Below are 57,671 nucleotides of genomic sequence, written 5' to 3'. Positions count from 1 at the left end.
TCAGCACCAGACCGGGTCCGCGGCGTTCCAGGGCCAGCTCGGTGACGGTGCCGACACAGACCGCCACCCGGCGCGCTGTCGCGGCCAGCGACTCCGCATAGAGCGCCTGGTAGGCGGCGTCGGGGGTGTACTCGATCGGCAGCGACTCCGCGTAGTGCCCGCGACCCGACTGGATCGCCTCCTCGCGCTCCTCGGTGGGGGCCTCGAGGGTGACGTGGGAGAGGTCCTGGAGCAGCCAGGCGACCTCCGCCGGCTGGTAGCTCCCGAAGGTTGAGCCGCGCAGCGGCGATGCTCCACCCTGCCCGCGCAGCGGCGACCCACTCACGCCACTCACCCCTGCTCCCGCGGCAGCACCACGACCAGCACCTCGCCAGCCACCGCCGCCAGCGCCGGCACCACCCCGCCCGGCGCGTGGGCCTCGGCGGTGTCGGCGTCGGCGTCGAGCACCACCACGATCTGGTCGAACCGCTCCCGGCCCAGGTTGTAGGCGAACCGCGGCACCGGCTCGGCGCCGTCGGCGATCACCGCGACGTCGTGGGCCGCGAAGCGCAGCACGCTGCCGATCGCGTAGCCGGCATCGGCCACAGCGGCGATCGGGGAACGGGTCGTGGAGGAGAACGTCACCCCGCCGCCGCGCAGCTCGGCGACCGTCTCGGCCAGCCGCAACGGGAGGTACATCAGCTCCTCGGTGCCCAGCACGTGCACCGACCCCGACGGCTCCAGTGCGGCAGCGATCTGGTCGGCCCACGGCCCCAGCCGCGCCTCCAGCGCCAGCGCGTCGGCCGGGGTGAAGCCGTGCCGGCCACCCTGGCGCACGCCCTCGCCGCCGGTCAGCTCCAGGCGCCGGACCCGTCCAGCAGGACGTGCCGCCGCCTCGCCCGTCGCCGCCTCACCCAGTCCCGCCACCAACGCACCACCGCGCGCCAGCACGTCCGCGGGCAGGGTGACCTCGCCCCGGCCGACGCTGACCACGTCGATCCTGACGCCGAGGTCGTCGGCGAACCGCTCCATCTCCGCGACCGCGTCGGCGGTCCGCAGGTCGAGCAGGGCGGCGACGACGTACTGCTCATGGGAGCTGCGCTGCTCCAACGCAGCGATCGTGTTCAGCACCGTCGCCCCGGTGGTGAGCTCGTCGTCGACGAGCACGACCGGCCCACCGAGGTCGAGCATCCCCGGGTCGTCGGGCAGCAGCGCGTGGGAGGTCGCATGGGAGTGCTGCTCCTCGAACCCCAGCACGCTCTCCCGCCCGGCGAACCGTCGCCGGGTCGAGTGCAGATACGACGCCTCCAGTACGTCGGCCACGCAGTGCCCCAGCCCGGTGGCGGTCTCCGCGTAGCCGAGCACCACCGGCTCCTCGCAGCCGTCGAGCATCGCCAGCGCCCGCTCACCGAGCTCGGTGGCAGCGGCCCGCGCCCGGCGGGGGTCGACGGGGACATGCTTGCCCAGCACCGGGGAGACGATCAGGTGGGCGCGCTTCGGGTTGCGCCGCAGCGCCAGCCCCGCCAACCCACGCAGGTCGGCCGGAACCTCCACGCCGAGCCGCTGGGCGACCCACTCCCCGCTCCAGGTCCCGGTGGTGGGCTCAGCCACGCTCCACCGCCGCCCACAGGTCGGCGAACGTGACGCCCGGGGCAGCGACGCCGAAGGCCGCCGCGCGCCGGACCGTCTTCTCCGCCCAGGCGCGGTGCGGGCTGGTCTCGTTCATCTTGTTGCGGTACTCCGATCGGAAGGCGCCGCCGCCCGAGCCGCCGCGGCCGAGCACGGCGAGCGCGTCGCTGTGGTCCTCGTGGGAGACCACCGACAGGGCGTGCACCAGGGCGACGTGGGTGGGATGGATGACGGTCTTGCCGAGCAGGCCGTTGGCCCGGTCGAGCACCGCCTCACGGATCAGGCCGTCGAGCTCGGCGCCGAGCAGCTGGGCGCGCAGCGCGGGGTCGTGCTGATGCTCGCGGAACGGGGTCTCGCGCAGCTGGGGCTTGAACAGTCGCTCGGAGTCGGAGTAGTACTCCCAGACCGGTCCGGTGACGACGTACCCGCCGAGACCGGCGCGTCCGAAGCGGTTGACGATGGCGGCCAGGACGTCGGCGAGCAGCCGCACGTCGTAGATGGTCAGCTCCTTGGGTCGCCTCAATCCGTACGCCGAGGCGAAGTCGGTCCCACCGATCCGGATCGCCAGCACCTGCTCGGCGAAGCCGCCCAGCAGGTCGCTGATCCCGGCCAGGGCCTTGGCCCGGGTCTCGGCATGGATCACGTCGGGGGTCTCGATCACCGGCATCGCCCAGAAGTGCCGGCCGGCGGCCTGCGAGGCGGTGACGACGGCCTCCAGGTACTCCCGCCCGATCCGGGGAGCGAACTTGGGCAGCACGAACCCGGAGACCAGGCTCACCGCGGGCCCCAGGTCGGTGACGATCCGGCCGATCTGGGCCACGGCCCTGACCCTGACGAAGATCAGCGGCAGCTCGTCGCCGCGTCCGACAAGGGAACGCAGCTGCGCCACCATGTGCTCGCGGGCCTGCTCGACGTCGGCGTCGGCGATCGCGTCCTCGAGGCAGACCACCGTGCTCAGCACGCCGCGACGCCGCGAACGGAGCAGGTCCTCGGCCAGCGCGGGCCGGGTGGCCGGGGAGTAGAGGGTGGCGCCCAGCGCGGTGGCGAGCACGTCGCGCTCGCCGTCGCGGTCGAACTCGGCAGGGGCGACGGAGAAGAGGGCGGCCGACTCCTCGGCGCTCAGGAACTCGAAGTGACGCACGCGCTCGCCCGATCCGCGCTCAAACCCGGCACGACGTTCCTCCTCCAGACCGGTACTTTGTACGTGAGGTATACAACCAGAGGGGCCCAAGCGCGGCGTCCACTGCTTGTCTGCCCCCGACACAAGGACTCTCGCGCACGGGACCCCGTGCCGCATCCAGGAGGAACGATGGCCGTATCGCTCAGCAAGGGCGGAAACGTCAACCTGTCCAAGGAGGCCCCGGGCCTCACCGACGTCACCGTCGGTCTCGGCTGGGACGCCCGCACCACGACCGGCCAGGACTTCGACCTCGATGCCAGCGCCCTGGTCCTCGGCGCCGACGGCAAGGTGCTCAGCGACGGGCACTTCATCTTCTACAACAACCTGAACTCCCCTGAGGGCACGGTCCGCCACACCGGCGACGTCCGTGACGGTGCGGCGGCGGGCGACGACGAGTCGATCCAGGTCGACCTCGCGGCCCTGACCCCGGCCACCGAGCGGGTCGTCTTCGCGGTCACGATCCACGAGGCCGAGCAGCGTGGGCAGAACTTCGGGCAGGTCTCCAACGCCTACATCCGCGTGGTGAACCGCTCCAACGACGCCGAGATCGCCCGCTACGACCTCTCCGAGGACGCCTCGATGGAGGTCGCGATGATCTTCGGCGAGCTGTACCGCAACGGCGCCGACTGGAAGTTCCGCGCCGTCGGCCAGGGCTACGCCACCGGTCTGGTCGGCATCGCCGGCGACTACGGCGTCAACGTCTGACCCCCACCCCGATCTCAAGGAGCACCCCATGTCCGTCTCGCTTTCCAAGGGCCAGTCCGTCTCGCTGAAGAAGTCCGACGGCGGCTCCCTCTCCCACGTCCGGATGGGCCTGGGCTGGGACGCCGTCAAGAAGAAGGGCTTCTTCGGCGGCATGAAGTCGCAGTCGATCGACCTCGACGCCAGCGCCGTCCTGTACGACGCCACCAAGAACGTCCTGGACCAGGTCTGGTTCCGCCAGCTCACCAGCAAGGACGGCGCCGTCAAGCACAGCGGCGACAACCTGACCGGTGACGGCGACGGTGACGACGAGTCCATCGCCGTCTTCCTCGACCGCCTCCCGGCCCAGGTGCACACCATCGTCTTCCTGGTGAACTCCTTCACCGGGCAGAACTTCAGCCAGATCGAGAACGCCTTCTGCCGTCTGGTCGACGAGACCACGGGCACCGAGATCGCCAAGTACGAGCTCACCGGCTCGGGCACCCACACCGCCCAGGTGATGGCCAAGGTCAGCCGTGACGGTGCCGGCTGGTCGATGACCGCGATCGGCTCGATCGCCAACGGCCGCACGTTCAAGGACCTGCTGCCCGCGATCCAGCAGACGCTCTGACCGATCTGATCTAGGAGACAGTGATGTCCGACCTCGACCTCGACTCCCCCGGCTCGGTCCCGACCGCCGGTACGCCGGCCGCGGCTGCCCCCGCCTCCGTCCCGGTCGCACCGGGCGGCCTGGTCCTCGCCCCGCCCGCCGCGGTGCAGGTGGTGGCCCCCGAGCAGGCCGACGGCGCCGTACCGATGGACGCCGGCAAGCAGACCGAGCTGGAGGTGCGCGCTGCGGCGTTCGCCAACGAGCTCGCCGCGATGGACAGCCGTTCGCCGGAGTTCACCAAGAAGGTCGACTCCATCACCTCGATGGGCGACCGCGACATGCGGGCCTCGGCGAGCGTGGCGAACCGGATGCTGGAGCGTCCCGCCGCGATCGTGAAGGGCTCCAAGGGCGGGGGCGGCGGCGACGCTCAGACCCGGGTCGCCAACACCCTGGTCGACCTGCGCACCACCGTCACCGAGCTGGACCCCAACCGCGCCGACCTGACCGGGGTCAAGAAGGTGCTCAAGTGGATCCCGGGCGGCGACAAGGTGCAGCGCTACTTCGCCAAGTACGAGTCGGCGCAGAGCCACCTCAACGCGATCATCAAGTCGCTGGAGTCCGGTCAGGACGAGCTCCGCAAGGACAACGCGGCGATCGAGACCGAGAAGGCGAACATGTGGGCTGCGATGGGCAAGCTCAACGAGTACAAGACGCTCGCTGCCGCCCTCGACGCCGCCGTGGAGCAGAAGATCGCCGAGCTCGACGCCTCGGGTCGCAGCGAGGACGCGACCACGATGCGCTCCGACGTGCTCTTCGCCATCCGGCAGCGGCACCAGGACATCCTCACCCAGCTGGCGGTGGCGGTGCAGGGCTACATGGCCCTCGACCTGGTCCGGAAGAACAACATCGAGCTGATCAAGGGCGTCGACCGCGCTCAGACCACCACCGTGTCGGCGCTGCGCACCGCGGTGATCGTCTCCCAGGCGCTGTCGCGGCAGAAGCTGGTCCTGGACCAGATCAACGCGCTCAACACGACCACGTCGAACCTGATCGAGTCGACCTCGCAGCAGCTGCGGGTGCAGGGCGCCGAGATCAACCAGCAGGCGGCGTCGAGCACCATCGACGTGGCCAAGCTCCAGGCCGCGTTCGACAACGTGTTCGCGACGATGGACGCCCTGGACACCTTCCGCGCCCAGGCCGTCGACTCGATGGCGCAGACCGTGACGGCTCTGGAGGGCCAGATCGACCGCGCCAAGCCCTACCTCGAGCGCACCCGCGCCGGCGAGATCAGCTCCTGATCCTCACCACCGACGCACCCCCGCACCTCGGGTTGAGATACTGGACTCATGGCCTCCTGGTTCCGACGCGCACGTAACGCCGTCGCCGACCAGGTGCAGCAGGCCCCTGACCCAGACTCACCCGAGGTGCTGGCGTCGGCGCTGACGGATCTGATCCGGCTGATCAACAGCAGCGCAGGTCGCCTCCCGGTCGCCGCGGTCGTGGCAGCGCGGCACGTCACCGACGTGGTCGACGACATCCTCGACAGCATCGCCGACGACGTCACCCCCGACATCCAGGCGGTCATCTCGGTGCGCGGCATCGTCTACGACTACCTGCCGACCACCCTGCACCGCTATCTCGCCCTGGACCCGGCGTCTACCTCCGAGGTCCTCGCCCACGGCCGTACGCCGGCCGAGCAGGTGACCGAGCAGCTCGACGACCTGTGGCAGGCGGCCACCGACGTCCTGGAGGCGACCCGGGCCCGCGACGCCGACGCTCTGGTCGCCCAGGGCACCTTCCTCCGCACCAAGTTCACCCGATCGGATCTGGATCTGTAGATGGCTCTGATGAAGCGCGGCGCCAACGTGGCGCTCACCCGCGAGATCCCCGGCCTCACCGGGGTGGTCCTCGGCGTGCGCTGGAACGCCGGGGCCGAGGTCGCGCTGGACCAGAACCTGGTGATGGCATCCCTGCTGTGCGACACCCCGAACCACGTCATCTCCGAGGACCACTTCGTCTTCTTCAACCAGCTCACCTCTCCCGACGCCTCGGTGGCGCAGGCGCCGGCGGCGCTCGGCGGTGACAAGGAGCAGCTCGACATCGACCTGAGCGCGGTGCCGGCCGAGGTCTCCCGGATCGTGGTCGCGGTCTACCTCAACGAGGGCCCCGGTCCGCGGCGCACGCTGGGTCAGCTGCGGTCGTTGGAGATCAGGGTGCTGAACAAGGCCGACGGCACCGAGCTGCTCCGTTCCGAGGACCTGGCCCCCGGGCTGACCTCGGAGACGGCGCTGACGCTGGCTGAGATGTACCGCCACGACGGCGGCTGGAAGTTCAAGGTCCTCGGACAGGGGTACGCCGGCGGCATCACCCCGCTCGGCAAGGACTTCGGGCTGGACCTGTGAGGCTCGATCCCGCGCAGGCACGGCCGCGTCCGGACCTGGCGTTCCTGACGGCTCGGTCGGCACGCCCGGCGGCGCCTACCGCGCCGCCCGCGGCTCCGATGGCGCCGCCCGCGCCCGCCGTGACGGCCTCGTCGTCGCTGGACCTGGACCTGGGCCTGGACCTGGGCCTGGACCTGGACGCTCCGCTCACCCCGGCCCCTCCGACGCCCGCCCCGCCTGCTGCGGCACCGCCTGCGGCGCGCCCGCCCGTCACCCCGGCGGCCCCGGCAGCCCCGGCCTTCTCCGGCTCCCTGCTCGACCTCGACGACCACGGGGACGGTGGCGGCCAGGCCGAGCAGACGCCGGACCTCTGGGCCTCGCCCTCGACCGCTTCCACGGCTGCGACGATCACGCCGCCCACGACCGCGACGCCCGTACGTCGTCCTCTCGGGCCCCGCATCCCCGACTCCGGCCGCGGCGTGCTCACCCCCGAGGCCCCGACGGTGGCCCTCTCCCCGCTGGAGAGCGGGATCGGCACCCTGACGGTCGAGGCGGCGATCTCCGCCGAGGTCGGCGACGTACAGCTGGGCTGCGCCTACGCGTTCGCGTCGGGGCGCACCTCGTTCCTCAACCCGGACTCGGGCCGTCGCTCAGCCCCCGCGGACGCGAAGCTGCCGATCCTGGTCGGCGGCCGCGGCCGCTTCCCCCGGATCTCGGTCGACCTGCGCCAGGTCCGCGAGCTCGAACGCCTGGTCTTCATCGTCCACTCCGCGTCCCAGACCCCGCTGTCCTGGGGCGGCACCCTGGTCGCGACCACCCACGCCGGCCACCGCGTCCAGGTCCCGCTCGACCACGCCGAGAACGACGTCGCCGTGGCGGCGATGAGCGTCTACCAGGTCCGCGGCGAGCTCGTTCTGCGCGCAGAGCTGGACACGGCCGCCTCCGTCCGGGAAGCGGCCGTGGCCTTCGGGTTCGACCAGATCACCTGGCTCGACGATCGGACCCCGATCACCTGATCTCGGCGGCCTCGTTGCGCTTGTTGTAGCGGATGCTCCAGGCGAAGGCGGCGGCGATGAAGCCGACGCCGATCAGGCCGGTGACGACCTCGGGGATCTCGTGGCCGATGGTGACCAGGAGCAGCACCGCGAGGGCGCCGATGGCCCAGTGCGCGCCGTGCTCCAGGAAGACGTAGTCGTCCAGCGTGCCCTTGCGCACCAGGTAGACCGTCAGCGACCTGACGTACATGGCACCGACACCGAGGCCCAGCGCGATGATCACCGGGTCCGAGGTGATCGCGAACGCGCCGATGACGCCGTCGAAGCTGAAGCTGGCGTCGAGGACCTCGAGGTAGAGGAAGAGGAAGAAGGCGGACTTGCCGACCGCGCCGGCGACCTGGACACCGGTGGCCGCCGAGCGCGCCGCAGCGCCCTCCTCGACATGCTCGAGCTCCTCGTCGACGTTGAAGAAGTTCCCCAGGCCGTTGACCAGCAGATAGGTGATCAGACCGATCACACCGGAGAGCAAGACGTCCTCGGCGTGGTCACGGAAGCCGAGCGCGAAGCCGGCCAGGGTGGCCAGGGCGACCAGGATGGACGCCTCGTCCAGCGAGCCGAACTTCTGCAGCACCCGCTCGACCGGGTCGATCCAGTGCAGCTCCTTGTCCTCGTCGAAGACGAAGTTGAGGAAGATCATCAGCAGGAACATGCCGCCGAACGCGGCGATCGAGGGGTGCGCCGAGTGCAGGATGTAGCCGTAGGTGCCCGGGACGTCGGGGTCGCCCTTGTCCATCGCGAGCTGCCAGGCCCGCACCGGCGACAGGTGGGCGGTGATGCCCACGACCACCAGCGGGAAGAGCAGCCGCATCCCGAAGACGGCGATGACGATGCCGACGGTGAGGAAGATCCGCTGCCAGAACGCCGACATCCGCTCCAGGACCCGCGCGTTGACGACCGCGTTGTCGAAGGAGAGCGAGACCTCCAGCACGATCAGGATCGCGGTCACGGCGAGCCCGGTCGTGCCGCCGTACAGGGCGGCGGCGGCCAGACCCACCACAGTGATGGCGAAGGCCCATCCGAACGTCTTGAGAATCATCAGGGCTCCGAGCTCTGTGCAGGTGGCGGTGTCGAGGCTGACTCAGCCCCGTGAGGCGGTCGGATCAGCCGACGTTGACGCCATAGTCTCGCGCAATCCCGGCCAGGCCGCTCGCGTAGCCCTGGCCGACGGCGCGGAACTTCCACTCGCCGCCGTACCGGTAGAGCTCGCCGAAGATCATCGAGGTCTCGCTGGAGGCGTCCTCGGAGAGGTCGTAGCGGGCCAGCTCGATGCCGTTGTCGGCGTTGACGATCCTGATGAACGCGTTGGAGACCTGACCGAAGTTCTGGCCCCGCGAGTCGGCCTCGTGGATCGAGACCGGGATGACGATCCGCTGGACGTCGGCGGGGACCTGGGTCAGGTCGACGCTGATCACCTCGTCGTCGCCGTCGCCCTCACCGGTGCGGTTGTCGCCCTGGTGCTGGACCGAGCCGTCGGGCGAGGTCAGGTTGTTGTAGAAGACGAAGTGCGCGTCGGAGAGCACCTTGCCGTCGGCGCCGGTCAGCAGCGCCGAGGCGTCGAGGTCGAACTCGGCACCGGTGGTGGTGCGCACGTCCCAGCCGAGGCCCGCCTCGACACGGAACAGTCCGCTCGGGCCCGCCTCCTTGGTCAGCGAGACGTTTCCACCCTTGGACAGGCTGACGGACATGGCCACTCCCTCGACGTGCGAATCTGTCCCACCCACCGTACCCGGCGGCGCGCGCCCCCCGGGGAGCCGGCTCAGCCCTGAGGCGCAGCCGAGAACGACGCCATCGTCCGCTCGGGCTCCCAGAAGGCGCGCATCGAGGCGACCCGGCCGTCGTCGTTGATCACGTAGACCATGATCAGGTCGGTGACGGTGAAGGAGCCGTCGGGGAACGCCGTCCGGATCTGGCCGATGTTGGCGCAGGTGTTGGAGCCGGGGTTGGCGAACGAGTCGTTGATGGTGAACTGGAACGTCCCGATCGGGGCGATCGCCGCCTCCCAGAACGCCGAGATGCCGGCATGCCCGCGGTGTCCGGCGCCCTCGGGGTCGAACATCGACGGACCGACCGGGTCCTCCAGCACCGCGTCCTCGGCGTAGACCGTGAGCCACTGGGCGAGGTCACCGGCCGCGACGGCGGCGTACGAGCGCTGCGAGGCGAGCCGGGCCGGGTGCGGGTCGTTGGGCGCGTTCCACACGATCGCCTCGGGCAGCGGGGTCAGGTTCTGAGTCATAGCAGAATGAGAACACGTTCTACTTGACGGCGCTAGCCCGTCCCGCGCGTGCAGCGCCCCACCAGTCCTCGATCGGGGTTAGCGTCAGCCCATGACTCGTCGTCCCCCGGCCACCTGGTCGACCGCGGAGATCCCCGACCTGACCGGCACCAACGCCGTCGTGACCGGCCCGAGCGTCGGCGGGATCGGCTTCCACACCGCCCTGGAGCTCGCCCGGCGCGGTGCCCAGGTCACCCTGGCCGGGCGCTCGCAGGCCAAGCTCGACGCCGCCGAGGCCGCCATCGCCGCAGCCCTCCCCGACGCCCGTACGTCGACACTGACCGTCGACCTGGCCAGCTTCGACTCCGTTCGCACAGCCGCCACGCGTCTGGGCGACGACGGCCCGCTGCACCTGCTGATCAACAACGCCGGCGTGATGGCGACCCCGCTGCGCCGCACCGCCGACGGACTGGAGCTCCAGATCGGCACCAACCACTACGGCCCGTTCCTGCTCACCGGGCTACTGCTGCCGCGGATCATCGAGGCCTCGGGCCGGGTGGTGACGGTGTCGAGCCTGGCCCACACGATGACCCACCATGCCCCGCTCGAGGACCCTCGCACGGTGACCCACTACCGGCGCTGGCCGACGTACGCGCGCACGAAGCTGGCCAACCTGCTCTTCACCCTCGAGCTCGACCGACGGCTGCAGGCAGCGCAGCTCCCAGTCCGCGCACTGGCGGCCCATCCCGGCTTCGCGCACACCCACCTGGTCGCCAACGGCGGCACCTTCGGACCGCTCTCGGGCGCACTCAACGGCGCCTACGGCCTGATCTCGCAGAACGCCGCCGGGGGCGCGCTGCCGACCCTGATGGCCGCCACCGCCGACCTGCCCGGCGGCACCTACGTCGGGCCGAGCCGGCTGCGCCAGACCCAGGGCGCACCGCGGGTGGTCCACACCACCGCCCTGGCCCGCGACCCGGAGGCGGCCGCCCGGCTGTGGCAGCTGAGCGAAGAGATCACTGAATTCACCTGGCTGTAGCACCCCACGGCTTGCACCGGTTTGGGGCAGGTTCTACCCTTAAGTTACTGGCCGGTAAGTTTTCCGACCTTCTCCTCTGAGACAGACATCTGAGACAGACAAGGGTGGAGCTGTGAGCCACTACAAGAGCAACCTGCGCGACATCGAGTTCAACCTCTTCGAGGTGAACGGCACGGACAAGCTGCTAGGCACGGGCCCATACGCCGACCTCGACGTCGAGACCGCCAAGGAGATCCTCGCCGAGGTCGAGCGCATCTCTCGCGAGGACCTGGCCGCGTCCTTCGAGGACAGCGACCGCAACCCGCCGGTCTTCGACCCGAAGACCAACAGCGCGCCGGTCCCGGCCGCGTTCAAGAAGTCCTACGACACCTGGATGGAGTCCGGCTTCTGGAGCCTGCAGGCCCCCGCGGAGATCGGCGGCACCGCTGCCCCCGCGAGCCTGGTCTGGGCCACGGCCGAGATGATCCTGGGCGCCAACACCCCGATCTGGATGTACGGCTGCGGCCCGTTCTTCTCCAAGGTCGTCTACGAGAACGGCAACGAGCGCGACCAGCGCATCGCCGAGATCATGGTCGAGCGGCTCTGGGGCGCCACGATGGTGCTGACCGAGCCGGACGCGGGCTCCGACGTCGGCGCCGGCAAGACCTTCGCGACCGCCAACGAGGACGGCTCCTGGAACATCTCCGGGGTCAAGCGCTTCATCACCTCGGCCGAGTCCGACCTGCAGGAGAACATCCTCCACCTCGTCCTGGCCCGCCCGCGCGGCGTCGAGGGCGTCGGCGGCCCCGGCACCAAGGGTCTCTCCCTCTTCCTGGTGCCCAAGTTCCACTTCAACCACCAGACCGGTGAGCTGACCGGTGAGCGCAACGGCGCCTACGTCACCAACGTCGAGCACAAGATGGGGATCAAGGTCTCCAACACCTGCGAGGTCACCTTCGGCGACCCGCAGATCGGCGGCGGCGAGCCGGCCAAGGGCTGGCTGCTCGGCGAGGTCCACGACGGCATCCGCCAGATGTTCGACGTCATCGAGAACGCCCGCATGATGGTCGGCACGAAGGCCATCTCGACCCTCTCGACCGGCTACCTCAACGCCCTCGAGTTCGCCAAGACCCGCGTCCAGGGTGCCGACCTGACCAACCAGGCCAAGGACGCCCCGCGTGTCACGATCACGCACCACCCCGACGTACGTCGCTCCCTGATGCTGCAGAAGGCGTACGCCGAGGGCATGCGGGCGCTGGTGTTCTACACCACCGCCTGGCAGGACAAGATCATGCTGGCCAAGGCGAACGGCACCACCGACTCCGACGAGGCCAAGCTCGCCGTCCGGGTCAACGACCTGCTGCTGCCGATCGTGAAGGGCTACGGCTCGGAGCGCTCCTGGACCCTGCTCGGCACCGAGTCGCTGCAGACCTTCGGCGGCTCCGGCTTCCTGCAGGAGTACCCGCTCGAGCAGTACGTCCGTGACGCCAAGATCGACTCGATCTACGAGGGCACCACCGCGATCCAGGGCCAGGACTTCTTCTTCCGCAAGATCGTCAAGGACCAGGGTGCCGCGATCGGCCAGCTGGCCGGCGAGATCAAGGCGTTCCTGGCCACCGAGGGCTCCCCCGAGCTCAAGCCGGCCCGCGACCTGCTCGCTGCCGCCCTGGGCGACGCCGAGGGCATCGTCGGCCACATGTTCACCGACCTGATGAGCGCCCAGGAGGACATCTCCAACATCTACAAGGTCGCTCAGAACACCTCGCGTCTGCTGCTCACCCTCGGTGACGTCGTCGTCGCGTGGCAGCTGCTCCACCAGGCCGAGATCGCCACCACCGCACTGGCGGCCGGTGCCTCGGACAAGGACACGGCGTTCTACCAGGGCAAGATCGCTGCGGCGAAGTTCTTCGCTTCGTACACTCTCCCCAAGATTGCCGCGGAGCGCGCGATCGCCGAGGCGATCGACAACTCGCTCATGGAGGTCAGCGAGGACGCCTTCTGATCCACGAACCACCCAGCCAGACCCGCCCGGGCCGCTCCACGGGGAGCGCTCGGGCGGGTCTGCTGTGTCTCCTGGCACTGCTGCTGGCCGCGACGCTCCTCCACCCGGCCGAGGCCGCCGGCACGAAGACCAAGCGCAAGCCGATCAAGGCCCCGCGCTCGCTGACCACCGCCGACCGGGCCGATCCGAGCGTGGTGCGGATCCCGGGCGGGTACGTCGTGCTGAGCACCGGCACCCGGGTGCCGCGGGCCACCTCGACCAACGGGCTGCGCTTCACCGGAGCCGGCACCGCACTGCTGCGCAAGCCGACCTGGGCGAAGCCCGGTGAGATGTGGGCCGCCGACCTGGCGTCGTACGGCGGCCGCTGGCTGCTCTTCTTCTCCGCCTACGTCCGGGGGATCAAGTCCTCCAGCCACTGCATCGGGGTGGCCACCTCGACCAGCGCCACCGGGACGTTCACCCCGCTCGATGAGCGGCCGCTGATCTGCCCGCCCGGCAACGCGGTACCCGCCGCCGAGGACCAGTACGTCGACATCTCGCTGCCCGACCCGCCGGCACCGAGCGCCACTGCGGATCCCACCGCAGATCCCACCGCGACCCCGACGGCAGACCCGACCACGACTCCCACCCCCAGCGCGACGGCCTCCCCGACGGTGCAGGCCGCGCCCAACCCGGCCAACTCGCACGGGGCGATCGACCCGTCCTTCACCGTGATCGACGGCCGCCCGTACCTGCTCTACAAGACCGACGGGAAGCCGTCCTCGCTCCGGGTCCTGCCACTCACCCCGGACGGCCGGCACGCGGCCGCGAAGAGCTGGCAGCTGCTCCGCTCCGGCGGCGTGGTGGAGAACCCGGCGATGATCAAGCGCGGCCGGTACTGGTACCTCTTCACCTCCGAGGGCGACTACAGCCGGTGCAGCTACCGGACGGTCTGGCGGCGCGCCACGTCGCCGCTGGCGTCCTGGCAGCGGGCGATGCCGCACGTCCTGCTGAGCAACTCCCAGCAGCGGCTGTGCGGGCCCGGCGGCGCCGACGTCGTGCTCAACGGCAAGCGGACCCTGCTCTACTTCCACTCCTGGACCTGCGGCGGCACCCGCCGCGCGTGTGGTGCACCTCTGCACGCGTACGCCGGCCACGATGCGGCTCGCAGGCCGGTGCGTGCGCTCTACGGCCTCCGGCTGGCGTTCACCAAGCGCGGCTTCCCGCGGATCGACCGCTGGCTGACGGTGAACGGCCTGAAGAAGACAGCGGGCAGCTGACCACAGTCGCTTCGAACATTTGTTCGATCTTCGTGGTAGGGTGGCATCAGCTCGCCACCGAAGGTTCTCCGCGATTCCCAGGAGAGAAGGTGACGGGTCAGCCGTGGGGCCTGAACCCACTGCCGAGGGCCGGCGCACGAAGGACATGCACCTGATCGGTGCGTGACGTGCTTGCCGCCCGAGGAGGTGTTGGCTCCATGACCGAGACGTTGGAACGTGTCCATCCGATCGTCGATGCCCTCACCCGCGCGCAGATGGCGCTGAGCGAGGTGGGCTCGGTGGAGCCGGCGTACATGCGGGCCGCAGACCAGGTCACCGCCCTGACGACGATCACCGCGGTGGAGTCCCAGGTCGCCGAGCTCAAAGCCCGCCTGCTGGCCGCGTTGGACGATGCCGGCCACGTGGTCGAGGAGTCAGGAGCCCGGGACCTGGCGTTCTGGCTCCACCACCAGACCCGGGCCGGGATCCGTGCCGCCCGCAGCGAGATCGCGTTCGCCCACGACCTCGACGCTCACCCGCAGACTGCGGCGGCCCTGCGATCGGGCCGGGTGTCGCCGGCCCAGGCGAGCGTGGTGATCGCCGCCGTCGATGATCTGCCCGACGGCGCCCCGAAGGACCGCGCCGAGGCCCAGCTGCTCGCCGATGCTGCGACCTTCGATCCGGCCCGGCTGCGGATCCTCGGGCGCCGGATCCTCGAGGTGGTCGCCCCCGAGATCGCTGATGCCGCCGAAGCAGCACGACTCGAAGCCGACGAGGCTCACGCCCGCGACCGCATCCGGTTCACCTTCCGACCCCTGGGTGACGGCACCACTCGGATCGCGGGCCGGATCCCGAACCTTGCAGCCCACCAACTCCGGGTGATGCTCGACTCCCTGCTCAACCCTCGACGCACCCCGCCCTGGGCACCGCATCGCGGCACCGAGGGCAAGCCGGACGCGGACGGCAACGACACCGCCACGAACCAGGAGGACGCCGGGAGGTCCCGGGAGGAGACTGACACCCGGTGGTGGAGCCTGCCCGCACCGCACCAGCTCGGTCAGGCGTTCTGCGAGCTCCTCACCCGCATCCCGGCCGGCTCCCTCCCCGTCCACGGCAGCACGGCGACCACACTCTTCGTCACCGTCACCCTCGACCAACTGAGATCAGGGCTCGGCGCCGCCTCGCTCCTGAGCAGCACCGGGGAAGACCTCCTCAGTGCCAGCGAGGCCCGCCGCCTGGCCTGCACCAGCGGCCTCATCCCGACCGTCCTCGGCACGAAGGGCGAGGTCCTCGACCTCGGCCGCACCGCACGACTCTTCAGCCCCGCCCAGAACAAGGCGCTGATGCTCCGACACCGCACCTGCCAGGGCCGAGGCTGTGACCACCCCGCCACCCACTGCGAAGCCCACCACCACGCCGGCTGGCTCACTGGCGGGCCCACCGACCTCGACAACGCACTTCTGCTCTGCAACCGATGTCACCACCACGCCCACGACCCGACGACGACGTACGAGGTCACCGCCGATGGCACCGTCGACTTCTCCCGCCAGCCAGCCGGGCAGCACACCACCCCACCCGGCACAGCGCCGCCGACACGAGAGCGCAACCAGCGCCAGGGCTAGCGGCTCAGGAGCGAGCGCGGGGCTTGTAGGTCGGCGTCTCCCGCTTGAACGCCGCCTCGCGGGCGATCTTGGCGTTGGCACCGAACAGCAGCCAGAGCTGCTCGACCCGCTCCCGGGCGAAGGTGCGTCGCGGCGAGCGGCCCCAGGTGTCGTTGAACAGGCGCTTGGCCGCGGCCAGGGCGTCGGGCGACTTCACCGTCAGCTTGCGGGCCAGGGCGGTGGCGGCCTCGACCGGGTCGTGGGCCAGCTCGGTGACCAGGCCGAGGTCGTGGGCCTGCTCGCCGGTGAGGTTCTCCGCGGTCATGGTGAGCAGCTTGGCGCGGTCGATGCCGACCAGCTCCGAGAGCGCCTGGATCCCGGACATGTCGGGGATGATCCCCCATTTGCCCTCCAGCACCGACCAGGTCGACTCCGGGGTCGCGATCCGGAAGTCGGCGGCCAGCGCGATCTGGACGCCGCCGCCCAGGCAGTGTCCGTGCACCGCGGCGATCACCGGCACCGGCACCCGCCGCCATGCCCAGCAGGCCTCCTGGAAGGAGTTGGTGCCACGCCACGGACGCGGGACGAAGGCCTTCGCGATCTCGGCGGGCTTGCGCAGCACGCTGGCGAAGTCGAGGCCGGCGCAGAACGCGTCGCCCTCCCCCGCGATCACCACCGCGCGCAGGGTGGGGTCCTTGCGCAGCCGGTGCGCCGTAGCGATCAGCTCGTCGAGCAGCGGCAGCGTGAGGGCGTTGAGCTTCTCCGGGCGCGCCAGGCGCACCTGGGCGATGCCATCGGTGATCGTGCAGGTGACCAGGTCCATGAGGGCATGTTACCGGCGGGTCACTTAGGCGCTACCGCCTTGGAACGCTTGCTCACCGGGCTCCACCCGACGCTGTTGCGGACCTGCACCGTGAACGCGTACGTCACGCCCTTCTTGGCCGCCAGCGCCAGCTCCCGCTTCACTGCGGTCGAGGTCGCGGTGATCGTCTTGACCACCTTCGCCTTGCCCTTGACCACCCGATAGATCGTGAGCCGGTACGCCGTCGGGCGCGGCGACACCGCGCTGGCCGGGACTCCCCACGTCATGACGACGGTCTTCTTGCCGCCCTTCTTGCCCGCCTTGAGCACCGCGGACGGGCGGCCGGGCACCGTCGGAGCGACGTACGCCGGCAGCGACACCGTCACCGCAGCAGTGCTCGTCCCCCCGAGGTTGGTCGCCCGGACGGTGGCCGTGTACCTCCCCGGGGCGAGCCCGGTGACGACGTACGAGCTGGGAAGGGTGGCGAAGGTGCGGTGCGCGACGACGCGCGAGCCCGACGTCACCGTCGCCTCGTACCCGTCGACGATGTCACCGGTGCTGGGTGCGCCCCAGCGCAGGGTGACCTGGTGCTGCGGGGCGGCGGCCGTGGCGGTGAGTCCCGTGACCGGTCCCGGCACCTCGGCGAGCGTGCCCTGCGCCGTGGCTGCCGGCCCGACGCCGACGGCGTTGACCGCCTTCACCGAGACGGTGTGGGTGCCCGACGTCAGCGTGCTGTCGACGTAGGTGCGGCCGGAGACCTCGACCTCGGTGCCGCCGTCGATCTGGACCCGGTAGCCGGTCAGCGCGGTGCCGCCGTTGCTCAGCGGAGCAGCCCAGGTCAGGGTGGTCCCCGCGGAGGTGGTCTTCGCGGTGAGCAGGCGCGGTGCCCCCGGCAGCGCCGTCGTGGTGTCACAGCCGCTCACCTCGAGGGTGTAGGCACCCAAGCTGGCGTAGTTGTCGTAGCCGCCGCTCAGCCAGTTGCCACCGAGGTTGCCGCCGCCCTTGACCACGGCGAAGTACGGGCCGCCCGCAGCCGGGACGGTGATCGCGGAACCCAGCCCGCTGGGCGCCTCCATCCAGTACCCCGGCGCGTTCCACGGCTCGACCGAGCCAGCGTCGTCCTGCTCCGTGACCGGGTTGGTGTCCAGGGTCGTGCCCGGCGCGGCGACACCGTTGGCGTCGACCACACTGAGCGAGATGTCGAGGTCGGCACCGACCTGGGCGGCGTTGGCCCTCACCGTCGCCCCGGCAGCGCACTGGCTCAGCGCGTACGTGTCGGACTGCGAGGCGGCCGTGATGTAGTGCGTGGTGCCCGGATCGACGGTCAGCGGCGAGGCGAGCGAGCTCGGCAGCGTCTCCCGGCTGCCGACGATCGAGCGGATGATCGCGACGTCGTCCTGGAGCGGGATCTGGATCGGACCCGAGGAGTTCGAGCTCCAGTTGTGCGCGTTCGGGTAGTCGCCCTTGGACCACTGCGTGACCGTGTTGTAGTACGCCGCTCCCATGATCGGCGCCCAGACCTTCTGGCCGGCGCCGTCGGCGGGGGCGTAGTAACTGTCCTCGGTCGCGTTGTCGCCGTCGTGCACCAGACCGAAGGTGTGCCCGGACTCGTGCGAGGAGACCTCGGCGACGCTCGACGGGATGTTGTAGGTGCCGTCGGAGAAGACCCAGGCGATCTCGTTCAGGTCGGCCGGCGGGTTCGTCACGCCCCAGTCGGTGATCGGGGAGTTGATCGCCCCGGTGATCGCCACGCCGCCGCACTGGTTGTTGCAGATCACCTGCGCCGGGACCGTCGAGTCGGTGATGACGACGTGGGTGCCGAAGTGGGTGTCGGAGGCGCTGGCCATCGACAGCGCCGCCTCGCCTGGGTCGGCGGTGGTGACGTCGACGTCGAAGGCCGCGTAGTCCTCGGCGACGCGGGACCAGATCTCCTGGATCGCGGCCTTCTCGTCGTTGGTGAAGGACGGACCGTTGCCGGACGGGTCCCAGCCGGCGTACGTCTGCGCCGGGACACCGAGCTCGCTGTGCCAGGCGTTGCGGGCCGAGACGGTCACGCCGTCGAAGTCCAGGAAGATGGTGTGGGTGGAGCCGGGCAGGCTGTGCAGCGCGAACGTGTCGGCCAGCGGGTACGGCGCCGTGAGCGGGTCGGCGGTGAAGCCGACGGCCTGCTCGGGGGCGGTCGGGATCTCCTCGCGGTAGGTGACCCGGCCCGCCTGGGTGATCCACGCCGTCGGGTCGGTCTCCAGCACGCCGCGGAGCTCGTCCTCACTCAGCCCGGCGCGCTCGGCCACGGGGGCCAGCGCGTCGCCGAGCGCCGTGATCGCGGCCGTGCCGTGCATCGGTTTCGTCAGGCCGGTGTCGATGCCGCCGTGACGTCCGCTCGTGGAGGCCGACGCTCCCGACGGTGCCGTGGTGGCCGTGGTGGCCGTCGAGGCAGCCGACGTACCAGCGTGGGCAGGCGCGCTCGTGCCGCTGGTCGCGGCCGAGGAGGCACCCGCACCGGTCTGGACCGGCACGCTCGCGGCGGTCGTCGCCGAGCCGCCGGTGGAGGGCTCAGCCGAACCCTGGACCGCCACATATCCGCACACCAGCGCGGCGAGCGCCGTCGAAACGGTCACCACCGCCCACGATCGACGACGCATGAATCCAGCCTAGGAGAGGAACCTGTGGAGCATGACGCTTTCTCAGATCGGCCCCACGCCGCCCAGCCTGAGGGTCAGTAGCGCGAGCCCTGAGCCTCGATCTCCTTGAGCATCCGGACCCGGTCCTTGCCGGTCGCCTTGACGACCTTGCGCAGCTTCTTGAGCTGGGAGGGCAGGTTGCGCACGGTGGTGGACTCCCACCAGCCGTTGGGGAAGGAGAGCCGCAGCGTCTTGTGCCAGGCGCTGGCGACCTGCTTCGGCATCGAGGCCGAGTGGTAGTTCAGGCCGTACTTCTCGAAGATCGCCCGAACCCGCGGGGCCACCTCGGCGTACCGGTTGGAGGGCAGGTCGGGCCAGATGTGGTGCTCGATCTGGTGCGACAGGTTGCCCGAGAGGATGTGCACGGCCTTAGAGCCGGAGATGTTGGCCGAGCCGATCATCTGGCGGATGTACCAGTCGCCGCGGGTCTCGTTCTCGGGGAGCTCGTCGAGCTCGAAGGTGGCCACGCCCTCGGGGAAGTGACCGCACATGATCACCGAATGCGACCAGACGTTGCGGCCCAGGTTGGCCAGCGCGTTGGCGACCAGGGTGAACGGCGCCGACGGACCCGACAGGATCGGGTGGATCACGTAGTCACGCAGCGCCTGCTTCTTGATCTTCTTGAAGCCCTCCCGCACCATCCGGTCGTTCTCCGGGTCGCGCTCCTCCTTCGGTGTGCGAGCCCAGTCCCCGAACTTCACGTCGTAGGCCGCGATGCCGTATTCGAAGAGCAGCATGTTGAGGAAGTTGTACGCCGGCTGCCACAGGCACTTCGTCGACCACTCCTGTGCCTCGTCGACCCGAACGACGCCCCAGCCGAGGTCGTTGTCCATCCCCACGATGTTCGTGTAGGTGTGGTGCTCCTCGTTGTGGGTCTTCTTCCAGCCCTCGGCGGTCGAGGCCGAGTCCCACTCCCAGGTGGTGGAGTGGATCTTCGGGTCACGCATCCAGTCCCACTGGCCGTGCAGGATGTTGTGACCGATCTCCATGTTCTCCAGGATCTTGGCCACGGTCAGGCCCGCGGTGCCCGCGATGAAGGCCGGCGGGAAGATGCTGGCGAGCAGGACCGCGCGCGAGCCGAGCTCCAGAGCGCGCTGGGTCTTGATCACGGAGCGGATGTACTTCGCGTCGCGCTCGCCGCGACTGGCCATCACCTCGGCACGGATCGCGTCGAGCTCGCGCCCGATCGCCTCGATGTCCTCACGACTCAGGTGCGCGATCGGGTTGTTCGGGTCGACCGTGAGACGGGGCTCTTCGGCGATGGTCATGTGTGGACTACTCCCTCAGTGTTCGATCACGCAGGCACCAGCGGCAGCGCTGATGCAGGTCTGGACGTTCAGGCCGTCGGTCTCCCCCGGGACGGCGACGATCAGGTCGCCGTTGCGGAGGTCGCGCACGGCGCCCTCCTTGAGTGGGAGGACGCAGCCGAAGCAGATGCCCATCCGGCACCCGCTCGGCATGAGGACGCCGGCGGCCTCGGCGGCGTCGAGGATGGGGGTGGCGGCGTCGAGGTCGAGTTCGACGGCAGCGCCGGTGGTGGCCCCGGTCAGGGTGACGGTGCCACCCTCGCCGACGACCACGGTGGAGGTGCGGAACTGCTCCAGGTGCAGCGGCAGGGCGGCGGCCTCGTGGTGCGCGGTGAGCGCGTCGAGCAGCCCGACCGGCCCGCAGGCGTAGGTGCTGCGCTCGGCCAGGTCGGGGACCAGGTCGGCGAGCTGCGCCACGTCGAAGGTGCCGTGCTGGTCGTCGTACCGCGAGATCAGGGTGACCGCACCTGCCGCGTCGAGCTCGGCCAAGTTGTCGGCGAAGATGGTCGCCGGAGCGGTCGGCGCGAGGTGCACGCAGACGATGTCGAGGCCGGCGCTGGACTCGGGCACGATCACCCCCGCGTCGGTCACCGGGAACAGGTTGCGCAGCATCCCGATCACCGGGGTGATCCCGGAGCCGGCGGTGACGAAGAGGAACTTCTGCGTGCTCAGCGGGGCCGGCAGGACGAACTCGCCCTGCGCCTGGTCGATGTGGACCAGGGTCCCGGGCACCGCCTGGTGGACGAGGTAGGGGCTGACCTTGCCGCCATCGACCGCCTTGACGGTGATCGAGATGTTGCCGTCGGCACGCGGACCGTGGGTCAGCGAGTACGCGCGCCACTGGCGGATGCCGTCGACGTCGACGCCGATGCGCATGTACTGGCCCGGGACGTGGCCCGCCCAGTCCTTGCCCGGCTTCATCACCAGGGTCGCCGCGTCGGCCGTCTCCGGGTGCACCGAGACGATCCGGGCCCGCAGGTCGGCGCCCTTGCGCAGCGGGCTGAACATGTCGAGGTAGTCCGACGGGACGAGCGGGGTCGCCAGGGCAGCCGCTACTTGGCCGGCACGTTCGGCGATCCAGGAACTCACACGACCATCATGATGGTTCAGACGGTTAGATTCATGTGCCTCTGACGTGAAGATGAACTAGTTTTTTGTTCACCGTTGATAAAATTGCGGCATGGAGGAGCTTTGAGCGAGACGCGTCACACCCCGCCCGTCGGCGAGTTCGGCCTCACCCCCGACATCGTCACCCAGATCGGCGGCCTCCTCCCCCGGGTCGGCGAGGACGTGGTCAACGCCGTCATCGCCGAGGTGCCCGCCTATCAGGACGCCTGGTCGGACGGGAAGATGGCCGGCATCATCCAGTCGGCCGTGCAGGTCGCGCTGTCGGGCTTCCTCTCCGCCGCCGCGGGCGGGGTCGAGGACCTCGCCCTGGCCACCCCGGCCGCGATCCAGGGTGCCTTCGACCTCGGCGGCGGCGAGGCGCGCAGCGGTCGCGCTCCCGAGGCGATCCTCGCGGCGTACCGGATCGGGGCCCGCACCGCCTGGCGCGAGCTCTCCAGCGGAGCGCTCGCGGCCGGCCTGTCCGCCGAGGCACTGGTCGAGTTCGCCGCCCTCGTCTTCGCCTGGATCGACGAGGTCTCCGACGCCTCGGTGGCCGGACACGCCGCCGAGATGGCCTCCTCGGGACGCGAGCGGCAACGGCTGCTGAGCCGCCTCGGCCAGCACCTCATCGACGGCGCCACCGCCGAGGTCGTCGACGACGCCGCCCACGACGCCGACTGGCCCACCCCCACCACGCTCACCGCTGTGCTGCTGCCCAGCGCCCAGCTCGGCACCGTGCTGTCCAGCCTGCCGCCGGCCACCCTCGAGCTCGACGAGCAGCCCGACCTGGGCGGCGTCGCCGTCCTGCTGGTGCCCGACATGGAGCGCCACCGCCGCCCGGCACTGCTCGCCGCGACCTCGGGTCGCGGCGCCGTCGTCGGCCCGGCCAAGCCCTGGCGGGAGGCGCGGGTCTCGTTCCAGCGGGCGTTCCGTGCCCAGCGCGAGGGCCTGCTCGACGACACCGACACCCACCTGGTCTCACTCGTGCTCAACGCCGACCCCGAGGCCTACGCCGACCTGCGCACCTGGGTGCTCGCCCCGATGGCCGACCTGCGCGAGAGCACCCGCGAGAAGCTGCTCGAGACGTTGCAGGCCTGGCTGCTGCACCAGGGGCGCCGTGACGAGATGGCCGCGGCGCTCTTCGTGCACCCGCAGACGGTGCGCTACCGGATCTCCCAGCTCCGCGAGATCTACGGCACCCGGCTCGACGACCCGCGCTGGGTGCTGGCCCTGACACTGGCCCTCGGCACCGGCCGCGACGTGGCACGATGACGACGGTGAAGCGCCGCCCCTCCGCCCTCAGTGCCGCCTGCCTGACACTCGGCCTCCTCGCCGGGGCCGCGGGACTGGCCGGCTGTGGGGCGAGCACGTCCGGCTCGACCCCGACCTCGTCCCCATCGGCCTCGACCTCGTCGTCGGGCAGCACGGAGACGGCGTACGACGCCGCCGTCTCGACCCCGCAGACCGACTCCGTCTACCCACTCGTCGGCGACAAGGTCGTCGACGCCCTGCACTACGGCCTCGACCTGACCTGGGACAAGACCCGGCTCAGCGGCACCGAGACCCTCACCTTCAGGGCCGCGGTCACCTCCCCGACGCTGACCCTCGACTTCGGCGCCGCCCTGACCGCCACGAAGGTGACACTCGACGGCACGGAGGTCACCAGCACCCACACCGGGCAGGACCTCGTCGTCGCCGCACCGGTCACCGCCGACTCCCGGCACGTCCTGACCCTGACGTACGCCGGCACGCCGACCCCGGTGAAGGACCCGGCGAAACGGAGTGACGCCGAGCCGCTCGGCCTGACCGCGACCCCCGAGGGCGGGCTGTGGACGATGCAGGAGCCGTACGGCGCCTTCACCTGGTACGCCGTCAACGACCAGCCCGCCGACAAGGCGCTCTACGACGTCACCGTGCACGCCCCGGCCGGGATGGTGGGGATCAGCAACGGCACCCTGACCTCGCGCACCGACACCGCGGCGGGCACCACCACGGTGTGGCACTCCGCTGCGCCGATGGCCTCCTATCTGACCACGCTGGCGGTCGGCGCCTACACCGAGACGAAGGCGACCTCGGCCTCCGGCGTGCCGCTGGCCTACTGGGTGCCGACCGATGACAGCACCCCGCTGAAGACCCTGAAGAAGACCCCCGAGCTGCTCGCCTGGCTGGAGAAGCGGCTCGGCCCGTACCCGTTCGACTCGCTGTCGATCCTGATCGTCCCCGCGCAGAGCGCGATGGAGACGCAGACCACGCTGACCCTGGGCAACACCCCTGACTCCTACTCCGCCGACGTGCTCGTCCACGAGATGGCCCACCAGTGGTACGGCGACGAGGTCACCCCGGCCGACTGGCGCGACGTGTGGATGAACGAGGGGATGGCGACGTACCTGCAGATGACCTGGCAGGACCAGGCCTGGGGCCGCAACGCCGGTGACTCGCTCGCCGACATGACCCTCTTCGAGGCCGACGACCGCGCCAACGGTGGGCCGCCCGGCGCCTACAAGGCCGACCACTTCGCCGACGACAACGTCTACTCCAGCACGGCACTGATGTGGGACCAGGTCCGCAAGACCGTCGGCAAGAAGACGTTCTGGAAGCTGGTCCGGGAGTGGCCGGCCGCCCGCGCGGGCACCAGCGTCACCCGTGCCGACTACCTGAGCTGGCTCTCGACCACGTCCGGCACCAACCTCCGTCCGCTGATCACGCGATGGCTGATGAGCCGCACCACCCCTCCCCTGGTGTCGTCCTCGACGCACCGCTGAGCCGCCGGAGCGGGCACTAGTGGCTCGGGTCGGAAGTTTTGGGATGGTGGGCGTGCTCGGGGTGCGTGCCTCGCAAGGCGGAGGACCGAAGGCGGGCCGGAGGCCCGTCGAGTGTTCGACAACGCAGCGAGGTGCGTGCCCCGAGTGCGCCAACCGCCCAACAACTTCTGACCCGAGCCACTACGGTTCGGGCATGCCCCGTCTCACCGCACGCGAGCTGCTCGACCTGGTCATCGACCCCGGATCGTGGGACTCGTGGGACACCACCCCGCGCCGGGCCGGGATCGGTGCCGCGTACGCCGCTGAGCTGGACGCTGCTGCTGCCAAGGCGGGCACCGACGAGTCCGTGCTGACCGGATCGGCCCTGATCGAGGGCCGCCGGGTGGCGGTCCTGATCAGCGAGTTCGGCTTCCTGGCGGGGTCGATCGGCCGGGACGCGGCCGACCGGCTGGTCGCCGCGATCACCCGGGCGACCGCCGAGGGGCTGCCCCTGATGGGCGCTCCGGCCTCGGGCGGCACCCGGATGCAGGAGGGCACGCCCGCGTTCGTCCAGATGGTGCGGATCGGCGAGGCACTGCTGCGCCACAAGGCCGCCGGCCTGCCGTACCTGGTCTACCTGCGCCACCCCACCACCGGCGGGGTGATGGCGACCTGGGGCTCGCTGGGCCACATCACCGTCGCTGAGCCGCGTGCGCTGCTCGGCTTCCTCGGGCCCAAGGTGGTCGAGCTGGTCACCGGCCAGCCGCTGCCTGCGGACGTGCAGCAGGCCGAGTCGCTCTCCTCGCACGGCATCATCGACGGGATCGTGCTGCCGAGCGACGTCAGGGAGGTGCTGAGTGCGACCCTCGGGCTGGTCTGCGACCAGGTGACGGCGGTTCCGGCACCTGGGTCGGCTGGTGCGACTGCCGCTGAGGGCGCCGAGGGCACTGGGGACGGTGCTGGGGAGGAGACCGAGCAGCCCGACGCCTGGACCGCGATCACCGCGACCCGCGACCCGGCCCGCCCCGGGATCCGGGAGCTGCTGGGGCAGGCCGAGGCCGTCGTACCCCTCAGTGGCACCACCCGGGGGGAGCGTGACTCCGGGATCAGCCTGGCGCTGGCGCGCTTCGGCGGCGTCGCCTGCGTGGTCGTCGCCCAGGACCGCACCGCCCAGGCCAAGCGACCCTTCGGCCCCTCGGGGCTGCGCACCGCCCAGCGCGGGATCGCGCTCGCCGAGTCGCTCGGACTGCCGCTGATGACCGTGATCGACACCCCGGGCGCGGAGCTGTCGGGCAAGGCCGAGAGCGGTGGCATCGCCGGCGAGATCGCCCGCACGCTGGCCGCCCTGGTCGAGGTCCGCACCCCCACGCTCACCCTGATGCTGGGTCAGGGCAACGGCGGCGGCGCGCTGGCCCTCTTCCCCGCCGACCGGATCATCGCCGCCCGCAACGCCTGGCTGACACCGTTGCCACCCGAGGGCGCCTCCGTGATCGTGTACGGCGACACCAGCCACGCCCCGGCGATGGCCGAGGCCCAGCACGTCCGGGCCGGGGACCTGGCCGACCTCGGCGTGGTCGACCGGATCCTGCCCGAGCACCCCGACGCCGCCGCCGAGCCCGAGGCGTTCCTCGCCCGCGTCGCCACCGCGGTCGCCGAGGAGCTGGCGGGTCTACTGGTAGCCGGGCCGGGCACGACAACGGAGCGGGCCGGGCGGTTCACCCGCTGAGCCGCTGACTCCCTGAGCCGCCGGGGATCAGCCCCGCCCGTGCGGCGATCTTGTGACGGCTGTGACAACTCCCCTGCCACGTCGCCCTTTCGTGACATCTGGGGATGCCCGAACGCTGACTTTCTGATGCACTGGTGGACGTCACCGCGTCCATCGCGCACGTCGAGAGGCCAGGGAAACCATGTCCGTGAACGCACGAGAAGGCCGCCGTCGACGGCGCCTCCCCGCCGCCGTCACCGTGCTGCTGCTGGCGACGACCGGGGTCGCAGTGGCGACCGTGGTCAACCACGCGTCGAGTGCGTCGGCCCTCACCCGGGTCGAGGCGCCCAACACCGCGCTCACCGCCGATCCGACCACCCTGGTGACGACCCTCCAGGAGACCGCCTCTGGGCACCTCCAGCGCTGGGTCCCCGACCGGGGGACCGTGGTGGCCCAAGGCGAGGACTTCCGTGCGCTTCCCGCCGCCCAGATCGGCCAGGCCAAGGACGCGTACGTCGAGTACGGCTCGCCGACCTCCCACTCCTGGCGGGTCTTCGTCGGACCCAACTCCGACATCCCTGCCGTCGACCACGCCTGCGAGGCCAGCGCGGGCACGGCCGCCAGCAGCCTGGTGTCGTGCAACGCCCGGCGTACCAGTGACGGCGGCGTCCTGGTCACCACCGAGACAGTGCTCAAGGATGCCTCCGCCGTCGGCGAGGGCAAGTATCAGGCGGTGTCCGAGATCTCGTCGCTGACCAGCGCCGACCTGGCGCGCGCCCGGGTGGACCGCACCGTCACGCTCTACCGCTCGACCGGGACCGTCACGAGCGCGACCGAGACCGTGATCGGAGCCTCGGGCGCGGACTTCACCGATCGGCTCACCACCCCCGAGGCGGCGCTCACCGACGTAGCGGTCGACCCCGCCCTGACCTGGCGCTGACCCAGCTCTGACCGGAGCCCGGGGACCCGATCAGCCCCGCCCGTGCGGCTCGGTCCAGCCACTCAGATCCGGGCCCTTCGGGATGATCCCCGACGGGTTGATGTCGGTGTGCACCACGTAGTAGTGCGCCTTGATCTGCTCGAAGTCGGTGTTGGTGCCGAAGCCCGGGGTCTGGAACAGGTCCCGGGCGTAGCCCCACAGGTTCGGCATCTCGGTGAGCTTGTTCCGGTTGCACTTGAAGTGCCCGTGGTAGACGGCGTCGAAGCGCGCCAGGGTGGTGTAGAGCCGGACGTCGGCCTCGGTGATCGCGTCGCCCATCAGATACCGACTGTGGCCCAGTCGCTCCTCGAGCCAGTCCAGCGCCGTCCAGAGCCGGTCGTAGGCAGCGTCGTACGCCTCCTGGGAGCCGGCGAAGCCGCACCGGTAGACGCCGTTGTTGACCTCGGTGAAGACCCTCCTCATCACGGTCTCCATCTCCTCGCGCACCGCGCTCGGCCACAGGTCGGGCGCACCGTCGCGGTGGTGGTCGCGCCACTCGAAGAAGAAGTCGTGGGTGATCCACGGGAAGTCGTTGGTGACGACCTTGCCTGAGGCGATCTCGACAATCGCGGGGACCGTCACGCCGCGCGGATAGTCCGGGATCCGGGCGTTGTAGGCGTCGCGCAGGAAGTGGATCCCGAGCACCGGGTCGACGCCACCGGGGTCGAGGTCGAACGTCCACGAGCGGGCGTCGTGGGTCGGTCCGGGGCGGCCCAGCGAGATCACGTCCTCCAGGCCGAGCAGCTCGCGCACGATGATGGCGCGGTTGGCCCACGGGCAGGCCATCGCCGCCACCAGCCGGTAGCGGCCCGGCTCGACCGGCCAGGTCGGCGCGCCGTTGGGCTGGTCGACCGGCTCCCCGCCGGAGCGGGTGATCCGGTCGCCGATGTAGTTCATGTCGCGGCTGTACTCGCGACCCTTCTCCACGTACGTCGGGGTCTGGCTCTCAGCGCTCACACCCCGACCCTAACCCCGCCCCCGCAGACCGTGCAGACCGTGCGGACCGTAGCCCGCACGGTCGGCGAGGGTCAGCGGCAGGCGCGGTAGGAACGGGTCGCGGTGACCTTCTTCCCCGACTTCAGGGTGATCACCGCCGAGACGGTCGCCGCACTCCCGGCAGCGACCGGCAGGGTCCGGGCACCGGTCCGACGCAGCTTCGCGCCCTTCAGCGAGGCCTTGGTGGCGCCGTTGACCCTGAGCACGATCTTCTTCGCCTTGGTCCGGCCCGCCTTGGTGATGGTGGCGCTGACAGCGTTCGTGGTGCAGCTACGGCCACCGAGAGCGACGTACTTCCTGCCCTTGCCTGCCACCGCCGAGGCGGCTCCGCCGGGGATGAAGGTCACGGTGATCGAGCCGCTGGCGCTGGCGCCGAAGGCCCGTGCGGCGACGCCGGCCTGGCTGCTGCTCGCCCGGGTCGAGATCTCGCCGCCGATCTGGTAGCTGCCGGCGGGGAGGAACGTCGTCATCGAACCCGTGGTGTTCGGGCCGCTCAGCGACAGGCCGGGGCCGCTGCCGGGACCGTTGTAGAGCACCATGCTCACCGAGGCTCCGGTCGTGGTCCGGGCCGACCCGGAGAAGACCGCCCACATCCCGACCGGGACGGTGAACGCCCCGTCGGCGTCGATGTAGTGCTCAACGGTCATCGAGCACGCGCTCTTCGCGAGCCGCGGCGTGCCACTGATCGAGGCGGAGCCGGCGTACGAGATCCGACCGCCGGAGGCCAGGATCGGGGTGGCCCGCACGGTGGCGCTGCTCGCCACCGACGCGTCGATGACGTCAGCGCTGTTGCCCGAGTACGTCGTCTTCGCGGCAGCCCGCACGGTGCTGGTCACCGGCACGTTGTTCGTGTTCCACGACAGCGACGGCGCCACGCTCGGGCTGAGCCGGGTGCACGACCCGGTGGTCGGCGTCGAGGTGGTGACCCAGGTGTGCGGGAAGAGCGTCCGGTCGGTGCCGAGGGCGTGGGCGGGCGCGACCGGGAGGATCAACGCCACACCGACCGCGCCGCCGGTCACGGTGGCAGCCACGGTGGCGGCCAGGGCGCGGGCGGTGGAGAGACTCATCGCGACCACCTCAGCGGCAGGCGCGGTAGGAGCGCGCGACGCTGACCTTCTTGCCCTTCTTCGGGGTGATGGTCGCGACGACGGTGGCGTTGCTGGTCGGGCTGATCCCGCCCAGCGTCAGGCCGCCGGCCTTCTTGAGCCTGGTGCCCTTGAGCGCGACCCGGGTGACGCCGTTGACCTTGATCACGACCTTCTTGGCCTTCTTGCGAGCGGCCTTGGTGACGGCGGCGCTGACAGCGTTCGTGGTGCAGCTACGGCCACCGAGAGCGACGTACCTCCCACCCTTGCCGGAGATCGCGGAGGCCGCACCGCCGGGGGTGAACGTCCAGGTGGTGGAGCCCGAGACGCTGGCCGAGACCGCGGAGCCGGCGGCCGTGGTCGAGGCCACGGTGGTGCGCCAGGCCGAGAGGCTGACGTCGTAGCCGTACTCGCCCGGCGGCAGGTAGAGGCTGGTCGAGCCGGTCACCCGGCTGCCACCGAGGGCGAGCGAGGTGTCGACGCTGGCGTTGGAGTCGTCGTAGCCGTAGACGTTGACCTGCAGGCCGGCGCCCTTGGTCGAGGACGCCGAGCCGGAGATGGTCAGCCACATCCCGACCGGGACCTCGAAGTCGCCGTCGGCGTTCATCGAGCTGGAGACGTAGGCGCGGCACTTGCTGTTGGCGACGCGAGCCTTGGCCGAGAGGCTGGTGGAGCCCGAGAACGCGATCGTGCCGCCGGCCGTGGAGAGCGGGGTCGCCCGGACCGTGCCCGAGCCGGCGGTGGTGACATCGGTGATGTCGGTGGCGCTGCCCGACCACTTCAGGGCGCCCTTGCGGGTCTGCGAGTTCGCCACGGCGATGCCGTTGTCGTTCCAGGACTTGCTCACCGTTGCGGGCAGCGCGGTGGAGACCGCGCAGGTGCCCGAGGTCGGGGTGCCGGAGCTGCTGATCGAGCCGCCGACGCCGAGGCGGCCGTAGCTGATCACTGCCTGGGCGGGGCTGGCGGTGATCGCCACGCCTCCGACCAGGGCGCCCGTCGCGAGCAGAGCGGCGCCGGTGCGCAGCGTGGTACGTGCCATCAGTAGACCTCCGAGAGTCCCAGATCCGAGTGTCGAGAGCCGCGCACTGTCCGGTGCCCGGCGCCCCCACCGTAGGAGGAAGTGTCTAGACCGGCAACCGGGTGCCCGCTGGGTGGTCGGCGCCCGGCCCTGCGGTGACCTGCTTGACTGGTCGCGTGCGCTTCCTCGCCTGGCTTCTGACCCACGCCGTCGCGTTGGCCGTCGCGGCCCAGTTCTTCCACGGGATCTGGTTCGACGGCCCGTCCTCGGGGATCGAGGAGGTCAAGCACAAGCTGCTGCCACTGCTGCTCGTCGCCCTGATCATGGGCGTGGTGAACGCCATCGTGAAGCCGGTCCTGACCTTCGTCACCCTGCCCGCGGTGATCCTCACCCTCGGGCTCTTCCTGGTGATCATCAACGCCCTGATGCTCAAGCTCACCTCGTGGCTGGCCGGGGGTCTGGGGATCGGCTTCCACGTCGAGGGCGCCGGCACCGCGATCGGCGGCGCGATCGTGATCACGATCGTCACCTGGGCCGTGGACCGGCTCCTGGAGAAGGACCGCCACCCCGCCCGGTGAGGGGCCGTAACCGGCGCTGATCCTGGGTCGTTGTGCCAGCGTGAACGCACTGTCCCTTCTGATCCCGCGCCCGCAGGGGCAGCCGGGTGAGCGGACCGACGAGGAGGACTTCCACCTGCTGGTGGAGGCCATCGAGACGCTGCTGTTCACCTCCGCCGATCGCCCCGAGCTGCTCGACCGGGCCGTGCTGTCGGCGGCGATCGCCGAGCTGACCGCGCGCTGGCCCGAGGCCGCGGCCGAGCTGGCGCCCCGGATCGCTGCCCGGCATCGCCGCCGCGCGTCCTGAGCCTCCCGACCCCGCCCTGAGCCGGCGTCACCTCACCAGCGCGAGCACCTTCTCCGCGACCAGCTTCTGCTCGTCCTCGGTGGGGTGCAGCGGCTGCGCGCCCTGACCGTCGATCCCGGCGATCCAGGGCTTCGAGCCGCACAGGCCGTGGTCGGCGGTGGCCCGGTAGAGGTCGGCGAACTGCACCTTGGTCGCGGTCGCGGCAGCCTTGATCGCGGTGGCGAGGCGGCTGTTGATGTCGATCGCCGCCGAGGTCACCGCTGCCGGCACCGGCAGCGCCGCGCACGGCGCCTGGGCGGAGATGATCGTCGGATAGCCGACCAGCACCACGGTGGCCTTCGGGGCCTTGGCCCGGACGGCGCGGACCAGCTTCTCGATCCGGCCCGGCAGCGCCCCCAGGGTCTGCTGCACCTGCGCGACCCGGGTGGTGCAGTCGGCGGCCTGCTGCACGCAGACGGTGGCCAGCCCGATCAGGTCGAGGTCGTTGCCGCCGACGCCGATCGTGATCAGGTCGGTGTCGGCCTTGACCGCCGCGATCTGGGCGGGCAGCACCTGGCCGGTCACGGTCTGGCCCTTGAGCAGATCGGTGACGGTCGCCCCGGAGCAGCTGACGTCGTCGAGCGGCGCCCTGAGCGCCGCCGCGACGAGCCGCGGGTAGTTGGCCGTGGAGCGGCCACAGTCACCAGTGCCGAGCGCCGGCTCGACCCCGGGCGCCGCGGTGTAGGAGTCACCGAGTGCCACATAGTGCGCGAACTTCACCGGCGTGGTGTCGGAGCCGCAGCCCGAGAGCAGGGCGAGCAGCGCAAGAAGCACGAGGAGAGAGGCCGCAGCAGGCGCCGCGACGCCCGCGCTCCGCACCGAGGGGGTCCGCATGGCTGGGGATTATGCATCCCTCACCCGACCGCCGCATGACCGGCGTCCATTTCTGGCACCCCGGTCCAGACCAGTTCCTGATCACTATTTCGCCCCGTAGCCCCGACACCCGGTGCCGCGTTGAGTCGAGGAGCGTGGGGACGTGAAAGGACATCTGATGGGACTCGACAACGCCCTTCATTTCGAGACTCCTGCGGAGGCATCTCGAACGCGGGCCGAGCCGTGGCTGCGCCGCATCCACCCGTTGCTGCGGCGGGTGCGCACGGCGTACCTCGCCCTGCCGCGACGCACCCAGATGATCGTCGACATCTCGCTGCACCTGCTGCTGCCGTTCGTGATCGGCTTCGCGATCTACGTGCCGTTGGCGATGTTCGACCCGGCGATCCTGTCGGCTTGGTACGTCGTCCTGGTGCTGTCCCTGCTGAGCACGGCGCTCGTCATCTCGATGGAGTGCGCGCACGCCCTGCGCTTCCCCGAGCCGCCGCTGGCAGCGCCGCCGGCGGCGGACCGGCTGCCGGTGATCGGGGTCGTGATCGCGGCGCACCTGGTCAACGAGGCCGACACCATCATGGAGTCGCTGCACCACCACCTCTCGGTCGACTACCCGGTCGGGAAGCTGATCGTGGTGTGCAGCTACAACTCCGCCGAGCGGCTCCCGGTCGAGGCCGAGCTGACCCGGCTCGCCGCCGAGGACCCGCGCTTCGTCGCGCTGCGGGTGGAGGGGTCGCGGTCGAAGGCGGAGAACATCAACGCCGCCCTGGACTACCTCACCGACTGCGTCGACATCATCGGCTTCTTCGACGCCGACCACCACCCGCACCCGAGCGTCCCGCTGCGCGCCGTACGGTGGCTGGCCGACGAGGCCGGGGAGCGCCGCGTCGACGTGGTCCAGGGCCAGTGCCTGATCCGCAACCAGGGCGACTCCGGGGTGGCCGCGACGGTGGCCGCCGAGTTCGCCACCATGTACGCCGTCTCGCACCCGGGCCGCACCTCGCTGAACGGCTTCGGCATCTTCGGCGGCAGCAACGGCTTCTGGCGCAGCGAGGTGATCGAGGCGATCGGGATGGACCCCGAGATGCTGACCGAGGACATCGACGCCACCTCGCGGGCGCTGCTCGCCGGCTACCGGATCGGCACCGACCCCGGGATGGTCTCCACCGAGCTCGCACCCCAGACCTGGACCGCCCTGTGGCGCCAGCGGATGCGGTGGGCCCAGGGCTGGTGGGAGGTCACCCAGCGGCACACCGTGGCACTGCTGCGCTCAAAGCACCTCAGCCTCCAGCAGAAGCGCGGCGTCGGCGTGCTCTACGTCTGGCGGGTGCTGCACCCGTGGCTGGCCGCCCAGATGTGGCCGCTGATCATCGCGCTGCTGCTCTTCCGCAGCACCACCGGCCACGCCTACTCCTGGGGCGTGCCGATCTTCGTGCTCACCACCCTCGTCACCCTGGGCACCCCGATCCTCCAGGCAGCGATCGCCCGCCGGCTCTCCCCGCCGCTGCTGCGCGACCAGCGCCGCCTCTTCGTCAGGTTCGGCTTCCTGTCGATGCTCTTCTACGCCGAGTTCAAGGCGATCATCAACCGCGCCGCGATCGTGCGCGACCTGTTCGGCATGCACGAGTGGAACGTCACCCCGCGCAGCCGGCACACCGAGGTCCGCCGCGAGCACACCGCCCACGGCAGCGACGATCGCGCGGTCGCCTGATGCCCGGCACCCACGCCTCGGGTACCCGAAGCCGCGCGGCGAAGACCACCGCGGCCACCGCCCAGCGCCGGGTCTCGGCGTTCGCCCTGTCCGGCGTCGACGGCTGGCGCGGGATCGCCGCGGTCGCGGTGATCCTGGCGCACGTGTGGACCAACATGGACATGAACGGCGACGGCATGGGGCCGGGCACCAGCCTGCCGTGGGTGATGTGGATCATGCAGAACCTCGACATCGTGATCGACATGTTCTTCGTCCTCTCGGCGATCCTGATCTGGCTGCCCTTCGGCGCCGCGATGCTGAGCGACAAGGCCCCGCTGCCGCACGGCGGCGTCTTCTTCATCCGCCGCGTCACCCGCTTCCTGCCGCTGTACTGGGTGGTCGTCGTCTTCCAGTGGTCGCTGCACAACTACAACGTCGCCAAGGCCGACTGGATCGACCTGATCGAGCACCTGACCCTGACCCAGTCCCTGGACAGCAAGCGGATCTTCTACACCGTCGGCCCGGCCTGGACCATGTCGGTGGAGTGGTTCTTCTACCTCTCGATGGCCTTCATCGCGCCGTTCTTCGTGCGCTGGATCCGACGCAACGCCCGCACGCCGGGCGGCCGGCTCGGCCTGTTCGTCCTGGGCACCGCGCCGATCCTGCTCGCCTCGCTCGCCTTCAAGGCGTACGTCGCCGCCGCGAACATCCCGGTCACGGACTGGGCCTGGCGGTTCGGGCCGGCGGCCAAGGCCGACATCTTCATCATCGGGATGTGGACCGGCACCCTGATCGTGATCCTGCGCGGCCGCAAGCTCCCGGTGTTCATGCTGCCCGCGCTGCTCGCAGTGGCGGTCTGGTCCTACGCCCAGGTGATGGTGCCGCCCACGGTCGACCACAACCTGCACCACGAGATCATCAGGCACACGGTCGCCTCGCTGGCGTTCTGCCTGATGCTCTTCGGGCTGTCCACCTCCCGCTGGCAGCTACCGGCGCGGATGATCGACAACAAGGTGATGATGCCGCTGAGCCTGATGGCCTACAGCATCTACATCCTGCACGAGGGGATCATGGGCTGGGCCGAGAAGCACGGCCTGTTCAGCTACGCCCAGAACGGCAACGCCTACGCCTACAACGCCGTGATGGTGCTCGCGCTCGCCCTGCCGATCTCGTGGTTCTTCCACCGTGCCATCGAGATGCCGTGGGCGAACGTGTCCTGGCTGGTCAACAGCAACGGCACCAAGCGGGAGCTCTACCCGCACCTGCTGGCGACCTCGGCACCGCACGACGCCCGCCTGCTGGCGTCGTACATCTCGCACGCCAAACGGAGGGCGGGGCAGCACTTCGGGCCGAGCTCGAACGTGACGGTGCTGGCGCAGCGCTTCGACACCGGGCCCGCGTCCCCGGCCCCGATGACCGGTACGGCGCCGACCCCGGTCGGAGGCGTCGGATGAGCACCCTCAAGCGCAGTCTGATCGCGGTCGCCGCGCTCGCCCTGATCGGCGGCCTGGTCACCTGGGGTGTGCTGGCGCACCGTGACTCCCCGCGCTGGAAGCTCGGCGAGGAGTTCACCAGCACCCAGGGCGACGCGCTGCTGCGCAACAGCCTGGCCGGCCTAGACAGTGCGGCGATCCTGGTCCACATCCAGGGCCGGACCGACTTCGACCTGGAGGGCGCCGTCGCCCTCACCACCCCGAAGGTCAGGGCCGCGCTGCGGCTGACCGCCGCCGGGCTGCCGCAGACCACGGTGGTGCGGATCATCGGCCGTCAGGCGTGGGTGCAGACCGCCCCGAAGCAGCAGTGGGCGCGCACCAGTCTCGACTCGACGGCCAACGGCTGGGCCAAGACGGTGCTCTCCCAGATCGCCGGCGGGATCGACCTGCACCGGCTCTTCGAGGGCGCGAGCCTGGGGATCCGGGCGATGAAGTTCAAGGGCGACTTCACCGAGGCCGGTGTCTCCGGTGGCGTCTTCACCTTCACGATCAACGCCCTGGCGGTGCGCGAGCTGCTCCCCCAGCTGCTCACCCAGCAGTCCGCGGAGATCCGCACCCGGGTCCCCGCCGCGGTCTGGCTCGACGACCAGGGCCGCCTGCTGCGTTTCGAGACGAAGATGAACGAGGAGGCGGTGGCGGTCACCATCACCGGCCGCAACCCGACCGTGAAGGTCAACGCTCCGTCAGGCCCGACGATCCCGTTGAGCCAGCTCAACGTGGTCGCGCCGGAGCCGTCGACGACACCGTCCCCGACGCTCGGCTAACAGATCGGGTCAGCGCCAGGCCACCGTCGAGACCGACAGGCCCGGCACGGTGACCTGGGTGTAGCGCTGCCGGTCCCGGATCGTCACCGTCCGAGCGGCGGAGTCGACGTTGAGCAGCACCACCACCCGGGAGCGGTCGGGGTTGATAAACGCGACGTTCTCCACCCCGCCGCTGGTGGTCACGGTGCCGATCACCCGGGCGCCGGGCGTGACGAACTTGGACAGGTGCCCCAGGACGGCGTACTCGGCGTTGCGGGTCACACTGCTCCCCTGGATCTGGACGACCCCGTTGCAGCGCGTCCCGCAGGCGCCGTACGTCGGCCCGCCTGCAGCGTTGAGGGCGAGGTTCCACAGGATCACGCTCTCGGCCCCGCTGCGGATGCCCTGCACCACCAGGTAGTGCGTCTGCCACAGCAGCGTGTCGGAGAAGGTCCGGCGGGCGTCGTAGGAGTCGGTGCCCGAGCACTCCGTCTCCCGCACCCGCCAGCCGGCAGCGCGGATGGAGCGCATCGCGGTCGGGTCGCCGCTGTAGCAGTGGAACGCCGCCCCGACCACGCGAGGGACGTCCTTGACCCCGCGGAGCACCTCGAGGGCCTGGGCCGACTCCGACCAGTTGTGGTCGAACGCCCACAGCCGGGTGCCCAGGTGCAGGGCGGTGAGCTGCCGGTCGGTCTCGCGCAGCACGGCGATCTGCTGGGCCACCGAGAGCCGCATCGTGGGGTAGCTGCTCTCCAGACCCGGCTCGTTCTGGATGGTGAGGTCGGCCAGGGGCGCGCCGACGGCGGCATACGCCGCTGCCACCCGCGCCAGGTAGGTCGCGTAGGCCACCACCTGGTCGGCCTTGAGGGTGCCACCGGTGAGCGAGCCCGAGGTCTTCATCCAGGCCGGCGCCGACCACGGTGCGGCCATCAGCTTCAGGCCGGGGTTGAGCACCTGCGCGGCCTTGATCAGCGGCAGGATCGAGCCGGTGTCGCGGCTGTAGTCGTAGACCCCGGCGCGGTCCTGGTAGGTGGTGAAGGGCGAGCGGGTGACGAAGTCGCTGGAGCCGAGCGGCTGGCGCAGGATGTTGAGCCGCAGTCCGGTCGGTCCGAAGAGGCTGGCCAGGGTCGAGGCCCGGGTGGTCACCGGCAGTGCGTTGAGCAGGCTGGCCGAGGACTCGGTGAGCGAGGCGCCGACCCCGGCGAAGGCCTGGGTGGCCCGGGCGGGCCTGACCACGATCACCTGGCGCTCGGCGGCCAGCGCGGCGGTGGCCGGGGTGACCTTGGCGAACCGGGTCCGGCCCCGCCAGGCCAGCACCGACGAGCCGTCGGCGGTGGTGGTCCAGGTGCTGGCGGGGCGCGGTCGTCCGGCCCCGGTGGCGGTCCCGGTGGCGGTCCCGGCGCTCGCTCCGGGGGCGGGCGCGAGCAGCGCGAGGCCCACGGTGGCGGCCAGCACCGACACCATTCTTCTGGCTGCAGGCAGGCGGCAGCCAGCGACGAAGGTCCCCATGACACTCCCTCAACCCGACGATTCGATCCGAGGATCGATCTCGTCCCGACGCGCATCCCTCCGAGCGAGGGCGACGAGAGCACCCTAGGGCGCGAACGGTCCGGATCTGACCCTCAACTCGCCCGCACCGGTCTAGTTATTTCGAGCTATGCCCGGGCTGTGGGAGGCCCACCCGGGTCGCGGCGAGCTGGGTGCCGATCCGGTGCTCCAGGGCGGTGGCGACCGCGCGCTGCTCGGCCTCGGTGGGGTGGTACTGCTGGCTGGTCGCGGTGGTGCGCAGCGCGATCCACGGGTCCTTGGTGCACAGCCCGTGGCCGCGGGTGACCGACCGGGGGTCGAGGAACCCGACGCCGGCCTGGGTGGCGGCGTTGCGCTGGGCGATCGCGATCCGGTTGAGGGCGCCGCGGGCCAGGGTGAGCGTGGTGCGTCCGGCCTTGAGGCAGCGCCCGGTGCTGGGCAGGATCTCGGGGTAGCCGATCACCACGATGGTGGCGTGCGGCGCCTTGGCCTTGACCCGGCGCAGCACGGCGACCAGGTCGGTGCGCATCTTCTTGAGGCCGGCCACGGTGGTGTCGCGCCGTCGCTGGCAGGCGGCCGGCTTGGTCAGGCAGACGCCGACCAGGGACATGATGCCGACGTCGTTGCCGCCGACCGCCACCGTCACCAGGTCGGCGTCGGCGCGTACGGCGGCCAGCTGGCGTGCCACCACCGGCTTCTGCCGGTGGGTCAGGTCGCGGATCCTCGCCCCGCCGCAACTGACGTCGATCAGGTTCACCTCGCCGCTGGGCGAGGTCTCCCGGTCGGCGGCGAACAGGTGCGGGTAGTTGAGGTCGGTGCGGTTGCAGGGCACCGAGATCCGGCGGCCGACCCGGGGAGCACCGGTGTAGGAGTCACCCAGGGCCACGTAGACCATCGGCCGCAGGTCACCGGCCGAGGTGCGGATCGCGGGCACCTGGCGGGTCCCGCCGCCGCAGCCGGCCAGCCCGAGGGCCACGCTCATCACGACGAGCGCGATCAGGAAGACAGGGGCGCGCCGCACATCGCAAATTGTGCCCGAGTGTCAGGGCAGTTCGCTCACCGACACCGACTTCCGGGTTCACCACCGCCCACTTCCGGGTTCACCACCGCCCACTTCCGGGTTCACCACCGCCCACTTCCGGGTTCACCACGCACGAGATCCGGGTTCGCCACAGCATCGCTGTGGCGAACCCGGATCTCAGTGGTGGTGAACCCGGAACTCAGGCTCGGCGTCGGGCAGCGACCACCAGGGCGCCACCGGCCACCAGCATCAGGCCCATCAGACCCAGCAGCCAGGGCTGGACCGGGCTACCGGTGTCGGACAGTCCGCCCCCGGTGCCGTTGCCGTCACCATCGCCACGGCTCTCGTCGAGGTTCGACACCGAACCCGTCGGAGGCGTCCGGTAGGTGTTGACCACGCGGAACGTCAGCGTCGAGGTGGCGCTGTCGGAGACCGGGGCCACGGTGAGCCCGGTGTCGCGGGTGCCGTGCGCGATCTCGACCTTGGTCGCACCGAGCGTCTGCAGCTCGGTGACCCAGCAGATCGAGCCGACCGGGACCAGCTGCGCGGCACCGGTGGCGTCGAGCAGGGTCTCGGTGCGTCCGACCAGCACCTTGACGTTGCGGTTGACCACCGTGGCGGTCTGCGTCCCCGAGGTGTACTCGCAGGTGACGTTGACCTTGACCGGGCGCTTCTTGAAGACCGGGTCGTGGGCGTAGGCACCCTTCGCGATCTTGTGCACCTTGACGATGCCGGCACCGAACCGGTTCACGAAGGTCACTGGGACCGGCGTGACGTCGGAGCCCGAGGTGACACTCACCGTGACCGGCTTGGCCGCCGTCACCGCGTTGCCCGCGGCGGTCTCGGTGACGGTGCACTCGGTGCGGACCGGCAGGTCGCCGATCACGGCCGAGGTGAGCTCGGTCGCGCCGGCCTTGGTGGTCAGCGTCACCGGAGCCACCGCGATCGGGGTGCCGTTGAACGCGCAGTCCACACTGAACTCGAACGGACCGCGGGCCACCGAGGAGCCGACACCGGCGAGGCTCTTGACGATCTGGATCGCACCGGAGTCGTAGGTGTTGGTCACGGTCACCGCCGTGGTGGTGCCGTCGCCGATCGTGGCCGAGGACGGCGAGAAGTCGACGCTGGTCTGGCCCGCGTCGGCCTCGCTCGACGTGCAGACCGAGCCGGTCGGGATGGCACTGAGCGTGACCGGCGTACCGTCACCGTTCAGGGTGACCAGGCCGCCGTTGGGCAGCACCACCTTGGTGCCGACCGGGAAGTCGCACTCGACCGTCACGTCGAAGGTGCTCGGGGCGTACGCCGCCGAGGCTCCGGTGACGACCTTGTGCAGCTCCAGGGAGCCGGTCTCGAAAGTGTTGGTCACGAGCACGTCCACCGCAGCGGCCGGGTCGACACCGACCACGACACTCGACGGGGTCACGACCACGTCGGGGGTGCTCGGCACGGAGTCGACCTCGCTCACCGAGCAGGTCGCACCGCTCGGCAGGCCGGTCCAGGTGTAGGAGGTCTCCCCCACCACGGTCTGGCGTGCCCCACCGGGGATCGTCACCGCGACAGCGACGCCGTTGACCTGGCGGGTGCAGGCCAGCTCCATCGTGTAGTGGCCGTTGACCGCACCGGGGTCGGTGGCGGCCGGACCGGCCAGCTCCTTGGTCACGGTGACGGAGCCGAGGGTGAAGGTGTTGGTCACCTCGACGGTCTCGGTGGTGCCGTCGCCGATCGTGGCGGTGCCGCCGACCGGGTCGTACGTCGTGGTGTTGGCGCCCCCGGCCTTCGGCTCGGTCACGACGCAGGCAGCACCGGTGGCCAGGTCGTCGATCGTCCAGACCGGGTGGGCCTTGGTGATCGCCGGGCTGTCGCCGTCGTAGACCACGTCACCGTCGAGGGTGCAGCGCGCATGCAGGGTGAACGTCTCGTTGCCCCATGCCGTCGCACCGTTGCCGTCGATCACCTTCGTGACCTCCAGCGAGCCGGTGGTGAAGGTGTTGGTGAACGCCGCCGTGATGGTGCTCGCCGAACCCTGGAGGATCGTGAACGAGGTGGCCGAGGCCGTGGTCGACGTACCGGCGACACCGCTGGTCGTCTTCACGATCGTGGTGGAGTCGGCACCGTCGTCGTCGGTCTCGGTGACGGTGCACGACGCCCCGGTCGGGAGGTTCGCGAACGTCTTGCTCGCACCGGCCGCCAGCGTGAACGTCCGGTCGGCGAGCGGGATCGCCTCCTGCGCCAGGTAGGTGCAGGACGCGGTGAAGGTGAACGGCCCGTAGCTGATCGCCGTGCCCGAAGCGTCCACCGCGCCGCCGTCGTCGACCGTCTTGGTGACGGTGAACCCACCGGCGGAGTAGGTGTTGGCCACCGACAGCGTCAGCAGGGGCGGGGTCTGGGCCGGCATCGGGTTCATCACGTTGTCGGCGGCGGGCAGGTTGCGCCGCGCCGTCATCGTGCGGTTGGTCGGCGAGTACGTGACCACGTCACCGGCAGGCTGCCCGGTCTCGGCCAGCACACAGGTCGCACCCCACGGCAGGTTCACCGGGGTGGTCGCGCTGTTGTAGGTGTACGTCGTCCCGGGCGTGACCGCGAACGTGCTGCGGTTCTCGGTCCCGGCGGTGCCGGTCAGCGGCACCGTCTCGCCCACCGACGTGCAGTCGATGGAGAAGGTGTACGTCGACGGCAGCGTGATCGGGTTGGCCCAGGTCGGCGCGGTGACGGCCTTGTCGACCAGCAGCTGACCGGTCGGCAGCGAGACGCCGACCCGACGCGGCTCGGTGACCAGCGACGCCGAGGCGGCCTGGGTGCCGGCGGCGACCATGCGGGAGCCCGCACCGACGGAGTTCCACGCGATGGCGACACCGTCGGCCTGGCTGGTCGCCAGCTCCGAGTACGCCGGCGTGGTGCTGCGGTAGGTCAGCGAGAAGGTTTCACCGGGCTTGAGGCCGGCCGACTGGGCGACGTTGGTCGGGTCACCGAAGGTGAGCACGAACTTGAACGCGCGGGCCTCGGACACGTCGGTGGTCGGCGTGATCCGGGTCCAGTTCAGGGCCGCGATCTTGCTGGCGCAGGCACCGGTGCTGAGCCCGCCGGGCGTGGTGTGCGACCGGATGTCGAGGTCGTTGCACATCGTGCCGTCGCCGAGCTGCCCGTCGGGGACCTTGGTCGTGTAGTAGAGGTCCAGCTCCGCGATGCCGGTGTTGGCCAGGTCCCCGATGTTGCTGTGGAACTCGTTGAGCAGGGTGACGCCGAAGGTCGAGCCACGCGGGGTGTCGACCACGACGCCCTTGTCGCCGACCGCCGGGAGCACGTCGATGCCGGCCACGACGCTGGCGTTGGCGTTGCCGCCGTTGGTGAAGTCGACCTTCCACTCCTCGGTGCCGCCCGGTCGGGTGATCGGGACGCACGGGTAGGTGTAGAAGCCGTCGGCGTCGGCCGCACCGGAGCCACCGGGCTCGCACGCGGTGGTGTCGGTCTTGCCGTCGGCGAGGACACCGAGGTCGTCGTAGTTGGCGTCACCGGGAACAGCGTCCGGCAGACCGGCGCCGACGCCCCTGACGCTCTTGACCATCTCGAGCGGGGTGTCCGAGAGCACCTCGAGGGTGGTCGAGGCGGTGCAGGTGGCGACCGGGGCGGTCGCGCTGCCGGTGGTGGTGAACTGGGTCTCGTCGGTGGTCGAACGGCACTCCTCGAAGTCCCGGTCGGAGCTGGCCGTGATCGAGTTCGTGATCGACGTACCGGCCGGGAGCTCGTCGCGGACCTTGAGGTTCGCCTCGATCCTCAGCACCGCGCCGGCGGGGAAGGTGAATCCGTTGGCGAAGGTGATGGTCAGCGCGCCGGTGGTCTCGTTGAGTGAGGCCGTCGGCTGCGTCGAGCCGATCGCGCTGCCGGTGCCGGTGAGGGTGAACTTGAACGTGCCCGCCCCGGTGGGAGCGGTCACCGGGGTCTGGCCGCCGACCAGGCCGACCTGGTCGGTCAGCTGGAACGTCGGTGCCGTCATCGTGTAGGCGCCCGAGTTGGTCACCGTCATGACGAACGGCACGGTGTCACCGTTGGCGTAGCGCGGGTGAGTGGTCGGGTTGCCCGGCCCCTTCACCACCCGGATCCGGTTGATCCGGTGCTTGATCACGGTGCTGGTCGACGCCGTCTGGGTGTCGGAGTACTTCACGCCGCTGGTCTTGTCCCACGACGCCACCCCGTCCACGACGAGGTCGTTGTGGATGGTGCCTTGGTCTGGCTCACCCGGAGCCAGCGCCATCCCCGGCAGGGTCGAGGGCACCGGCGTGACGCCGGACCCGGCCGTGGACCACCACAGCTGGGTGCGTCGAGTCACATTGAGCTTGACGGTGACCTTCTGGGTGCTGGTCCGCTCCCACTGGGCAACGGCGCCATTGACGTAGCTGCGGGCCTCGATCTTGATGCCGCGGACGTTCGCAGCCGTGACGCCGGCCGGGATGCTGACCGACGTCGTGGTGCCCGAGAGGGTCGTCCAGGACCCCGTCGTCCAGCAGTCGGTGAGGTCGGTGAGGCCGTCGCAGTAGGCCACCAGGGACGATCCGACGAGACCGTAGGTGAGGGTGTGCCCGGCGGTCGTGGAGAGCACCGACACCCGGTAGGAGTTGACCGGGCCGCCGGCGCCGACGGAGGCGATCGAGGCCAGGTCGAAGGCGTTCCAGAACCGCGGGTCGGAGTCGGTCAGGGTCAGCAGGGTGGTGCGGGCGGTGCCGGTCGGCTGACCCGTCAGGGTCATCACGTAGCCGGTCCGACCCTGGTCCTCGTACCGCTCGGTGTAGTTGAGGGCCTTCGTGGCCGCCACCCCGTACGTCGGGTTGACGACCTGGAACTCGTCCTCGGCCTCGTCGGTGTTGGTGTCGCAGGGGTCACCTGCCGGGACCGCACCGCAGCTGATCCCGCCGGGACCGGAGACGGTGGCACGGGCCTGGTTGAGGTGGGCCGGACCGGTACTGCCCGAGGTCACGGTCATCGCCGCACCGCTGGTGCGCTGGGTGGCCCGCAGCTGGAAGATCAGCTTGAGGCTGAGCCGGTCCGAGGGCTGGATCCACTCACGGTCGATGGAGACGTCCACGGCGACGACGTCGACCAGGTCGGCCGGCGTCTTCGCGATCGCCTCGGCGTAGGTCCAGGTGGCGGTCGTGGTGTCGGCGAAGGTGACCTTCACCGTGACGTCGGCCTGGGTGACCTGCGACGGGAACGTGATCGTGTCGATCCGGTACAGGTTGAGGGTGTCGTAGACCGAGTCCTGGACGGCGGTGCCGGCGATCGGGTCGGCGATCCGCAGGCCGGTGACCTTCGAGGTGGTCTCGTTGGTGGCGACCAGGTCGGCGTCGATCAGCGGGTAGTCGCTGGCCGGCGTGCCGACCGGCGGCAGGCCGAGCGAGGCGTCGGAGAACGACTTGGTCAGGTCGATGTTGAGCGGACGGTCGATGATGATCGCGTTCGCCGAGTCCTGGGTCGAGTGCGTGAAGCCGGCGCTGGTGCCGGTGACGTCGACGCTGTTCTTCACCTGACCGGCGCTGGACGTGTTGTAGGTGTAGCTGTGGTGCTGACCCAGCACGTACGCCGTCGCGTCCGAGCGCAGCTTCTCGCGGACGGTGAAGGCGAGCCGGACCAGACGGTCGTTGCCCGAGGAGATCGCGACCGGCTCACCGGTGGTGCGGCTGACGAAGGTCAGCCGGACGCCGAGGACGTCCTCGGTCTGCCCCACACCCGTCCCGACCGGGATCGTGTAGCCGCCGAAGGTGCCGGTGCAGCCGGCGGCGCAGGCGGCGGAGGTGATGTCGATCCAGTTGCCCGAGCTGCCCGAGTAGACCTCGACCTGGGAGACCTTGTCCTCGGCGATGTGCTTGTCCTGAGCCGTGGTGATCGGCTCGATCCGGGTCAGGTTGAAGGCGTCGTAGATCGACGTGGCGACGTCGGTGAGCTCGCCCGTGGTCGCCGGGTCGGAGACGGTCACCTCGTCGAAGGCCAGGCCCTGGGTGCTCCATTTCAGCTTCGCGGTGCGGGTGTCGCCGGTGAGCGCGCCGACAGTGACCGGGTCGGCCTCGTCAGCAGCGTCGGTCGGGTCGACCCAGGTCTTGTCGGCCAGGTCGGGGCCGGTGCCCGTCATCGGGTGCAGCACCACCTCGTCGCCGTCGCCGGCGTTGACCGGCGGCAGCAGGTTGGCGGCGTTCTCGACCTGCGAGGAGACGGTGTTGTCGACCGAGAGGTCCACGGCGGTGCCGATGCAGGCGGCACCGGCGCGGACGGAGACGTTGAAGTTCGGGGCGACGTTGAAGCCCGGCGGCAGCAGCGTGCCGTCGGTCTTGGAGAAGACGAACTGGATCCCCGAGATCCCGGCGCGGTCAGCGGCCGGGATGGTGTAGTTCCACGACGCCTGCGGTCCGGCCTGCGTGGCCAGGGTCGCCCAGGCCGAGCCGTTCCAGGTCTGGACCTTGAGCGTGACGCCGGCCGGGATCGCGGTGTCGGTGATGTTCTTGACCTGGAAGCAGGACCAGAAGCCCGACGGCGTGCCGCTGGCGGTGCCGGGGTCGGACAGCGTCAGGTAGTCCGAGCCGACGGTCGAGGCGGGGCGCGGGGAGACAGCGCCGGTCAGGTTCACCAGGGTGGTCGACCCGGGGACGGCGTACAGCTCGTCGGGGATGAACTTCTTGGAGACCGAGGTGGCGATCTTGGCCGGGAGCCGGTCCAGGGAGTCCGAGGCGGTCGCCGAGTCGGACTGGTCCCGGGTGTCGGTGACGGTCGACTTCGTGGTGTTGGTCGAGGTCTCGGTGGCGCTGCCGGTGACCGGCTGGCCCTTCACCGTGAACGGCAGCACGGCGTAGGAGTACGGCTCGATGCCGTCGCCGGGGGCGGTGAAGGTGACGCTGAAGCCGACGACGTTCTCGACCGAGCCGGTGGGGGCCGGGAGGCTGTCGACGGTGGTGGTGTTCTTCGTGTCGCTGGTGCCGTCGGCGTAGGTGTAGGTGATCGAGGCGCTGGTGGCGCCCTCGGGCCACTCGATCGCGTTGGCGGTGAAGCCCTCGAAGAGCAGGCCCTGGGCCGCCAGGTCATCGCCGCCCGGACCGGGGTCGGAGATGGTCAGCGAGTGCACCGGCATGGCCTGGTTGGTGCTGCGGATGGTGGCCGCCGACGTCTCGCCGCCGAGCAGGTTGTCCTCGGCGTAGTCCTTCGTCGTGGTCACCGTCGGCGGGACGTTGGCGATGGTGAGCGAGGCGCTGTCGTGGTCGGGCGTGCTGGTGCCGCTGCCGGCCCCGACCGTCGCCTCGACGGTGTTGTTCACGGTGACGGTGGTGCCGCCGGCGATGGTGGAGACGTTGGCCCGGGTCTGGGTCTGCAGGCCGATCGTGGCCTTGCCCACGACGGGGATGTGCGGGGCCGTGGTCGAGGTGAAGGTGAACCGGAGGCCGTAGATGTCGGCGAGCTGGGAGGGGAGCAGCGAGCCGGTGGCGGACGGGATGGTGCCGTCGTACGACGTCGCCCACACGCCCGACGCGTTGACCCACTCGACCTTGACCTGGTCGGCGCCCTGCGGCGCAGTGAACGTGTCGATGCCGGTGACCTGGAGGTACTGGAACGGACCGGTGGTCGGGCTCGAGACGTTGGTCGGGTCCTGGATGGTCAGGGTCTCGACGCTCTGGTTGGAGGTGTTGGTGCCGACGAGGGTGAAGTCGGCTGCGGTGCCGGCGACCGCGGCGACGGTACCGGGGGTGGTCCGCTCCTTGGTCACCTCGACCTCGAGGTGCTGCGGCACGGCGATGGTGACCGTCGCGTCGGCAGGCTTCTCCGCGGCGTTGTCGGCGGCGATCGTGGCGGTGTTCGTGATGGGGCCGTTGTAGTCGGCCGACGCGTCGGCGGGGACCTTGACGCGCATCGTGACGGTGGCCTGCTTGGCCTGCAGGAGGCCCACGTCGGAGCCGCCGAGGCTCTTGGTGAAGTCGATCGTCGCCTTCGTCCCGGCGACCGTCACGGTGGAGGTGCCGCCGCCCTGGACCGACACGGTCACGGGCGTGGCCGTACTGGTGTCGAAGACGAGCGGAGCCGGCAGGTCGTCGACCAGCTGGGCGTTCACACAGCCCGCCGAGGTCGGGCTGGAGCAGATCGCCGTCACGGTGTAGGTGAACGACTGTCCGGGAGCGAACGGGCCCGTGCCGGAGGCGGTCTTGGTGATCTGGAGGGTCGAGTCCACAGCGGCGTTGGCCGGCAGTGTCGGCATCAGCACCAGGCCCGCACTCAGCACCGACAGGGCAACGCCGAGGGACCACCTCCGCCGTCGCTGATCATGGCGTTGGGCCTTGGATGCGCGCGACGAACGTGTGCGTGACAGCACTGAAATCTCCCCGGGTCGACTACTTGCTCCCTGTCGGACCCGATTCCAGACTCCCCCACCTTAGGTAAGTTCTCAGGTAACGTCGATTCGGCTCCAAAACGTTGTAGCGAAAACGTTGTAGTGACGATGGCCCGACGAGGCGGACTTCGGGGGCGCGGGGACGCCGCCGTAGGCTTCCCGACATGTCCCGCGCCACCTCGCACCGCCGCTCACGCGGAGGGACCCGGCGGCTGATGCTCGTCGCGGGGGTCGTCCTGATCCTGTGCGGGCTCGGGGTCGCGGGCTACGTGGGCTGGCAGTACTGGGGCACCAACGTGGTCAGCCACCGGCACCAGACGGCCGCGGTCAAGGAGCTGCGGCAGGCCTGGCATGACGGTCAGGCCGAGGCGAGGACCGACGTCGGCACCGCGAACGCGATCATCGAGATCCCGCGCTTCGGAGCGTCGTACGCCGTCCCGGTCTTCTCCGGCACCAGTGACGCGGTCCTGGCGTCCGGGTACGGGAACTACACCTCCAGCGCCGCACCCGGCGCGGTCGGCAACTACACCCTGGCAGCGCACCGGGTCACCCACGGTGAGCCGCTGCGGCGGATGAAGGAGCTGCGGGTGGGCGACGAGGTGCGAGTGGTGACGCGCACGACGACGTACGTCTACACGCTGACCACCGCCGGCTCGGCGCTGACGGTGCCGTTCAGTGCGTCCTGGGTGCTCGACCCGCTGCCGGAGAACCCCGACGGGGGCGTCGAGCCCGCCCAGCAGGCCAAGCAGGCCCTGCTGACGCTGACCACCTGCGCCGAGCTGTTCCACACCGACGAGCGGCTGGTGGCCTTCGGGGTGCTGACCAGCACCCACGGCACCCCCTGATCCACCCCTGATCCGCCGCTGATCCACCGCCGATCAACCGCCGCGCTCGCCCCAGGGTGGGGAGAGGTCCCCATTGCCGCGCTGTGACGTCGATGGCACGCTCGAACGGTCCGCGAGACGTGGTCGCGCAGGAGGTTGATCGGTGTCCGCCCTGAAGAAGAATCTCGACGACATGGTCGAGGCCGTCGTGGACGGCTTCCGCCACGCCGGGACCGGTGTCTCGACCAAGGTCGGCCACATGCGTGCCCATGCCGACGACGCCGTCTCCCAGCTGAAGAAGCTCGACGACGACCTCGCCAAGAAGGGCGCACCCTCGGCGCCGTCGGGGCCGAAGCCGAAGACGAAGACACCGGTCCAGGATCTCGACGTCGGCAGCTACCGCGACCTCTCCAACCGTGCGGTGGTCGGCGACGCGATGCAGCACGACCACATCCCGTCCTCGGCGGCGATCCTCCGGGCCCGCGAGATCGAGCTCGGTCGTAAGCTCACCCCCGAGGAGGCCCGGGCGCTGCACAACGACGCCACCGCGGTCGAGCTGACCAACGCCGTGCACGCCGACAGCCGCACCTACAAGGGCCGCAACACCCCCGATCAGATCGCCCTGGACGCGAAGGACCTGAAGGCCGCGGCCGAGCGGGACTACGCGACGTTGCGCTCCAACCTGACCAAGACCGGCAACTACACGCCGCAACAGATCAACGACGCGATTGACCGCCTCCGCGAACGGAATGGAGGATTGGGCAGATGAGCGACGTGACCACCAGTGACCTCGGCACCTTCCTGCGCGCTACCGGAGCCCCGGAGGGCAGCGCCGACCTCGCTGCCGCGATGGCGATCGTCGGCGGAGAGTTCAGCGTCGACGACACGCCGTACACCGGGCCGGGCGACCACTACCTGGTCGCGCCCACCGGCGAGGTCTCGATCCTGATCCAGCGCGACGTGGCGACCGCGATCTTCCTGCGCATCCGTGGCGGGGAGGGCTTCGAGGCGTACAGCCGCGTGAGCGGACTCTTCCCCGGGTCGACCACCGCACCGGCGCGCGAGGAGATCCGCGGCCTGCTCGGGGAGCCGATGCGCTCGGCCGGGGGCTACGACCTGTTCCAGGTCGACGGCCGGTTCGCGCACTTCGAGTACGACGCCGACGGTCTCTCCCTGATCACCCTGATGGACGAGGACCCGCTCGCGTGAGCCACGACGCTGCGGCTCTCGGGGGCGAGATCACCACCTTCCTGGCAGCGCTCGGGCAGCACGAGGACAGCCTGGAGCTGCTGGAGGTCATCACCCTGGCCGGGCCCCGGATGGAGCGCCACGAGAGGGTCCAGGACGGGGTCACCTGGACCACGCTGGTCTTCGCCCCGCAGGGCGTGACCGTCCAGATCCGCGACGGCGTCATCGTCGCGATCCGGATCGACATCGTCGACGAGGACGGCGGGGTCTACGGGCAGCCGCAGAGCCTGATCGCGGGCCTGTCGCTCCCGGCGACGAAGGCGGAGCTGCGTGCGGTGCTCGGCGCCCCGACCCAGGCCCTGGACAGCCTCGACCTCTTCCGCCTCGGGGATCGCTACCTCTCGGCCGACCTGGCCGGCGACCAGGTCGTCGCCGTCTCGGTGCTGCTCTCCGGCGTGGCCCCGGCCTGACCGGGCCCTGCCCGACGAACCACCGAGAGAGGCGCCTGACATGACGGCCGACGGGAAGACGATCGCCCGGACCGAGGCTGCGGCCTTCGGCGGGACGCCGCGGGTGCACCGGTACTCGAACGACGCAGAGACCCTCTCGGTCAACATCCTCTCGGCGGTCGATGGCCCTCAGGCCGGCGTGACGTCGTACGGCACCGTCGACCTGAGCACGTTCGACAACGGCCTCCAGAGCGCCGCCGGCAAGGAGATCCGCGTCGAGATCCTGTCCGCCTGCGCCTCCACGGTGGAGACCTTCGGCAACATCGTGATGGCCTGTGCCCTCAACGTCGCCTCAGGACGGCACAGCCTCACCCCCGGCGTCATCCACCCTCGGACCGTCGAGCTCTACGAGCCCGAGGTCACGATGAAGCACATGCTCCTCGTCCCCCCGTTCCTGTGGGGCGAAGACGCGCTGACGCCCCTGGAGGACGACGAGGCGGTGGTGCTCTTCCTCCAGGGCGTGCCGATCTCCGACGCCGAGCTGCAGTTCGCCGAGGAGCACGGCACCGAGGCGTTGGAGGACCGGTTCGTCGAGGCGCAGATCGACGTCTTCGACCTGAACCGCCCCTCCGTGGTCTGAACGACGCCGGACCCGGCCACCGGCCGGCCCTGATCCGGCACGTCTTCGGGGAGAAACGGAAGATCCCCCGGCGGGCTTTCGCTCCCCGGGGGATCTTCACTGGCGGTGTCGGTGGGATTTGAACCCACGGTAGCTTTCACTACACAACATTTCGAGTGTTGCACCTTCGGCCGCTCGGACACGACACCGAGAGGAACCTTACCGAAGACGGTGCCCAGCAAAGAAATCGGCCAGCATCCGAGCCGATTCCTCGGCCCGTACGCCGGCGAGCACCTCGGGTCGGTGGTTCAGCCGACGGTCGCGCACGACGTCCCACAGCGAGCCCACGGCGCCCGCCTTGTCGTCGTACGCGGCGAAGACCAGGCGGGCGATCCGGGACAGCACGATCGCCCCGGCGCACATGGTGCAGGGCTCCAGCGTCACCACCAGGGTGCAGCCCTCCAGCCGCCACTCCCCCACCGTGGCGGCGGCCTCGCGCAGGGCGACCACCTCGGCGTGACCCGTCGGGTCGCCGGTGGCCTCGCGGAGGTTGTGTCCGCGTCCGATCACCTCGCCGTACGGCGACACCACGATCGCCCCGATCGGCACGTCGCCCGACGCCAGCGCCGACCGCGCCTCGTCGAACGCGAGACCCATCAGCTCCGCGTCGTTCCGCTCCGTCACGGCGACTCAGTCGGCATGGATCCCGACGGCGTCGTCGAAGAGGTCGCCGAACCCGATCCGGTCGGCCACCTCCGAGAGCGCCTCGTCGGGATACAGGTCGTCGTCGAGCAGCATGCCCATGTCGATCGCGGAGAAGCCGGCGTCGGCGAAGATCGCCAGGTCCCCGGCCGGGGCGACGTCCTCCTCGTCCTCGGGATCGGGCAGCCCGAGGTGCTCGACCACGGACTCGGCCAGCTCCCAGTCCTCGGCGGCGGTCACGTCCGAGAGCAGCACCCGCACCGTGGAGCCGACCACCCGGCACACGATGAAGAAGTCCTCATCCATCCCGATCAGGCCGACAGCGCCGCCGTCGCCGGGGAACCGGCGCAGCGCCGCGGCGAGGGTCTCGACGTCGGCCAGACGGTCGTGGGCCAGGTCCTCGACCTGCCACACGCCCTCTTCCCGATAGACCGCGAGAGCGAAGTCGACGCCTTCGATCTCCTCTGCCTGGGCTGCCATGCCTCCCAGACTGGCAGACGGCTCCGACGAAACAAAGCCATATCGGCTCCGGCATTAGGCTGGTCCCCATGCAGACCGTTGTCGTGGACCACCCTCTCGTCGCTCACAAGCTGACCACGCTCCGGGACGCACGCACGGACTCCCCGACGTTCCGCGCCCTGACCAACGAGCTGATGGCGCTGCTGGCCTACGAGGCCACCCGCGAGGTCCGGGTCGAGCCGGTCGAGATCGAGACCCCGGTCGCGCCGATGACCGGCACCCGGCTCTCCTCCCCGCGCCCCCTGGTCGTCCCGATCCTGCGTGCCGGCCTCGGCATGCTGGAGGGGATGATGAGCCTGGTCCCGACCGGCGAGGTCGGCTTCCTCGGGATGGCCCGCAACGAGGAGACCTTCGAGGCGATCACGTACGCCGAGCGGCTGCCCGCCGACCTGACCGGCCGGCAGTGCTACGTGCTGGACCCGATGCTCGCCACCGGCGGCACCCTGGCCGCTGCCGTTCGCTTCCTGGTCGACCGCGGCGCCGACCACATCACCTGCATCACCCTGCTGTCCGCACCCGAGGGCATGGCCAACCTGGAGCGGGGCCTGGAGGGTGTCGACGTACCGGTGACGATCGTCACCGCCGCGATCGACGAGCGGCTCAACGAGAAGGGCTACATCGTGCCCGGTCTCGGTGACGCCGGCGACCGGCTCTACGGCCTGGCCGAGTAGTCCTCAGACGTTGGTGCCGACCAGGGTGCCGACGCCCCACGTGATCGCCATCGCGAGCACGCCGCCCACGACGTTGCGGACCACCGCCCGGCCCGGCCGGGCGTAGCCGATCTTCGCCGACACCCACCCGGTCAGGGCGAGGGCGAGCGCCACCGAGATCGCGGTGGCCCAGATCCGTACGTCGGAGGGCAGCAGGATCATCAGCGCCGGCAGCATCGCGCCGACGGTGAAGGAGACCGCCGACGCCGCTGCGGCCGACCACGGGTTGGTGACGTCGTCGACGTCGATGCCGAACTCGAGGTTGGCGTGCACCTGGAGGGCGTTGCTCTCGGTGAGCTCGCGGGCCGCCTGCGCCGCGATCTCGGGGCTCATCCCCTTCTCCTCCAGCATCAGCTGGAGCTGGCGCAGCTCCTCCTCGGGCATGGTCTTGAGGTCGTGCTCCTCGGCCTCGATCAGGGCCTGCTCGGCGTCACGCTGGGTGGAGACCGAGACGTACTCACCGGCGGCCATCGAGAGGGCACCGGCGATCAGGGCGGCGATGCCCGCGATCAGGATCGCCGAGCGGTCCGTGGTGGCACCGGCGACACCCATCACCACCCCGGCGGTGGAGACGATGCCGTCGTTGGCCCCGAGCACCCCGGCACGGAGCCAGTTGAGCTTGTTGGACAGTCCCTCGCCGGCCTCGGCGTGTTCGTGATCGTGCGCGTCGGCAGCCATCTCGGCGTCAGCACTCATAGTGCGTAGTAAAGCCCCGCCCGTTGCTCAGGGCAACGAAGCGGGGCCTTACTACGGTGAGCCTTGCGTGGGTCAGTTGGCGCCCTTCACCGCCACGACCGTCTGGGCGAGCTCCTGGGTGCCGTCGGTGTGGTCGACGACGCCGTAGTAGGTGCCCGCGGGACTCGCACCCGTCCAGGACAGGGCGACCGAGCCGGAGCCGTTCACCGTGGCGCTGGTCGGCGCCGAGGTGACCGTCAGGCTGCCCGGGGTGGAGGGCACGATCCAGTTGTCCAGGGAGAACTGGTGCGTGCCGGTGACCTTCCAGCCGTGCACCGCGACCGTGTAGGTCCCGGCGGCGGGGTGGTTGAGCTCGATCAGCTCGTCGGTCCCACCGTTGGTGCTCGACGCGACGACCTTGCCGTCGGGGCCGAGCAGGTACAGGTCGAGGTCGTCGTTGCCCGAGGCGGTGTAGCCGAAGCGCCAGTACGCCACGTCACCGATGGTGACCGGGATCTTGGCAACGCCGGTGCCGTCGTCGGGGGTCCCGAACTTCTGGTCGGGGTCCTGCGTGACGGAGCCGTTCAGCGGCGCCGAGGCGACCAGCCCGGAGGCCTTGGCCTGGTAGGTGCCGTCGTACCCGAACTTCACCGGGACGGTGAGGGTGCCCGAGGCACCCTCGCCCGTGACCGAGGTGCTGGTGCCGACCTGGGCGGCCTTGACCGCGATCGAGCTGTTGACGGTGTAGCCCGAGCCCTTCCAGGTCAGGTTGCCGAAGCGCCAGGCACCGATGGTGGCCTTGCCCTTGTTGGTGACGGTGACCTGGAACGAGGCGGTCTTGCCCGCCGCGACGGTCAGCGTCGACGGCTTCACGCTCACCGCGTAGCCCGCCGGGGCGTCCTTGGTGTCGGCGCGGACCGTGATCGACTTGCCGCTGACGTTGGTGACGGTACGGGTGACCGTCTCCGAGCCGACGACGGCGTCGATCCCGATGGTGGGCAGGTTGAGGTCCTCGGTGCGGGTCGGCACACCCTGGGACTTCAGCGTCGCGCAGGTGGAGGCCGCGTTGGTGAAGATCCCGGGGGCCGCGTCGCAGTAGAACCCGAGGTAGTCGTTGTGCCCGGCGTCGTAGACCAGACCGGGGTTGAACATGCCCGGCTTGGAGACGACACCCGGGTTGACCTCACCGGCACCACGCTCGAACGGCGTGGCCTGGGAGACCCGGTCGTTGTCGCGCACGTCGAGCGACGCGGTGGTCTGCAGTGCCGACTTGGCCTCGGCAGGACTCCACTCCGGGTGGGCCTGCTTGACCAGGGCGTAGATGCCGGCGATCTGCGGAGCCGCCATCGACGTACCGGCGATGGCCTGGAAGAGCTCACCGGAGACGAAGCCGGCGTCGGTGTACGGCGAGGCGCCGGCCACGATCTGGATGCCGGGGGCGGTGATGTCGGGCTTGACCACCGAGGCCGCCGTGGGCGACTCACCGCGGGAGGAGAAGACCGTCACCGACGGTGCCTTCCACGGCTCGTTGGTGATCTCGCTGGTCTTCACGATGGCCGCGGTGGCCGGACGCGACCCGCTCTTGTGGATGTACGCCGTGATCTTCTCGCCCACCACCTGGTCGACGTGGACCGTGGGGACGAAGAAGGTGTCGGTGAACAGGTTGTCCTTGTTGGGCACGTCCACGTTGGCCAGGATCATGCCGACCCCGCCCGCGTCGGAGACGGTCAGGCTCTTGGCGACCCGGCCGTTGGAGCCGCGGTGGCAGAGCACGATCTTGCCCTTGACCGAGGCGGAGAAGGCGGTGTCACCGACACAGAACTGGTTGCCCAGGTCGGCCGCGTCGACGATCGGCTTGCTGCCCAGGGTCTTGGTGACCGAGGCACCGTAGAGGGTGGTGCCGTTGCCGAGCTTGATCGTGCCGCGGTAGAAGCGCGGCTCGGTGCCGGCGGCGACCGCGGTCACCCACGGGCTGTCGGCCGGTCCACCGAGGGTGGACTCGCCCGGACCGTCGTTGCCGGCCGAGACCGAGGCGAAGACGCCGGCGTCGGAGGCGAACAGGAACGAGATCGCGTCCGGGCCGAGCAGGTTGGCCCCGCCACCGACGGAGTAGTTGATCACGCCCACGCCGTCGGCGACGGCCTGGTCGATCGCGGCGGAGAGGTCGGAGCTGAAGCCGCCCTCGTTGCCCAGCGCCTTGTAGGCGATCACCTGGGCACGCGGCGCGATGCCGGTGGTGGTGTCGACGTAGTGGCCGTCGATGGTGGCCTTCACGTTCGCGTCACCGGCGGCGGTGGAGGCGGTGTGGGTGCCGTGACCCTCGTCGTCACGCGCGGAGACGAACTCGTCGGGCTCGGCGCCCTGGACCGCGCGGTAGGTGGTGGTCATGTCACGCGCGCCGACCAGCTTGTTGTTGCAGGTGAAGGCGGCGTCGTTCTTGTTGGCGGCGGTGTTGCCGAAGTCGCACGAGTCCGGACCGAGGTCCGGTGCGGCCGGCAGCGTGCCGTCGTCGGCGAAGCTGGGGTGCTCCGGCCAGATCCCGGTGTCGATCACGCCGACGAGGACGCCGGTGCCGTCGATCTTGGAGTCGTAGGCCTCACCCTTGCCGGTGAGGTTGAGGAACTGCTCCTCGGTCGGGACCTTGCCCTCCTTGGTGGGCTTGTATCCCTTCCCGGGCTTCGAGCCGGGCTTGTGCCCGCGGCCGGTGGGCAGTGCGGCACGACCGCGGTCGTGGTGGGTGTTGACCGCGGCCAGGCTGGTCGCGGCGCTGCTCTCGACCCCGGAGATGGTGCGCAGCTCGTCGGGGACGACGGCGGCGACCTTCGGGTCGGCGGCGAGCCGCATCGCGGCGGCGTGGCTGGTCTCGACCGAGAAGCCGTTGGCGGCGACGGTGAGGTCCTGGGTGACGGCCGAGGACGGGACCTTGGCGTCGGAGAGGATCTCGTTGTGGTCGGCGACGATCGCCTGCTGCGCCTTGGCCGCAGCCGAGGAGGAGAGCTGGGACTGGCTGAACTCACCGAGCAGCGGGTCCGACTTCAACAGCACCACGTAGGTGCCGTGCTTGCTGGTCGCGACGGTCTTGTCCAGACCGAGTGAGGAGACCAGCTGGCCTTGGGTCTGGCCGGTAGGGGCTGCTGAGGCAGCCGAGGTGAGGGCGGGCACGATCAGTGCCCCGGTGCCCAGAACTGTCACCGCGATAGCGGCGGAGGGGACGGCAAAACGACGTTTCACGAATTCTCCCGAGCGAATCGTCCGTGCCTACGCGGGACCGCGCAGGTTCTAGGACTCTGGCACGCGCGGTTGCGTTCTGGGAAGGTGGACATTGCAACAAATCGGCAACACCGGCGCTCGGTAGGCTGGGCCTCCCATGCCTGACTTCATCATCAGTTCGTACGCCGTCTCCCCCGCCCACAGCTCCTGGGACCCCGCCCTCGAGGCAGAGCTCCTGCCGGCCCTCGCCGCCCTGCCCGACGTGGTCGGGCTGGAGGTGCCCTGGCTCGGCCGGCTCCACCCGCACGACGACTCCTGGTTCCTCGACCACGTCCCCGCCACCGGCCTGGCGCTGACCCCGCTGCCGTTCGTGATGGGCCGCACCGCCGCAGACCCGCGCTACGGGATCGCCTCGGCCGACGCTGAGGGGCGTGCCGCCGCGCTGGCGGACCTGCGGGCGCTGGCCGCCGACGTGGCCCGGCTCGCACAGGAGTCCGCCGCGACGCCGACCCTGATCGAGCTGCACACCGCACCGCGCGGCGGTGGCTCGGTCGAGGCGCTGGCCGCGACCCTGACCGAGATCTCCGGCTGGGACTGGTCCGGTGCCCGCCTCGTGGTCGAGCACTGCGACAGCCCGGTGCCCGGACAGGAGTACGAGAAGGGCTTCCCCTCGGTCGCCGACGAGCTGGCCGCACTCGACCGGATCGCCCAGGCCGCCGGCCCCGAGGTGGGCCTGTGGCTGAACTGGGGTCGCTCGGCGGTCGAGCTGCGTGACGCCGACGCGGTCACCGCCCAGATCGCCCAGGTCGCCGACGCCGGCCGCCTGGTCGGCCTCGGCTTCTCCGGTGCCGCCGCCGTCGCCGGCCCCTACGGCGCGGCCTGGGCCGACGCCCACCTGCCGATCGCCTCGACCCACCCGGAGTCGGGCTCGATCCTGGACGAGGCCCACGTCGCCGCAGCCCTGGCCGCCGCCGGCACCCCCGCGTTCCTCGGGGTCAAGACCAGCCGCAGGTCGACCGACACCACCGCCGCCGACGCGCTCGCCACCGTGGCGGCGAACCTGGACGTCGTACGCGCCGCTCTCTGAGTCACCCAGAACGACGAACGCCCCGATCCTCACGGGCCGGGGCGTTCGTGCTGAAAAGGCTCAGAGGCCGAGATTCATCTCGGTCTCTGGTACGTGCTGCGCAAGGCGGAGGGCCGAAGGCGGCCTTCAAGCGAAGCGGGCCGTCGAGGCCCGACAACGCAGTGCAGTGCGTATCAGAGGCCGAGATCGCGGCCGATGAGCTCCTTCATGATCTCATTGGACCCGGCCCAGATCTTCGTCACACGAGCGTCGCGCCAGGCGCGAGCCACGCGGTACTCGTTCATGAAGCCGTAGCCGCCGTAGAGCTGGACGCAGTGGTCGAGCACCTCGGACTGGGTCTGCGAGGACCACCACTTGGCCTTGGACGCCTCGACCGGGGTGAGCTCACCCTTGCTGTGAGCGAGCACGCACTTGTCGACGTACGCCTCGGCGACCTCGATCTGGGTGAAGAGCTCGGCCAGCAGGAACTTGTTGTGCTGGAACTTGCCGATCGACTGGCCGAAGGCCTGCCGGTCCTTGGTGTACTGCAGGGTCTCGATCAGGATCTGCTTGGCGTGGGCGACGTTCGCCACGGCGCACGAGAGCCGCTCCTGGGGCAGCTTCTGCATCATGTAGATGAAGCCCATGTTGAGCTCGCCGATGATCTCGGCGTCGGTGACGCGGACGTTCTCGAAGAACAGCTCGGCGGTGTCGGACTCCTCCATGCCGACCTTGTCGAGCTTGCGGCCGCGGGAGAAGCCGTCCTTGGTGGCCTCGATCGCGAACAGGGTGATGCCCTTGGCGCCCTTCTCCGGGTCGGTCCGGGCGGCGGCGATCACGAGATCGCAGGAGTAGCCGTTGGTGATGAACGTCTTGGAGCCGTTGATGACCCACTCGTCGCCGTCGCGAACCGCGGTGGTCTTCAGCGCCGCGAGGTCGGAGCCGCCCGAGGGCTCGGTCATGCCGATCGCGAGCAGGATCTCACCCGACGCGACGCCCGGGAGCCAGCGCTGCTTCTGCTCCTCAGTGCCGAGCTCGACGAGGTAGGGCGCGGTGATGTCGGAGTGGATGCCGACGCACGTGGGAAGAGCGGCGTTGACCTTGGCCAGCTCCTCGGCGAGCACGGCGTTGAAGCGGAAGTCGC

The 57,671-nt window shown here is 70.4% G+C and carries 48 protein-coding genes and 1 tRNA gene (1 of these 49 running past the window's edge); 26 read left to right on the top strand and 23 right to left on the bottom strand.

The features are described 5' to 3' along the window. The 3 genes in view from Q1V88_RS00245 to Q1V88_RS00235 are tightly spaced (at most 5 nt apart) and all read right to left on the bottom strand, a layout consistent with a single transcriptional unit that may run on beyond the window. Positions 1-325, bottom strand: partial view of a cysteine protease StiP family protein gene (locus Q1V88_RS00245; RefSeq protein ID WP_300676053.1) — the 5' end (the start) only. 821 nt of this gene lie to the left of the window's left edge; only the first 325 of its 1,146 coding nucleotides appear in the window; its start codon is at positions 323-325; the stop codon falls past the left edge of the window. Between the two features lie 5 nt (positions 326-330). Beyond that, a complete protein-coding gene (locus Q1V88_RS00240) occupies positions 331-1,590 on the bottom strand; it encodes a phosphoribosyltransferase family protein (protein ID WP_300676050.1) in 1,260 nt (419 codons plus the stop codon). Then, entirely contained in the window at positions 1,583-2,749 is a 1,167-nt protein-coding gene (locus Q1V88_RS00235) for an HpcH/HpaI aldolase/citrate lyase family protein (protein ID WP_300676047.1), read from the bottom strand. The genes Q1V88_RS00240 and Q1V88_RS00235 overlap by 8 nt, the downstream gene beginning before the upstream one ends. Before the next feature lie 168 nt (positions 2,750-2,917). Between Q1V88_RS00235 and Q1V88_RS00230 the strand changes: the two genes are divergently transcribed. Genes Q1V88_RS00230 through Q1V88_RS00205 form a run of 6 tightly spaced genes read left to right on the top strand, consistent with a single transcriptional unit; the run spans position 2,918 to position 7,476 of the window. Next, on the top strand, positions 2,918-3,493 hold the full coding sequence (locus Q1V88_RS00230) for a TerD family protein (RefSeq protein ID WP_300676045.1): 576 nt from the start codon (positions 2,918-2,920) through the stop codon (positions 3,491-3,493). Between the two features lie 28 nt (positions 3,494-3,521). Further along, positions 3,522-4,100: a TerD family protein gene (locus tag Q1V88_RS00225; RefSeq protein WP_300676042.1), complete on the top strand. Its 579-nt coding sequence runs from the start codon at positions 3,522-3,524 to the stop codon at positions 4,098-4,100. Between the two features lie 23 nt (positions 4,101-4,123). Beyond that, entirely contained in the window at positions 4,124-5,377 is a 1,254-nt protein-coding gene (locus tag Q1V88_RS00220) for a toxic anion resistance protein (RefSeq protein ID WP_300676040.1), read from the top strand. Between the two features lie 48 nt (positions 5,378-5,425). Beyond that, the gene (locus tag Q1V88_RS00215) at positions 5,426-5,917 is read left to right on the top strand and encodes a hypothetical protein (RefSeq protein ID WP_300676038.1); all 492 of its coding nucleotides are present in this window, start codon (positions 5,426-5,428) and stop codon (positions 5,915-5,917) included. Continuing rightward, on the top strand, positions 5,918-6,481 hold the full coding sequence (locus Q1V88_RS00210; RefSeq protein ID WP_300676035.1) for a TerD family protein: 564 nt from the start codon (positions 5,918-5,920) through the stop codon (positions 6,479-6,481). Then, a complete protein-coding gene (locus tag Q1V88_RS00205) occupies positions 6,478-7,476 on the top strand; it encodes a hypothetical protein (RefSeq protein WP_300676033.1) in 999 nt (332 codons plus the stop codon). Before Q1V88_RS00210 ends, Q1V88_RS00205 begins: the two co-directional genes overlap by 4 nt. On the opposite strand, the gene Q1V88_RS00200 is transcribed toward Q1V88_RS00205, so the two are convergent. The 3 genes from Q1V88_RS00200 to Q1V88_RS00190 all read right to left on the bottom strand — a co-directional run bounded on the left by Q1V88_RS00200 (position 7,469) and on the right by Q1V88_RS00190 (position 9,748). Further along, a complete protein-coding gene (locus Q1V88_RS00200; protein WP_300676030.1) occupies positions 7,469-8,551 on the bottom strand; it encodes a DUF475 domain-containing protein in 1,083 nt (360 codons plus the stop codon). The two genes, Q1V88_RS00205 and Q1V88_RS00200, sit on opposite strands and share 8 nt — an antisense overlap. A gap of 64 nt (positions 8,552-8,615) precedes the next feature. Further along, entirely contained in the window at positions 8,616-9,200 is a 585-nt protein-coding gene (locus Q1V88_RS00195; protein ID WP_300676027.1) for a TerD family protein, read from the bottom strand. 71 nt (positions 9,201-9,271) lie between these two features. Further along, positions 9,272-9,748 carry a nuclear transport factor 2 family protein gene (locus Q1V88_RS00190; RefSeq protein ID WP_300676025.1) on the bottom strand — a complete coding sequence of 159 codons (477 nt, stop codon included), beginning with the start codon at positions 9,746-9,748 and terminating at the stop codon, positions 9,272-9,274. Between the two features lie 91 nt (positions 9,749-9,839). Between Q1V88_RS00190 and Q1V88_RS00185 the strand changes: the two genes are divergently transcribed. The 4 genes from Q1V88_RS00185 (at position 9,840) to Q1V88_RS00170 (ending at position 15,607) form a co-directional block, all read left to right on the top strand. Next, positions 9,840-10,766 (top strand): oxidoreductase, encoded by a 927-nt coding sequence (locus Q1V88_RS00185; RefSeq protein WP_300676023.1) that lies wholly within the window; start codon positions 9,840-9,842, stop codon positions 10,764-10,766. A gap of 112 nt (positions 10,767-10,878) precedes the next feature. Further along, the gene (locus Q1V88_RS00180) at positions 10,879-12,747 is read left to right on the top strand and encodes an acyl-CoA dehydrogenase (RefSeq protein ID WP_300676021.1); all 1,869 of its coding nucleotides are present in this window, start codon (positions 10,879-10,881) and stop codon (positions 12,745-12,747) included. After that, positions 12,744-14,006, top strand: a complete 1,263-nt coding sequence (locus Q1V88_RS00175) for a family 43 glycosylhydrolase (RefSeq protein ID WP_300676138.1) — start codon at positions 12,744-12,746, stop codon at positions 14,004-14,006. The genes Q1V88_RS00180 and Q1V88_RS00175 overlap by 4 nt, the downstream gene beginning before the upstream one ends. A gap of 197 nt (positions 14,007-14,203) precedes the next feature. Then, positions 14,204-15,607: an HNH endonuclease signature motif containing protein gene (locus Q1V88_RS00170; RefSeq protein WP_300676020.1), complete on the top strand. Its 1,404-nt coding sequence runs from the start codon at positions 14,204-14,206 to the stop codon at positions 15,605-15,607. Positions 15,608-15,611: 4 nt separating this feature from the next. Here the strand turns inward: Q1V88_RS00170 and Q1V88_RS00165 are convergent, their stop codons facing one another. The 4 genes from Q1V88_RS00165 to Q1V88_RS00150 all read right to left on the bottom strand — a co-directional run bounded on the left by Q1V88_RS00165 (position 15,612) and on the right by Q1V88_RS00150 (position 21,465). Continuing rightward, positions 15,612-16,409, bottom strand: coding sequence for a crotonase/enoyl-CoA hydratase family protein (locus tag Q1V88_RS00165; protein ID WP_300676017.1), 798 nt, complete (start codon positions 16,407-16,409; stop codon positions 15,612-15,614). Between the two features lie 20 nt (positions 16,410-16,429). Continuing rightward, positions 16,430-19,030 (bottom strand): M12 family metallo-peptidase, encoded by a 2,601-nt coding sequence (locus Q1V88_RS00160; protein WP_300676016.1) that lies wholly within the window; start codon positions 19,028-19,030, stop codon positions 16,430-16,432. A gap of 74 nt (positions 19,031-19,104) precedes the next feature. Continuing rightward, complete coding sequence (locus tag Q1V88_RS00155; protein ID WP_300676013.1) at positions 19,105-20,337, bottom strand: acyl-CoA desaturase; 1,233 nt, start codon at positions 20,335-20,337, stop codon at positions 19,105-19,107. 15 nt (positions 20,338-20,352) lie between these two features. Then, positions 20,353-21,465 (bottom strand): ferredoxin reductase, encoded by a 1,113-nt coding sequence (locus tag Q1V88_RS00150; RefSeq protein WP_300676010.1) that lies wholly within the window; start codon positions 21,463-21,465, stop codon positions 20,353-20,355. Between the two features lie 102 nt (positions 21,466-21,567). Here Q1V88_RS00150 and Q1V88_RS00145 point away from each other — a divergent pair, with 102 nt between their 5' ends. The 4 genes from Q1V88_RS00145 (at position 21,568) to Q1V88_RS00130 (ending at position 26,869) form a co-directional block, all read left to right on the top strand. Continuing rightward, positions 21,568-22,755 carry a CdaR family transcriptional regulator gene (locus Q1V88_RS00145; RefSeq protein WP_300676008.1) on the top strand — a complete coding sequence of 396 codons (1,188 nt, stop codon included), beginning with the start codon at positions 21,568-21,570 and terminating at the stop codon, positions 22,753-22,755. Further along, positions 22,752-24,245 (top strand): M1 family metallopeptidase, encoded by a 1,494-nt coding sequence (locus Q1V88_RS00140; RefSeq protein ID WP_300676006.1) that lies wholly within the window; start codon positions 22,752-22,754, stop codon positions 24,243-24,245. Before Q1V88_RS00145 ends, Q1V88_RS00140 begins: the two co-directional genes overlap by 4 nt. A gap of 193 nt (positions 24,246-24,438) precedes the next feature. Beyond that, entirely contained in the window at positions 24,439-25,950 is a 1,512-nt protein-coding gene (locus Q1V88_RS00135; protein WP_300676004.1) for a carboxyl transferase domain-containing protein, read from the top strand. 187 nt (positions 25,951-26,137) lie between these two features. Beyond that, on the top strand, positions 26,138-26,869 hold the full coding sequence (locus Q1V88_RS00130) for a hypothetical protein (RefSeq protein ID WP_300676001.1): 732 nt from the start codon (positions 26,138-26,140) through the stop codon (positions 26,867-26,869). A 30-nt stretch (positions 26,870-26,899) separates the two neighbouring features. Here the strand turns inward: Q1V88_RS00130 and Q1V88_RS00125 are convergent, their stop codons facing one another. From Q1V88_RS00125 to Q1V88_RS00115, 3 genes are all read right to left on the bottom strand, one after another. Further along, a complete protein-coding gene (locus Q1V88_RS00125; RefSeq protein ID WP_300676000.1) occupies positions 26,900-27,865 on the bottom strand; it encodes a glutathione S-transferase C-terminal domain-containing protein in 966 nt (321 codons plus the stop codon). Between the two features lie 71 nt (positions 27,866-27,936). Then, on the bottom strand, positions 27,937-28,971 hold the full coding sequence (locus Q1V88_RS00120) for a hypothetical protein (protein ID WP_300675998.1): 1,035 nt from the start codon (positions 28,969-28,971) through the stop codon (positions 27,937-27,939). 10 nt (positions 28,972-28,981) lie between these two features. Then, complete coding sequence (locus tag Q1V88_RS00115; RefSeq protein WP_300675997.1) at positions 28,982-30,028, bottom strand: hypothetical protein; 1,047 nt, start codon at positions 30,026-30,028, stop codon at positions 28,982-28,984. Positions 30,029-30,183: 155 nt separating this feature from the next. On the opposite strand from Q1V88_RS00115, the gene Q1V88_RS00110 reads away from it, so the two are divergent. Further along, positions 30,184-30,585, top strand: coding sequence for a phage holin family protein (locus Q1V88_RS00110; protein WP_300675995.1), 402 nt, complete (start codon positions 30,184-30,186; stop codon positions 30,583-30,585). Positions 30,586-30,625: 40 nt separating this feature from the next. Then, positions 30,626-30,871 carry a hypothetical protein gene (locus Q1V88_RS00105; RefSeq protein WP_300675992.1) on the top strand — a complete coding sequence of 82 codons (246 nt, stop codon included), beginning with the start codon at positions 30,626-30,628 and terminating at the stop codon, positions 30,869-30,871. 27 nt (positions 30,872-30,898) lie between these two features. Here the strand turns inward: Q1V88_RS00105 and Q1V88_RS00100 are convergent, their stop codons facing one another. After that, entirely contained in the window at positions 30,899-31,744 is an 846-nt protein-coding gene (locus tag Q1V88_RS00100; RefSeq protein WP_300675990.1) for an SGNH/GDSL hydrolase family protein, read from the bottom strand. Between the two features lie 157 nt (positions 31,745-31,901). On the opposite strand from Q1V88_RS00100, the gene Q1V88_RS00095 reads away from it, so the two are divergent. Genes Q1V88_RS00095 through Q1V88_RS00085 form a run of 3 tightly spaced genes read left to right on the top strand, consistent with a single transcriptional unit; the run spans position 31,902 to position 35,682 of the window. After that, positions 31,902-33,446, top strand: coding sequence for a glycosyltransferase family 2 protein (locus Q1V88_RS00095; RefSeq protein WP_300675987.1), 1,545 nt, complete (start codon positions 31,902-31,904; stop codon positions 33,444-33,446). Then, complete coding sequence (locus Q1V88_RS00090) at positions 33,446-34,879, top strand: acyltransferase (RefSeq protein WP_300675984.1); 1,434 nt, start codon at positions 33,446-33,448, stop codon at positions 34,877-34,879. The genes Q1V88_RS00095 and Q1V88_RS00090 overlap by 1 nt, the downstream gene beginning before the upstream one ends. Beyond that, positions 34,876-35,682 carry a hypothetical protein gene (locus Q1V88_RS00085; RefSeq protein ID WP_300675983.1) on the top strand — a complete coding sequence of 269 codons (807 nt, stop codon included), beginning with the start codon at positions 34,876-34,878 and terminating at the stop codon, positions 35,680-35,682. The genes Q1V88_RS00090 and Q1V88_RS00085 overlap by 4 nt, the downstream gene beginning before the upstream one ends. A gap of 9 nt (positions 35,683-35,691) precedes the next feature. On the opposite strand, the gene Q1V88_RS00080 is transcribed toward Q1V88_RS00085, so the two are convergent. The 3 genes from Q1V88_RS00080 to Q1V88_RS00070 all read right to left on the bottom strand — a co-directional run bounded on the left by Q1V88_RS00080 (position 35,692) and on the right by Q1V88_RS00070 (position 46,433). Continuing rightward, a complete protein-coding gene (locus Q1V88_RS00080; protein WP_300675981.1) occupies positions 35,692-37,116 on the bottom strand; it encodes a glycoside hydrolase family 30 beta sandwich domain-containing protein in 1,425 nt (474 codons plus the stop codon). Positions 37,117-37,306: 190 nt separating this feature from the next. Next, complete coding sequence (locus Q1V88_RS00075; protein WP_300675979.1) at positions 37,307-38,209, bottom strand: SGNH/GDSL hydrolase family protein; 903 nt, start codon at positions 38,207-38,209, stop codon at positions 37,307-37,309. Between the two features lie 199 nt (positions 38,210-38,408). Further along, a complete protein-coding gene (locus tag Q1V88_RS00070) occupies positions 38,409-46,433 on the bottom strand; it encodes a DUF5979 domain-containing protein (RefSeq protein ID WP_300675977.1) in 8,025 nt (2,674 codons plus the stop codon). A gap of 296 nt (positions 46,434-46,729) precedes the next feature. On the opposite strand from Q1V88_RS00070, the gene Q1V88_RS00065 reads away from it, so the two are divergent. The 5 genes from Q1V88_RS00065 (at position 46,730) to Q1V88_RS00045 (ending at position 49,666) form a co-directional block, all read left to right on the top strand. Then, positions 46,730-47,410 carry a class E sortase gene (locus tag Q1V88_RS00065; RefSeq protein ID WP_300675975.1) on the top strand — a complete coding sequence of 227 codons (681 nt, stop codon included), beginning with the start codon at positions 46,730-46,732 and terminating at the stop codon, positions 47,408-47,410. Between the two features lie 142 nt (positions 47,411-47,552). Beyond that, positions 47,553-48,158, top strand: a complete 606-nt coding sequence (locus Q1V88_RS00060; protein WP_300675972.1) for a hypothetical protein — start codon at positions 47,553-47,555, stop codon at positions 48,156-48,158. Further along, complete coding sequence (locus Q1V88_RS00055; protein ID WP_300675968.1) at positions 48,155-48,598, top strand: hypothetical protein; 444 nt, start codon at positions 48,155-48,157, stop codon at positions 48,596-48,598. The genes Q1V88_RS00060 and Q1V88_RS00055 overlap by 4 nt, the downstream gene beginning before the upstream one ends. After that, positions 48,595-49,047 (top strand): hypothetical protein, encoded by a 453-nt coding sequence (locus Q1V88_RS00050; RefSeq protein WP_300675965.1) that lies wholly within the window; start codon positions 48,595-48,597, stop codon positions 49,045-49,047. The genes Q1V88_RS00055 and Q1V88_RS00050 overlap by 4 nt, the downstream gene beginning before the upstream one ends. A gap of 40 nt (positions 49,048-49,087) precedes the next feature. Continuing rightward, the gene (locus tag Q1V88_RS00045; protein ID WP_300675962.1) at positions 49,088-49,666 is read left to right on the top strand and encodes a suppressor of fused domain protein; all 579 of its coding nucleotides are present in this window, start codon (positions 49,088-49,090) and stop codon (positions 49,664-49,666) included. A 100-nt stretch (positions 49,667-49,766) separates the two neighbouring features. Here the strand turns inward: Q1V88_RS00045 and Q1V88_RS00040 are convergent. The 3 genes from Q1V88_RS00040 to Q1V88_RS00030 all read right to left on the bottom strand — a co-directional run bounded on the left by Q1V88_RS00040 (position 49,767) and on the right by Q1V88_RS00030 (position 50,827). Further along, positions 49,767-49,854, bottom strand: a tRNA-Ser gene (locus Q1V88_RS00040). A gap of 10 nt (positions 49,855-49,864) precedes the next feature. Next, a complete protein-coding gene (locus tag Q1V88_RS00035; protein WP_300675961.1) occupies positions 49,865-50,329 on the bottom strand; it encodes a nucleoside deaminase in 465 nt (154 codons plus the stop codon). Positions 50,330-50,335: 6 nt separating this feature from the next. Next, on the bottom strand, positions 50,336-50,827 hold the full coding sequence (locus tag Q1V88_RS00030) for a tRNA adenosine deaminase-associated protein (protein WP_300675958.1): 492 nt from the start codon (positions 50,825-50,827) through the stop codon (positions 50,336-50,338). Between the two features lie 68 nt (positions 50,828-50,895). On the opposite strand from Q1V88_RS00030, the gene upp reads away from it, so the two are divergent. After that, positions 50,896-51,537, top strand: coding sequence for a uracil phosphoribosyltransferase (gene upp / locus Q1V88_RS00025; RefSeq protein ID WP_300675956.1), 642 nt, complete (start codon positions 50,896-50,898; stop codon positions 51,535-51,537). Between the two features lie 3 nt (positions 51,538-51,540). Here the strand turns inward: upp and Q1V88_RS00020 are convergent, their stop codons facing one another. After that, complete coding sequence (locus Q1V88_RS00020) at positions 51,541-52,272, bottom strand: VIT family protein (protein ID WP_300675953.1); 732 nt, start codon at positions 52,270-52,272, stop codon at positions 51,541-51,543. A gap of 72 nt (positions 52,273-52,344) precedes the next feature. Then, complete coding sequence (locus Q1V88_RS00015; RefSeq protein ID WP_300675951.1) at positions 52,345-55,482, bottom strand: S8 family serine peptidase; 3,138 nt, start codon at positions 55,480-55,482, stop codon at positions 52,345-52,347. Between the two features lie 136 nt (positions 55,483-55,618). Between Q1V88_RS00015 and Q1V88_RS00010 the strand changes: the two genes are divergently transcribed. Beyond that, positions 55,619-56,548, top strand: a complete 930-nt coding sequence (locus Q1V88_RS00010) for a DUF4862 family protein (RefSeq protein WP_300675949.1) — start codon at positions 55,619-55,621, stop codon at positions 56,546-56,548. A 173-nt stretch (positions 56,549-56,721) separates the two neighbouring features. On the opposite strand, the gene Q1V88_RS00005 is transcribed toward Q1V88_RS00010, so the two are convergent. Continuing rightward, positions 56,722-57,671 (bottom strand): acyl-CoA dehydrogenase family protein (locus Q1V88_RS00005; RefSeq protein ID WP_300675946.1); only part of this gene is annotated, 950 nt, incomplete at its 5' end.

The organism is Nocardioides sp. (assembly GCF_030150155.1).
GTDB lineage: Bacteria > Actinomycetota > Actinomycetes > Propionibacteriales > Nocardioidaceae > Nocardioides.
The sequence above is the reverse complement of the archived record's forward strand: the minus strand, read 5'-3'. Positions and strand labels throughout refer to the sequence as shown.

Excerpts from the sequence above, each read along its gene's own strand:
- Q1V88_RS00230 (WP_300676045.1), top strand. The coding sequence starts at position 2,918 with ATGGCCGTATCGCTCAGCAAGGGCGGAAACGTCAACCTGTCCAAGGAG.
- Q1V88_RS00225 (WP_300676042.1), top strand. The coding sequence starts at position 3,522 with ATGTCCGTCTCGCTTTCCAAGGGCCAGTCCGTCTCGCTGAAGAAGTCC.
- Q1V88_RS00220 (WP_300676040.1), top strand. The coding sequence starts at position 4,124 with ATGTCCGACCTCGACCTCGACTCCCCCGGCTCGGTCCCGACCGCCGGT.
- Q1V88_RS00215 (WP_300676038.1), top strand. The coding sequence starts at position 5,426 with ATGGCCTCCTGGTTCCGACGCGCACGTAACGCCGTCGCCGACCAGGTG.
- Q1V88_RS00210 (WP_300676035.1), top strand. The coding sequence starts at position 5,918 with ATGGCTCTGATGAAGCGCGGCGCCAACGTGGCGCTCACCCGCGAGATC.
- Q1V88_RS00200 (WP_300676030.1), bottom strand. The coding sequence starts at position 8,551 with ATGATTCTCAAGACGTTCGGATGGGCCTTCGCCATCACTGTGGTGGGT.
- Q1V88_RS00195 (WP_300676027.1), bottom strand. The coding sequence starts at position 9,200 with ATGTCCGTCAGCCTGTCCAAGGGTGGAAACGTCTCGCTGACCAAGGAG.
- Q1V88_RS00190 (WP_300676025.1), bottom strand. The coding sequence starts at position 9,748 with ATGACTCAGAACCTGACCCCGCTGCCCGAGGCGATCGTGTGGAACGCG.
- Q1V88_RS00185 (WP_300676023.1), top strand. The coding sequence starts at position 9,840 with ATGACTCGTCGTCCCCCGGCCACCTGGTCGACCGCGGAGATCCCCGAC.
- Q1V88_RS00170 (WP_300676020.1), top strand. The coding sequence starts at position 14,204 with ATGACCGAGACGTTGGAACGTGTCCATCCGATCGTCGATGCCCTCACC.
- Q1V88_RS00165 (WP_300676017.1), bottom strand. The coding sequence starts at position 16,409 with ATGGACCTGGTCACCTGCACGATCACCGATGGCATCGCCCAGGTGCGC.
- Q1V88_RS00160 (WP_300676016.1), bottom strand. The coding sequence starts at position 19,030 with ATGCGTCGTCGATCGTGGGCGGTGGTGACCGTTTCGACGGCGCTCGCC.
- Q1V88_RS00155 (WP_300676013.1), bottom strand. The coding sequence starts at position 20,337 with ATGACCATCGCCGAAGAGCCCCGTCTCACGGTCGACCCGAACAACCCG.
- Q1V88_RS00140 (WP_300676006.1), top strand. The coding sequence starts at position 22,752 with ATGACGACGGTGAAGCGCCGCCCCTCCGCCCTCAGTGCCGCCTGCCTG.
- Q1V88_RS00135 (WP_300676004.1), top strand. The coding sequence starts at position 24,439 with ATGCCCCGTCTCACCGCACGCGAGCTGCTCGACCTGGTCATCGACCCC.
- Q1V88_RS00120 (WP_300675998.1), bottom strand. The coding sequence starts at position 28,971 with ATGAGTCTCTCCACCGCCCGCGCCCTGGCCGCCACCGTGGCTGCCACC.
- Q1V88_RS00115 (WP_300675997.1), bottom strand. The coding sequence starts at position 30,028 with ATGGCACGTACCACGCTGCGCACCGGCGCCGCTCTGCTCGCGACGGGC.
- Q1V88_RS00100 (WP_300675990.1), bottom strand. The coding sequence starts at position 31,744 with ATGCGGACCCCCTCGGTGCGGAGCGCGGGCGTCGCGGCGCCTGCTGCG.
- Q1V88_RS00095 (WP_300675987.1), top strand. The coding sequence starts at position 31,902 with ATGGGACTCGACAACGCCCTTCATTTCGAGACTCCTGCGGAGGCATCT.
- Q1V88_RS00090 (WP_300675984.1), top strand. The coding sequence starts at position 33,446 with ATGCCCGGCACCCACGCCTCGGGTACCCGAAGCCGCGCGGCGAAGACC.
- Q1V88_RS00085 (WP_300675983.1), top strand. The coding sequence starts at position 34,876 with ATGAGCACCCTCAAGCGCAGTCTGATCGCGGTCGCCGCGCTCGCCCTG.
- Q1V88_RS00070 (WP_300675977.1), bottom strand. The coding sequence starts at position 46,433 with ATGCCGACACTGCCGGCCAACGCCGCTGTGGACTCGACCCTCCAGATC.
- Q1V88_RS00065 (WP_300675975.1), top strand. The coding sequence starts at position 46,730 with ATGTCCCGCGCCACCTCGCACCGCCGCTCACGCGGAGGGACCCGGCGG.
- Q1V88_RS00055 (WP_300675968.1), top strand. The coding sequence starts at position 48,155 with ATGAGCGACGTGACCACCAGTGACCTCGGCACCTTCCTGCGCGCTACC.
- Q1V88_RS00045 (WP_300675962.1), top strand. The coding sequence starts at position 49,088 with ATGACGGCCGACGGGAAGACGATCGCCCGGACCGAGGCTGCGGCCTTC.
- Q1V88_RS00030 (WP_300675958.1), bottom strand. The coding sequence starts at position 50,827 with ATGGCAGCCCAGGCAGAGGAGATCGAAGGCGTCGACTTCGCTCTCGCG.
- upp (WP_300675956.1), top strand. The coding sequence starts at position 50,896 with ATGCAGACCGTTGTCGTGGACCACCCTCTCGTCGCTCACAAGCTGACC.
- Q1V88_RS00020 (WP_300675953.1), bottom strand. The coding sequence starts at position 52,272 with ATGAGTGCTGACGCCGAGATGGCTGCCGACGCGCACGATCACGAACAC.
- Q1V88_RS00010 (WP_300675949.1), top strand. The coding sequence starts at position 55,619 with ATGCCTGACTTCATCATCAGTTCGTACGCCGTCTCCCCCGCCCACAGC.